Source organism: Acetobacterium fimetarium (assembly GCF_014284475.1).
GTDB classification, from domain to species: domain Bacteria; phylum Bacillota; class Clostridia; order Eubacteriales; family Eubacteriaceae; genus Acetobacterium; species Acetobacterium fimetarium.
The window spans coordinates 1-56,462 of the sequence record NZ_WJBC01000015.1 but is presented as its reverse complement, the minus strand read 5'-3'; the positions used below and the strand labels follow the sequence as shown (position 1 = coordinate 56,462).

Here is a 56,462-nt window from a genome sequence, read left to right as displayed (position 1 = left end):
CAAAACCCAGATCTGCGGTGGCTTTCTGAATGGCGGCGCAGAGGTCGCTGCTCTTCATTGTCACTGGATAACGGATATCACAGCGGAGGACAGCCTTCTTGTCATCCACCTGTACGATGGCCGGATTCAGGGTCAGTTCTCCTGACACCGCGTCGGATAAATCAATGCCGAAACCTTTTGTCGTGGCCCGGCCCAGCAGATCGATAATGGGATGGTCGATCCCTGCTGTTCTCAACTCATTGGCCAGTTTCAAGAGCGCATTATCTCCCTTGTCAGGCTCCATAGCATGGGCAGTCTTGCCTTTTGCTTCGTAGGTCTGTCCATTAAACACCGCTTTGGCATAGTCCGGCACTGAATTGATCTGCTTGCCGCCGCTAAATTTCAGAATCGGCATCGCAGCTTCCAGCTTTTTCTGGAATATGATATTCATGATGCCCTTTTCCGCAAAAATAACCGGAAAGCCGGAATCCGGAGAAAAAGAGTAGCTGGGGGTCTCTTCGGTTTCTTTGTACCGATTCATGCAGGCCCAGTTTCCCCCTTCTTCGTCGCCGCCGACAATCAGACGAACCCGCTTGCTGATCGGGACCCCGGCATCCATCAGGGCTTTCAGAGCAAAGAGCGACACGATGGTGAGTCCCTTGTCATCCAGCACACCCCGGCCATAAATCCGGTCGCCGTCAATGGTTAAGTCAAAAGGCGGCACGGTCCAGTCATCTCCCACTTCCACCGTATCGATATGGGTGATCGCTGCCACCATTTCTTCGCCCTCTCCGATCTCCACATAACCGCAGTAACCGTCACAATTTTTGGTTCTGAAACCAAAACTTTTTCCTAAATCCAAAACGTAATTGATCGCCTCGTTGATCCCGGTTCCCAGGGGCGCTTCCGGCGTGATCGCTCCGGCATTGGCGCTGACTGTCTTTATTTTCAACAGCCCCCTCAAGGCCTCCAGAACTGCTTCTTTATCAAAATGAATGGTCATGTTTTTCCCCATTTCTTTTTCTTTTACAAAACTCCCTGCCGTTGTCGAATTTACTAACCTCGAACAATTATTGCTTAACGCTCAGTTTCCACAACCAGTTTTGTAACGTGTAGGCGAACAGTCGCTAGACTGTCCGCCGTACAGTGTAAAAATTGGTTCGTGCGAAACTGAGCGTTAAGCTCACGCACTTTCGCAATTTACTTGTCCAGGCTAACCCATGGTCAGCCCAGATATTATTGTACCAGACTTTCCAGCGCTTTGGTGATAATATCAAAATTCATCTTCATGCTTTTGATACTCCAGTATTCATCGGTCTGATGACAGGTATTGGGCTCCTCGGGGAATCGGCCCCCAAAAGCCACGGCGTTATCAAAGGCCCGGGCATAGGTTCCCCCGCCGATGACCTTGGGTCCGGTGGTATCACCGGTGTAGTCTTCATATATTTTCTGCAGTGCATCAATGAGATAACTTTCCTTTTCCATATGCAATGGCGCCAGATCATGATTGATTTTAAACCGAAAACCAAGGGGTTCCACTGCTCTGGCAATATTTTTGCCAATATCTGCCCCATTCATCGTCACCGGGTAACGGATATCACACTTCAAAATCGCCCTTTCCTTGTCGACATGGGCAATGGACGGATTGATGGTGAGTTTTCCGGAAATTTCATCTTCAAAATTAATATCAAGTCCCTCCGAGGTCGCGATGTCAATGAGATCCAGAAAGGGATGGTCCAGCCCCAGCGCTCTCAGCTCCCGGGCCAGTAAAAACATCGCGTTAATCCCTTCATGGGGCTGGGACGCATGGGCGGGCTTGCCGATGCTCTCGTAAACCGCATCTCTGACAATGGCTTTAGCATAATCCGGAACGGTGTTGATTTGGGTACCGCTGAAAAAGTCCAGGTTTTGTATTGAAGGATCCAGATCCCGTTCGATGCTGATACTGAGAATTCCCTTTTCGGCAAAAATAGCCGGATACCCGGAATCCGGTGAAAAGGCATAGGTAGGCGATTCCTCTGTGGCTTTGTAGCGATTCATACAATGCCATTCGTCCCCTTCTTCATCGCCGCCGATAATCAGCCGAACCCGTTTATTGATCAGAGCGTCGCTATCTGCCAGCGCCTTCATGGCATACAGCGCCACCAGGGTGGGCCCCTTGTTGTCAATGGTTCCCCGGCCAAAGACCTTGTCGCCGTCGATGGTCAGATCAAAGGGATTCACGGACCAGCCGTCCCCCACCGGAACCGTATCCACATGAGTCAGGATTCCGATCATTTCTTCGCCCTGACCCATTTCAATGTAACCGCAATAGCCGTCGCAGTTTTTGGTTTTAAAACCGAAGCGCTCTCCCAGATCCAGGACATAGTTGATGGCGTTGTTGATGCCAATGCCCAGGGGTGCCTCCGGCATAACCGGGCCTGCATCGGCATTTGTTGAATCGATTTGCAAAAGTCCCTTCAGGTCGTTTAACAGGTTGTTTTTTTCTAGATTATAGTTCATGTTTTTTTTATGATGCCTCTCCAATATATTCAAAACGTTTTAAAATGACGCCGTCTTTTTCGATCATTTCATTCCACATCGTGGCGGGGCGAACCCAAAGCCCGCCTTCGCCATACAAGGGGCGGTAAACCACCATGGCTTCCAGGGTTTCACTGTGCGTTCCCACCCCGATGACTTCATATTCATTTCCCTTGTAATGCCGGTAACGGCCCGGAATAATAGTTTCATTACGCGTTGACTGCTCTTCCATTTTCTTCTTCCTCTTTTCCATAAATCGTGCTATTATATACAAACAATCTTAAGATATAATAAAATTTAAAATGAAGGAGATTTTCATGAAAACAAGACAAGAAATCAAGGCTACTGCCAAACAGCAATTTTCCGAAAATTATTGGATGTCTGTTGGTGCAGTCATCCTGGCGTTTCTCATCATCGGGGCCGCTTCCGGCGTCTCATTCGGAATCGCTTATATCCTGCTCGCACCACCGATCATGGTCGGAATTCAGTATTTTTCTCTCTGTGTCTACCGCGGTGAATCAGCTGATATTGAAACGATGTTTACCACCGGTTTCAACAATTACGGCCGAAAACTCGGCGGGATGCTCTGGATGTGGTTATTCACCTATCTTTGGATGCTATTATTTATTATTCCCGGTATTATTAAAGCGATTGCTTACAGTATGACTCCCTACATTCTGGCCGACTGTCCCAACGTCAATGCGACGGAAGCCCTTAAAATTTCCATGCGCATGACTCAGGGCCATAAAGGCGAAATATTTGTGATGTATCTGAGCTTTATCGGCTGGTTTCTGCTCTCTGGTATTACCTTTGGCCTGGTTGGTATTTTTTATTCCAATCCCTATTTCTATATCAGTATCTCCGGTCTCTACGAAGAACTCAAAGAAAATGCTTTAAACAATGGTATCATCACTACTTCCGAATTAGCTTAATTTAATCAATGATCAAAAGAGCCTTCGCCGAAATTTCAGCGAAGGCTTTTTCTATCTTTCCAGTTGTATCTTCTTTTTTAATTCGACATTTCGTTAATCAGATTCACCATTTCAATGGTCGACAAAGCCGCATCATACCCTTTGTTGCCGGCTTTCGTTCCGGCGCGTTCAATAGCCTGCTCGATATTTTCTGTGGTCAGAACACCGAAGATTACCGGGATCTCAGATTGCAGGGAGACATGAGCCACGCCCTTGGATACTTCACTGCACACATAATCGTAATGGCTGGTGGATCCTCGAATGACCGTACCCAAGCAGATAACCGCATCGTATTTTCCCATTTTCGCCATTTTGGAAGCGATCAGGGGAATCTCGAAGCACCCGGGAACCCAGGCCACTTCAATATCCTCTTCTTTGACATCATGACGTTTCAGTCCGTCAACGGCACCGGCTACGAGTTTTGATACAATAAATTCATTAAAACGTGCTGCTACAATCCCGACCTTGATTCCCTTTGCTACTACTTTTCCTTCATAAATTTTCATTTTAAGCTCCTTCTTATTTATAATTTAAAATATGACCCATTTTATTCTGTTTTGTTTTTAAATAGAATTCATCATGATCCGATGCTTCAATCTGGATGGGAACACGCTCAACGATTTCCAGACCGTAGTCTTCCATTCCTTCGATTTTCTTCGGATTGTTGGTTAATAGTCTCAGCTTTTTTGCCCCCAGATCTCTTAAAATCTGCGCACCGATGTAATACTCCCGCAGATCATCGGGAAATCCCAGGGCAATATTCGCCTCGACGGTATCCATCCCCTGGTCCTGCAGATGATAAGCCTTAAGCTTGTTGATCAAACCAATGCCCCGGCCCTCCTGACGCATGTACAGGAGAATTCCTCGGCCCTCTTTTTCGATGGCCATCATGGCCGCCGCAAACTGATCCCCGCAGTCACAGCGGAGTGATCCGAAGGCGTCACCGGTCAGACATTCCGAATGCACCCGGCAGAGAACCGGATTGCCATCGTCTACGTTTCCTTTGACAAGTGCCACGTGATGTTCACCATTCAATTTATTGATGTAGCCGTAAGCGATGAAATCGCCATATTTTGTCGGCATTTTTGTGTCTGTCACCTGTTCAACCAATTTTTCATGCAATTTTCGGTAGTTCTGCAAATCCGCAATGGTAATAAATTTGAGCTGATGCGTTTCCGCCAGCTTGATGAGCTCCGGCGTTCGCATCATGGTTCCGTCTTCTTGCATGATTTCACAGCATAAGCCGCATTCCTTTAATCCTGCCAGTTTCATGAGATCAACCGTCGCCTCGGTATGCCCGTTGCGTTCCAGTACTCCGTTTTCTTTTGAAAGCAGTGGGAACATATGCCCCGGCCTGCGGAAATCCTCCGGTTTGGCGTCATCGTCCACACATTTAATAGCGGTCACTGAACGCTCTTTGGCCGAAATGCCTGTCGTCGTCTCGACATGATCAATCGATACCGTAAAGGCCGTTCCATGGTTATCGGTATTCTCCGTGACCATCTGGGGGATGCTGAGTTTTTTAATCAGTTTTTCACTCATCGGCATGCAGATAAGCCCCTTGCCATGAACCGCCATAAAATTCACGTTTTCAGTGGTTGCAAATTCTGCCGCACAGATAAAGTCCCCTTCATTTTCCCTGTCATCATCATCGGTTACAATGATGATCTTTCCATTTCTCAAATCTTCCAGTGCTTCGTCAATGGTATTAAATTTAAACATTTTTGCCCTCTCTTATTCTGCTGCTTCAAGCTTTTTTTAAAATCCTGCTTGTGTTAGAAAAGCCATGGTCAGTTTATCGTTTTTATTATTTCCTGATGATTTTGCCTCTTCCGGTGGACCCGAAAGCAGGAATTTCTCAATGTATTTTCCGACCATATCATTTTCCAGATTAACCAGATCGCCTTTTTTCTTTGTCCCCAGAATGGTATGTTTGACCGTATGGGGAATAATCGAAACCCTGAAGGTTGCGTCGTTTACCGCTGTCACCGTCAGACTGATTCCGTCGATCGCAAGGGAACCTTTTTCAATAATATACCGGAGTACCTTTGCCGCTGCGCTGATCTCAAATATTATGGCATTTTCATCCTGATTTATCTGGACAATCTGTCCGGTCCCGTCGATATGGCCGGATACCAGATGTCCGCCGAACCGTCCATTCGCCGGCATGGCCCGTTCCAGATTGATCGGATTCCCCGGTTTCAGTTCCCCCAGGTCGCTTCTTTTAAGGGTTTCACTCATCACATCTGCCATCCACTGGCTTCCTTTGAGCTGAGACACGGTCAGGCACACGCCGTTGACAGCCACACTGTCGCCGAGTTTCAAATCTTCCATAATCAGATCCCCCTGAACCCATAACTGGGAGGATCGCTGCCCTTTGGTAACAGCTGTTATTTTTCCTACTTCTTCAATAATTCCGGTAAACATATCATCACCTCCTGTAGTATTCGAGACAAATATCATCACCGAAAATTTTTATTTTTCGGTCTGAAAACTGGAATGCCTGACTGGGAGCTTCAATCCCCACCCCTTCGACGGGACTTTTGGCAGTGGCTCCGCCGAACATTTTGGGTGCGATATAAACCTGCAACTTATTGACAATGCCGCTTTTCAAGGCACTGAAATTCAGGGTACCCCCGCCTTCCAGAATGATGCTGTCGATTTTCTCCGCACCCAGCCGATCCATCAGTTCTTTGAGACAGAGATGGTTCCCTTCTTTTGAAATCTGCAAAATTCTGCAACCCATAATTTCAAAGCGTTTGATTTTCTTTTCATCCTGGGAGCAGGTGGCCAGATAGGTGGGAATTCTGCGGGCTGACGCCACGATCCTTGCTGACAAGGGGGTACGTAAATGGGTGTCACAAATAATTCGAACAGGATCACGGCCGCCTTCCCTTCGGCAAGTTAGCAGCGGATCATCCTGAATCACCGTCTGAACCCCTACCATAATGCCGCGATATTCGTTTCTGGTCTCGTGAACCGCCGCTCTTGCCACTTCACCGGTGATCCATTTTGATTTTCCCGAATAAGTGGCGATTTTCCCGTCCAGGGTCATGGCGTATTTCATGAGCACAAAAGGCGTTTTATTTTTGATAAAGTGAAAAAAGACCTCGTTCAGTTCCAGGCATTCTTTTTCCATCACCCCTGTTATCACCTCAATCCCGTTATTCCTGAGGATCTCAATCCCCTTTCCGCCAACCAGTGGATTCGGATCCTTGGCGCCAACGACCACTCGGCTGATTTTATTTTCGATGATCGCCTCGGTGCACGGTGGTGTTTTTCCGGTGTGGCAGCAGGGCTCCAGGGTCACATAAAGGGTTGCCCCTGCCGGAGTCTGCGTACAGGCCGCCAGCGCATTCCTCTCCGCATGCAGCTCACCGTATTTTTCGTGATAACCACTTCCGATGATGGTGCCATCTTTCACAATAACCGCTCCAACCAGTGGATTGGGGTTAACCTGGCCTTTTCCTTTTTGGGCTAGATCGATGGCCATACCCATAAATATTTTATGTTCTTCCACAGGATCTCCTCTCTCTTTATAAACCACAAAAAAAACACCTTAAACATTTATTCAAGGCATTTTAAAAAAGTTTTTTCAATGCGCGATTCTGCGGCTTTAAAACAAAAAACTCTGAAATGAAAAACATTTCAGAGCTAATAAATCAAAGATACGCATCAACATGCAGCAAACTTTATCATCTTCTTTCATCCAGACTTTACTGTCGGCTTCGGAGTTACACCGAATCATACCTTGCGGCTCGTGGGCTATACCACCGGTAGGGAAACAATCCCTGCCCTGAAGACTAACTATTTAATTGATTTCAATTTTAGCACCTAAACATAGGGTTGTCAATACCTGCCGCTATTTATATTTTTTCAAGAAAATTCTTGTAGTCACCGGCAAGCCGCTCCGGCTTTTCGCAAATCATGGCCTCACTCATGATGCAGCCGCCCGCGGCGCCGGTTTGTAAAACCTTTGCCAATCTTTCCCTGGTGATCCCGCCGATGGCAAACACCGGAATTGTGGCCGCATCGCATACTTCTTTCAAAAAGGTCAGCCCTCTTGGCGCAACGCCTTTTTTGCAGTCAGTCGGAAAAATATGCCCGGCCACCAGATAGGTGGCCCCTAATTTTTGGGCTTCTTCTGCTTCAGCCACCGAATGGACGGAAGCACCGATATTTTTAAATTTTTTAATCTCGTTTTGATATTTTCTTAAATTATCCATCGATAATTGGACGTTCGGATGCTTCATTTTGACCGCTACTTCAATGTTCTGGCTGATAATCAGGGCGACCTGATTTTTTTTACAGATTGTATCGATTGCCACCGCCATCTTTTCATACTCCGACAAATTCAGGTCTTTTTCCCGCAACACGATGGCCTGCGGTTTTCCGGCAGCAATTTGGTTGATTCGGCCCAGGAAATCATCTTTGCACAGTTTTCGATTGGTTACACAAATCAGCATGTTGATTCTCTCTCCTTCTGTCCTTTTAAACCCGGATGTAATCCGTGTAAACTGGCTGCAGCCCCTTGCTTAAAATCATCCGATGCACCTCCGGGACACTTCTGGGATCGGATATCTCAAACTGTTCGTCTGCCTTTTCTTCAAGTTTATGGCCGCCGACCCCTACGCTCACACCGGCAGAAATCTTAGTCGCCACCATGCCGATGACATTATCGCGAAATCCTGCTCTTTCCCGGGTTGAAATGGTAATGCCGGCATACGGCATCAACAGACGGAAGGCAATCATCACCTGGAGCAGCTGTTTCTCATGGACATCATTGGGATTATTGTCCGCATTGTTGATAAATGGTCTCAATCGCGGCGTCGAAAAAGCAATCTCGGCATGGGGATATTTTTGCTGCATGAGAAATGCATGCAAACCGGTGGCAAAGGCATCTTTTCGGAAATCATCCAGTCCCAGCAGCGCTCCGAAAGCAACGCCGCGCATTCCTCCTTGTATGGCCCGCTCCTGGGAATAGAACCGGTAGGGAAAAATCCGTTTGGAACCGCTTAAATGAACCTGTTCATACTTATCAATGTTGTAGGTTTCCTGATAAACAGAAACAAAATCCGCCCCGCAATCATGAAGGTAGGCATATTCATCCGAATTGAGGGGATATATTTCGATGCCGATGTTGGTAAAATAATTTGCAGCCAATTTGATGGCTTCTCCGATATAACCCACCCCGGACTGATGACGGGATTCCCCTGTTAAAATCAGCAACTCCTTTAAGCCGGTTTCTGCAATGGCCTTAAGCTCCTCTTCCATTTCAGCAAAAGAAAGTTTTCCCCGGCGAATTTTATTTTTGCAGTTGAACCCGCAGTAGACGCAGTGATTTTCACAGTAGTTGGAAATATACAGCGGCGTAAAAAGACAGACGTTGTTGCCGAAATGCTTTCTGGTCTCTGTCACCGCTTTTTTTGCCAATTCTTCAAGAAACGGCAAGGCGGCCGGCGACAGGATCACCCCAAAGTCATCTGGCTTGAGCGTTTCTTTGCTCATCACCCTTTTTACATCGGCCTCGGTGTATTGATTGTAATCATAGTTTTTCACCATTTTTATAATCTGGTTCATCATGTCTGAATCAATGATTTCCATGTCTTTGCCGTATTCCATCGGGTTTGTTTTCTTGATTGCCATCCTCAGTCCTCCAAAAATCCGGTCAGCGGACTTGATGCTTCGGCGACACGATTCAGTACCCGGCCAAGACCCGCAAGATGGGTATTCCGGCCTGCCGCAATGGCCTGTCCAAATGCTTTCGCCATCAGGGCAACATTCCCAGCCGTCGCTACTGCCGTATTGCACATCACGGCATCCACGCCCATTTCCATGACCTCACAGGCCTCGGATGGCCGGCCGATGCCCGCATCCACAATGATCGGCAAATCTATTTCATCTACCAGAATCTGGATAAAATCTTTCGTGCTCAACCCCTTATTACTGCCAATGGGGGCCGCCAAAGGCATCACTGCTGCCGCACCGGCGTCAACCAGCGCTCTCGCCACATTCAAATCCGGATACATATAGGGCATTACTATAAAGCCTTCTTTTGCAAGGATTTCCGTTGCCTTGATGGTCTCATAATTATCCGGCATCAGATACTTGGAATCGCGGATGACTTCCACTTTTACAAAATCACCGCAGTTCACTTCTCTGGCCAACCGGGCAATTCTTACCGCTTCTTCGGCGTTTCTTGCTCCCGATGTATTCGGCAGCAGTGTCACATGGTCCGGAATATGTTCCAGAATATTTTCTTCGCCGCCAATATTTGCCCGACGCAGTGCCAGGGTTACAATTTCTGCGCCACCATTCTCAACCACTGCTTTCATTATTTCCAATGAAAACTTGCCAGACCCCAAAATAAAGCGGGACTGAAAACAATGCCCGCCGATTACCAATTGATCATTCATTTTTCTTCTCCTATACTTCTTCTATTCCCAGCAGCAGCCGTAGAATCATATTTGCCTGATGGCCGGCACAAATCTGTACCCTTGGCGCCATCAGTCCTCTGCCTACTTCTGCACTATTTTCCAGATCGCCACAAAGATATAAATTTTTCATGACTCGCGTTGTTTTAATCCGGTTTCCGCTGTCATAACCCGCCATTCCAGAGGCCGAAACAATTTTGATGCCCTTCAATTCCGCCAACGCCGTATTCACGAGCATGGATTTCATCTCCGCTTTATCAAACGCCTCGCAGACGATGTCATAACCGCTGAAAATCTCTTTGACATTCGCTTCAGACACTTTTTTCTTGCGGACATCTATTTTAATAAACGGATTGATCTCAGCGATTTGTATTTTTAACGCTTCCGTTTTCGGCATTCCCAAATGGCTGACGTAGTAATTCTGCCGATTCAGATTGCTTGGCTCAACCACATCAAAATCAACCAGCAGCAGCTGCCCCACGCCGATTCTGGCCAGCATCACCGCGATATTTGATCCCAGACCTCCCAGTCCGGCAATCGCAACTTTTCCCTTTTTCAGTTGCTCATGTACCCTGGGTGTATGCCGCGCCACCATCATACTTTCAAGTTCTTCCCGTTTGGGCAGCCGGCCTTTTCCAATAACTGCGATACTGTCGTTTTCCTTCAGTCTGCAGTTTTCTTCAATCTGGAAACCATTCAGAATAACAATATCCTGTGGCTTTCCGATGCAGTCCCGGACTTCAAAGGCCGTATCACAATTCAATTCCATTTTTTTTCCATTGATCAGCAGTTCCATCGCTCAACCCCCGCCCACAAAGCTTACAATTTCAAGTCGGTCTTCATTATCGAGGATTACCTGATGGTAAGCAGATTTCGGCACTATTTCGCCATTGCGTTCGATGGCAATTTTTTGAGGGTCGTATTGATTGATTTCCAGAAAATCCAGCAGTTTATGATTACTGCTTAATGTAATTTCTTTTCCATTGACTCTCATTCTTCTCACTTCCTTTCAAAAAAAGCAATAAAAAAACACAAAACAAGAACAACACCCTTTCGGTGGTGTACCCCATTTTGCGTTTATATTTGTCTGACGTGATTTTATATGATCCTGTCGTAAAAGTCAATACCAATTGTATCGATCAAATTAAACTTCACTTTTTTAATATATCATATCACAATAAAAAAAGAATTCCCATTCACAATGTCTTTCTATAAATTATAAATCTTTTTTTCTTTATCAATAACCCGGGCCGGAATTCCAACTGCAGTCGACTCATAGGTCGTATCTTTTAGTACCACTGCATTTGCTCCAACCTTCGTTCCTGGTGCAATATAAATATTCCCCAGTATTTTTGCCCCAGAGCCAACCACGACACAATTGCCAAGGGTCGGATGGCGCTTTCCTTTTTCTTTTCCGGTTCCCCCCAGAGTTACTCCCTGATAGAGGGTTACATTATCTCCAATAATCGTCGTTTCACCAATAACGACACCCATACCATGGTCGATAAACAGGTTCTCGCCGATTTCTGCACCGGGATGTATCTCAATTCCAGTTTTCTTTCTGGCTCTTTGAGACAGCCAGCGCGCTGTAAAAAAATGGCCCTCCTGATAAAGCTTATGAGCGCGTCGATACGTTTTCAGTGCCTTGATATGCGGGTATAGAAAATAAACCTCAATTGCAGATCGCGCCGCCGGATCTTTACGCATCGTTACCTGAATATCATTTTTAACGGCTTTAAAACCAGAAAACATAATCTTTACTCCTTTATTTCCAAGTATTTCACCTGGAATTACTATATTATATTTTTCCCGCTATTTTTTGTCAATAGTTTTTACATTGATTGCCTTGATTACTTAAGCTGATTCATGTTTAAATATTATAAACTATGCATATAAAAATAAATTAGAAATTATTGGAGGTACTTAATAATGAATGAAGAACTAAAAGAACTCATTAAAGATAAAAAAGGCTTTATCTGCGATATGGATGGTGTCATCTATCATGGTAATCGACTCTTACCCGGAGTCATCGAATTCGTCAACTGGCTTTATGCCATGGACAAGAATTTTCTCTTTCTAACCAATTCCAGTGAACGTTCACCGATTGAATTGAAGGAAAAACTCAATCGGCTGGGATTGGAAATTGATGAAAGTCATTTTTATACCAGTGCGTTGGCCACAGCCAAGTTTATCAAGGACCAATGCCCTGGCGGATCCGCCTATGTCATCGGCGAGCCCGGACTGGTCAATGCCCTGTATGATGCAGAAATTACCATGAATGATGTCAACCCTGACTATGTCATCATCGGTGAAACCCACAACTATAATTATGACAGTATTTTACGCGCTGTTAAATTAATTAATAAGGGCGCCAAACTGATTGGCACAAACCCGGATCTGACCGGGCCGTCAGAAGAAGGCATCATCCCGGCCTGCCGCGCTTTTGTCGCTCCCATTGAGCTCGTTACCGGTAAAGAGGCCTATTATGTTGGAAAACCCAACCCTTTAATGATGCGTACCGGCATTAAACGATTGGGCGTTCACAGTGATGATGCCGTTATTATCGGTGACCGCATGGATACGGATATCATTGCCGGGATCGAATCCGGATTGACCACTTTTTTGGTTCTCAGTGGCGTATCCACCCGTGAAACTGTCAAAGATTTTCCATACCGTCCCAACTATATTCTCACGGGAATCGATGAGATTGTCGCAGGATTGGAATTGAAATAGTTTTCTTTGCTGTATCAAAAAAGACTTTTAGCACAAACCACCTGTTACGGACTATGCTAAAAGTCTCTTTTTTATTTTTTTAGTATCTCCAGCAACTGATCAGTTGTACTTTTTATATTGATTCCGGTAAGAAATGCTCGTCCATTAATCAGCGGAACATTTATTTCACCTTCCAGCTGACAGGTGCAGACAATCGCATCTGGATGTAGCTCCTCATATTTTTTTATCGCATCGACGGCTTTAGCCTGAACGGTTTTACATTCGATACCATTCTCCTGAGCGATCTGTTCGATTTTTCTGGCAACCACTGTCGATGTTGCCAATGCTGTTCCACACGCTACTAAAATAAGTTTCATTCACACTTTCCTCTTTCAACTTTTTTTATTTATTCCGCGATGATCTCTTTAAACCGCTCCATATTTTTTCTCATTTCACCTTTAAAAAGACAGGAACCCGAAACAACTACATTCGCCCCCGCATCGACGACCTCTTTTAGCGTATTGAAATTTATTCCGCCATCGACTTCCAAATCAATGGAACGATCGCCGATCATTTTGCGGCATTCTTTTATTTTTCTTGTGGTTCCAGCGATATAACTCTGTCCCCCGAATCCCGGATAAACCGCCATAATCAGGATCATATCGATTTGATCAAGATATGGTTTTATCACTTCTGCCGGTGTATCAGGCGACAAAACCAGTCCCGGTTTCACACCTTTTTTGACAATCGCATCAATGCATGTCTGGATATCCCCTTCCGATTCCACATGAACCGTGATGATATCCGCACCTGCATCAGCAAACTGATCAATGTATTTTAAAGGCTCACTGAGCATCAGATGGACATCAAATGGAATCGACACGGTCTTTCTGAGTTGTGCCACCTGATCCGGTCCCATGGTAATGTTCGGTACAAAATGGCCGTCCATGATATCCACATGGAGGAAATCGGCGCCACTCTTTTCTACTGCCTTCAGATCACGTTCCAGATTGGCAAAATCGGCACTGAGCATCGATGGTGCTATTTTTACATTCATTACTTTCCACTTTCTTTTTTTATTACAGAAATGTCTTAATTAGATTGTAAATGGTTTTAGGATCTTTTGCATCCTTTATTTTATGTAAAACCTTTTCATTTTGAATGATGGTGACAATGGTCTGTAAAACGCCCAATTGTTTTTGCGGATCCTGAATAGCTAATAAAAAAACGATGTTAACTGGGATGCTTTCCTTGGGATTGCCCATGCCTGCAAAAACAACCGTATTTTTCAGAGTGACGATGGAAATACTTTCTTTTAAAACGTACTTTGCCTCGGTATGAGGCAAAGCAACTCCTATTTTAGTTGGCAGACCAGTCGGAAAAACACGTTCTCTTTCCACAGCTGCTTCAATAAAGTCTTCCGTTATGGAGCCATCCCTCAGCAGCGGTTCCGCTGCCAAGGCAATGGCCTCAAATTGATCTCTAACGATGCCATTAATCTGAATATGGTCTTCCTGCAATAATGATGATGCCATTATTTTTTTTCAGTGGTATCAATGAGTGCTACCTGGTCTTCCTCATCATCCACTGAATCCTCCTTATAGACTTTAGAAATTGTCGCAATGGATTCTTCCGGTTTTAATTTCATCAGACGAACGCCCTGAGTATTTCTTCCAACCGCTGAAATATCATTGCCTTCAAGCTTGATGACCACTCCCTGATTGTTGATCATCATGATTTCACCATCACGATCGATCACACAAAAGCCGACTAATTCTCCGGTTTTATTCGTCACTTTATAAGTCTGAACCCCTTTACCGCCGCGTTTTTGCGGACGATATAAATCAGAAGCACTCAGTTTTCCATATCCATTTTCACTGACACAAAGGACAAAGAGATCTTCTTTAACGATATCCATCCCGACAACCACATCTCCTTTTCGGAGATCGATTCCTTTTACGCCGATCGAAGTTCGGCTGATCGGTCTGACATCTTCAGAATTGAACCGAATCGCATAACCGTTTTTCGTTCCCATTACGATTTCTTCATCCTGTTCAACCAATCGGACATTGATCAATTCATCGCCATCTCTCAAATTAATGGCGATGATGCCATTTTTTCGGGATGTATCGTATTCCGTCAAATCAGTCTTTTTGATAATCCCCTGTTTTGTCGCCATGACCAGGTATTTATCCGCGGTAAATTCTTTAACCGGAATCATGGTCGCAATCTGTTCGCCATCTTCCAATGGCAGAAGATTGACAATGGCGGTTCCTCTTGCTGTTCTGCCACCTTCTGGAATCTCGAAAGCTTTCAGACGATAGACTTTTCCAAAATTGGTAAAGAACATCAGATAGTGATGGGTGGTAGTGGTAAAGAGCTGCTCGACAAAATCATTTTCTCGGGTGCTCAAGGCCGTAATTCCCTTTCCGCCCCGTTTTTGTGAACGGTAATTATCAGCACTGATGCGTTTGACATAACCGATATGCGTCATGGTGATGACCACATCCTCTTCTTCAATAAGATCCTCAACATCAAAATCTTCCACATCAATATCAAACGCGGTACGACGTTCATCTGCAAATTTTTCTTTAATCTCCAGCATTTCTTCTCTGATGATATTTAAAATCATTTTTTCATCCGCTAAAATTGATTCTAAATAGGCGATTGTCTGGAGTACTTCTTTGAGTTCTTCTTCAATCTTCTCGCGTTCAAGACCGGTTAAGCGTTGCAAACGCATGTCCAAAATAGCCTGAGCCTGGATATCCGACAGACTGAATCGTTCAATCAACTGCGTTTTCGCTGTCTTACCATCGGCGGCAGCTCGGATTATCTTAATAACCTCATCGATATTATCCAAGGCAATTTTTAAACCTTCTAAAATATGTGCTCTGGCTTTGGCTTTTTTGAGGTCGAAAATCGTTCTTCTGGTGATGATTTCCTTTTGATATTCCAGATAATGGAATATCAGCTCTTTTAGATTAAGCACTTTCGGCTCATTATTAACCAATGCCAGCATGATCACCCCAAAGGTTTCCTGAAGCTGGGTATGTTTGTAAAGCTGATTGAGAATAATGGTCTCATTGGCGTCACGTTTCAGATCAATGACAATAGAGATGCCCTTTTTTAAGTCTGTTTCATCCCTTAAATCCGCAATTCCCTCAATTCGTTTTTCTTTAACCAATTCAGCTATTTTTTCAACCAGTTTTGCTTTATTGACCATGTAAGGAATTTCGGAGATGATGATTTGTTTTTTGCCTTTTTTGGTGGTAGTTATTTCCACTTTCCCACGCACTTTTATCCGTCCACGACCCGTCGTATAGGCACTTCTGATTCCTGATTTTCCGAGAATGATACCGGCCGTTGGAAAATCCGGTCCTTTAATATCCTTCATCAGTTCATCAATGGTGATATCCGGATTATCAATTAGGGAAATGGTTCCATTAATGACTTCTCCCAAATTATGAGGTGGAATATTGGTGGCCATTCCGACCGCAATACCAGAAGATCCGTTTACCAGTAAATTGGGATAGCGGGATGGCAGTACGGAAGGCTCATTTTCTGATTCATCAAAGTTTGGAACAAAATCAACCGTATCTTTATTGATATCGCGCAGTAATTCAACAGTTATTTTGGCCATTTTCGCTTCGGTATAACGCATGGCAGCGGCGCCGTCACCATCAATCGATCCGAAGTTTCCCTGTCCATTGACAAGCAGGTATCGCGTCGACCAATCCTGAGCCAGACGCACCATGGCGTCATAAACGGATGCATCACCATGAGGATGGTACTTACCTAAAACATCCCCGACAATACGGGCTGATTTACGGAATGTTTTCTGCGGGTCTAAACCCAATTCGCTCATGGCATAAATAATACGGCGATGAACCGGTTTTAATCCATCTCTGACATCCGGTAAAGCTCGTCCTATAATGACACTCATCGCATAGTCAATATAGCAAGTTTTCATTTCTTGTTCAAGATTAACCGATTTTACTCGATCAAATTCAATTATTTCTTGCATTTTTTATTATTACTCCTTCTTTACTAGATGTCTAGATTCTTAACTTTTTTAGCATTTCGTTCAATAAATTCTTTACGCGGCTGAACCTTGTCACCCATCAGAATTGTAAATACTTCATCCGCATAGGACGCATCTTCCACATTGACCTGCAAAAGCGTCCGGGTGCTGGGATCCATGGTCGTTTCCCAAAGCTGATGGGCATCCATTTCACCAAGACCTTTGTAGCGCTGCAGACTGATTCGGGAACGATCTTCCACGCCTTCCAGTTTCTTTTCCAAGTCTTTATCGGTATAGGCGTAATCGACCTGTTTTCCTCTGGTTATTTTATAAAGAGGCGGCTGGGCAATATAAACATAGCCTTCTTCAATCAAGCCTCTCATATAACGGAAAAAGAAGGTCAGCAGCAGCGTTCTGATGTGGGCCCCATCCACATCGGCATCGGTCATGATGACAATTTTATGATAACGGGCTTTTTCCACATTAAATTCTTCACCAACGCCGGTTCCAAATGCAATGATCATGGATTTCAATGAATCGGTCGTCAGAATACGATCCAATCGGGCTTTTTCCACGTTCAGTATTTTACCTCGCAGGGGCAGAATGGCCTGTGTTTTTGAATCTCTTCCGGATTTTGCTGAACCACCAGCTGAATCCCCTTCCACGATATAGATTTCAGATAATGCCGGATCTTTTTCACGGCAATCGGCCAGTTTTCCCGGCAGTGCCGTCGAATCCAGCGCCGTTTTTCTGCGGGTAAATTCCCGGGCTTTCTTTGCCGCTTCCCGGGCTCTGGCGGCCGATAACGTCTTTTCGATGATGCTTTTCGCAATGCCGGGATTTTCCTCCATCAATGCCGTCAGCTGATCGCCGACAATGGTTTCCACAATCCCTTTGACTTCGGTATTTCCCAACTTTGTTTTTGTTTGTCCTTCAAATTGGGGATCAAGCAGCTTGACACTGACAATGGCTGTCATTCCCTCTCTGACATCCTCGCCGGTGAGGTTTTTATCATTCCCTTTCAGGAAGCCATTTTTTCTCCCGTAAGTATTGATGGTACGCGTCAGCGCACTCTTAAAACCATTGAGATGCGTGCCGCCTTCCGGAGTATTGATATTATTGGCATAGGAATAAATATTTTCCGAATAACCTGTTGTATATTGAAAAGCAATTTCCACCGAATAATCGTCTTTTTCTTTTTCAAAATATGTTATTTTATCATACAGTGGATCTTTGTTCCGGTTCATGTATTCGACAAAAGAATGCAATCCTCCTGTATAACAATAAATTTCTTTTCTTTTGGGATTTTCTTTTTCACTGATCAGTTTGATCGAAATGCCTTTATTCAAAAAAGCAAGCTCTCTCATACGATGTTCCAGAACTTCAAAATCATATTCGGTTTCATCGAATATATCTTTATCCGGTTTGAAGTAAACAGTCGTTCCGGTACGATTTGTGGTTCCCGTAACCGTTAACGTATCGACGGGTTTTCCCTTTTCATAATTCTGAACGAAGACCTGTCCATTTTGTTTTACCTCAACGGTCAGCTTTTCAGACAAAGCATTTACGACCGAAACACCAACCCCATGGAGCCCTCCGGAAACTTTGTAACCGCCACCGCCGAATTTACCGCCGGCATGAAGAACGGTCAGCGCCAGCTCAACCCCTGTTTTTCCCTGGGCCTGATTCATTCCCGTGGGAATACCTCGTCCATCATCGACAACCGTAATTGAATCGTCGGGATGAATGGTCACGGTAATATTTTTACAATAGCCGGCAAGGGCCTCATCGATACTGTTATCGACAACTTCGTAGACTAAGTGATGGAGTCCTCTCGATCCGGTACTTCCGATATACATTCCCGGTCTTTTTTGAACAGCTTCCAGTCCTTCGAGTACCTGTATCTGGTCAGCTGTGTATTTATCCTGGTTTTTTTCTGGCATGTCTTCCTCCTAATTTTCCTATTTCGTTGGTGTGATTTCTCTGGCCTGGCCTTGATGAATCTCAATCATATGCTTGTTTTCCTGTATTTCATCAGTTGAAAAAAGATCTTCTGTACAGGTTATAAAGGCCTGGGTTTTATTTAAAAGCTTAATGATGCTTTTACGTCTGTTCTCATCGAGCTCCGAAAAAATATCATCCAGCAGCACCACCGGGTATTCGCCGGTATTATCAAAATATATCTCAATTTGTGACAATTTTAAGGAAATAGCTGCCGAACGCTGCTGACCCTGTGATCCATATCGTCTGGCATCTTTTCCATTAATCTGAATGACAATATCATCGACGTGAGGTCCATATATTGTCGATCCTCTTGATATTTCCTCTTCCCGACTTGATTCCAGTTTTTCTTTGAAGATTCTCTTTATTTCTTTGATATCTTCCAGAGAATCGATAATATTGTTTTGATAGTACAGCGAAAGATTTTCTTTTCCCTGGCTCAATATTTTATGAAGCACATTCGCTTCCCGATTGAGCCGATGCAGATAGCGAATCCGATGATTCATCAGCCGTGTTCCAACCTGAACGAGCTGTTCGTCCCACACCTCTAAAGTTGTTGCTAAACTGGGCTCGTAGCGGATATTTTTTAACAGCATATTTCTTTGATTCAATATCTTTTCGTAATCTCTCAGTAGATAGTGATATTCTGGCTTGAAACCGGATATTTCCTGATTTATAAATCGTCTTCTCTTTTCAGGTCCTTCTTTTACAATTTTTAAATCATCCGGTTCAAATAGAATGGTATTGAATATGCCATTTATTTTTTCTCTTTTTCTGGCTTTTCCATCCAATAAAAATTGACGTTTGCCAAGATGACATTTTGCGGTAAGCGTATGTTTTACACCCTGACTGACAACGATGGCGTTCATAAAAAAATCATCATGATCCCATTGGGCAAGTTCTGCCACACTTGAAGCACGATGACTGTAACCACGAGATAAAAAAAACATCGCCTCAATGAGATTTGTTTTTCCCTGTGCGTTTTCGCCCATTATAATATTAATGCCCTCATGAGTTTTTATTTTTTCATTTTCATAGTTACGGTAATGAATTAGTTTTATTTCTTCAATGAACATGCTTGATCGATCCCTTTAACTTCCAGGGTATCATAGTCCTCTATTTCAACTCTATCGCCAGGCCTTATTTTTTTATTTCTTTGGGTACACAATTCCCCATTAACACGAATTAATCCATCAAGAATCATGAATTTTACGTCACTGCCATTTCCAACAATTCCGGCATATTTAATGAGTTGATCAATTTTGATGAACTCTGTGTTAATTTCAATTATTTGCATACTATTCCCCATTCATAATTATTTTGACAAAAATGAAAGAGCATTGCATTAATCCCTTTTATTTGTGCCAAAATTGGTTAAATTTTTATATCGCTATTCTTAGACCGATTAATTATAACATAAAATTAAAAAATAGTCTTTAAAATCAGTGATTCATTCGTCAATGTTCTGATTTTTTAGACTATTCTTTTAAATTTAGTTTTCTTCAGCAATTCGAACCGGCAAGATTAAATAGATAAAATCATTTCCTTCAACCGGGAGCAGCACACCAGGCCCGACAGAAGTGGTCATATGGATCAACAGCTCCTCGCCTTCAATCACTCGCAAGGCTTCAATTAGAAATTTAGAATTGAAGGCGATCTTGATGGATTCTCCGATGTTTTCAATTGGAATAATTTCAAAAACATTACCAATTTCTGCATTGGAGGTTAAAATCAGCTGATCCTGATTAAAATCCATTTTGATCAGGTTGTTTTTACCTTCTCTTGCCAGTAACGCAGCACGTTCACTGCTTTCTAAAAGCAAACGCCGATTGATCTTGACCTGCGTTGTTTTTTCCACCGGAATGATCTGTTTATAATTAATAAAGTCACCTTCCAGGAGTCTCGAAGTGAACTGAGTATTTTCCATTTCAAAAAATATCTGATTCTCCGAAAATTTGACGACCACTTCTCCTGCGTAATTTGCTAGAACTTTATTTATTTCCGTCAATGATTTGGCAGGAATAATGACGGTGAGATCTTCAGAAACTACTTTTTTTATTTTTCCGCATCGCAAAGCCAGACGATAGCCATCCAAAGCAATCAGATTGATATTGTCCTCATGCAATTCTATTTTAACACCTGTCAAGACGGGAATATTCTCATTGGTGGCGACTGAGAATAACGTTCCCTTGATCAATTCTTTTAAAACAGAAGCATCGATCGAGAAAATATGATCTTCGATGACTTCCGGCAAAGCTGGAAACTCATCAGCGGATAGTCCTTTTAAGGTGAAGTTGGATAGCAGGCATTCTATTTTTATCTGATGATGTTCATCACTTTCAAAAAAAACATCTGATCCTGACATTTTACGAATAAGCTCACCGATGATCGAAGATGACAAAACGATGTCCCCTTCAATTTCTACATCAGCAGGGATAGTCACCTCAACACCAATTTCCAAATCAGTACTCCTTAATAATAAATTATTATTAGCCGCACTGAAAAATATACCTTCCAGTATGGGGAGTGTTGTTTTTGAAGAAACAGCCTTTTGAGCAATGGCCAAAGCTCCCATTAAATTTTCTTTCAAACAATTAAATTTCATGAAAAAACCTCTTCTGTAAATTTTTAGCACACCGTTTTTATATATATTATTATATATTTAAATAATAGTAATAGTAGTAGGGGGTGTTGATATTGTTGATAACCTCCCAAAGCGCTTTGCACTATCGAAAAAACGAAAAAAGCAAAGGGGATAAACTGTTGATAAGTGGTTCAATTAAAAGGATAAATTGTGATTATTAATTGCCATTGATTTCCCGCTGGATCCGCAGGATCAAATTTTTAAAATCGGTGTTGTTTGCCATTTCTTCTGTTATCTTCTGGCAGGCATGAATCACAGTCGAATGATCTCGGCCACCAAATTCTTCACCGATCCGCGGCAGTGAAAGTTCGGTAATATCGCGGGTGATGTACATAGCCACTTGTCGGGGAACGGAGATGGCACGGGTTCTTTTTTTGGAATTCATATCTTCCACGGTAATATTGAAGTATTTTGCAGTAACTTCCTTTATATATTCACTGGTAATGACAATATCTTCTTTTTTTCTAAAAATATCTTTTAGGGCAACTTTTGCCGATTCAATATTGATAGGAACTTTATGAAGTTTTGAATACGCGAAAACAGTTGTTAATGCGCCTTCAAGTTCTCGAATATTTGAATGAATACTGTCGGCAATGAAACTTAAAACTTCATTGGGAATTTCATCACTGAAGGATTCGGCTTTTTTTCGGATAATGGCAATCCGGGTTTCAAAATTTGGCGCGTAGATATCGGTAATCAGTCCACTTTCAAAACGCGAACGCAAACGTTCTTCCAGCGTGGGTATTTCTTTTGGCGGACGGTCGCTGCTAATCACAATCTGCTTGTTTTCCTGCTGAAGGGTATTGAAGGTATGAAAGAATTCTTCCTGAGTTCCTTCTTTTTTAGCTAAGAATTGAATATCATCGATTAAAAGAATATCGGCACTGCGGTATTTGTTTCTAAAAGAAATATTTGTTTTATTCTGAATGGCATCGATAAAATCATTGGTGAATTTTTCGCAGGAAACATAGACAACCTTTTTATGCGGTGCATAGGATAAAATATAATGTCCGATCGCTTGCATGAGGTGGGTTTTACCTAAACCAACACCACCATAAATAAACAGCGGGTTGTATCGCTCGGAAGGGGCCTCTGAAACAGCCACACAAGCAGCATGGGCAAAACGGTTGTTTTCTCCGATTACAAAACTATCAAATGTATATTTTGGATTCATGGAACTATTTTGATAGGAAGAAACTTTATCATCAACGATTGAGTGGGATGCATTAGGGGTTGCGGTTTCCGGGGAAAGCATCGCATCTTCCTCTTTCAGGACAATTTTAACAGATCCTGGTTTTCCGGTAACTTCGGCTAAAGCATTGGTAATCAGAGGAATGTGGCGGCTTTCTAGAATTCCTTTTTCGAATTCATTTTCAGATAAAAAATAATAGGTGTTGTTTACATAATTTATGGGTTTGATTTTTAAAAACCAGGTATTGAAACTGGTTGGACTAATATCGGGTTTGATTAGTTCGAGTGCGGAATCCCATATTTTTTTAAACGAAGTGTCCATTAAATGAACCTCCAATTTCTTAAAAATTTAAATACTATCATTGTGGATAAAGTTATTTTTTATGCACAGGAAGTCCATTTTAATGTGAATACATAAAAAAATCAAGTAAAAGTTGATAAAAACTGTGGATAAAATAAATAAGTTATCCCAACAAGAAAAGATGAAAAGATAAGCCTGTTCATAAAATATGCACAAGTTATCCCCAATTAATCCACAAAATCGCTGAAAATGTGGATTAATGCACTAATGTTATCAACTTATCCACAGATTATTTCTGATACCAGTATAACAAATTGTTAATTGGCATTCAATAAAATTAAAATAAACCTAAAGGTTCATAAAAGTTTTGTGTAGTAGAATAATAAAACTTGACAGAGAATGGGCAAAACTATATAATTTTAGGGTAAAAGTCTTATTAGCTTGTAAACAAATGAATATAAAGAGAAAGTCAGGGGGTGTCGAAGTGAAAAGAACTTATCAACCAAAAGTTAGACAACGTAAAAAAGAGCATGGTTTCAGAAAAAGAATGTCTGCTAAAAGTGGTCGGCTTATTTTGAAGAAAAGAAGACAAAAAGGAAGAGAAAAATTATCAGCATAATCCTTTGTAGACCGTTTTTCAAAAGCGGTCTTTTGTTTAATAAAAATTAAGGAGACTTCCTTTGGTAAAGATAAATTCCCTAAAAAAAGAAAATGAATTTAAACGTGTTTTTCAAAAGGGGGATGTATTTGGAAACAAAGCTTTTGTATTCTATTATATAAAGAATGATCTTGGTGAAAATCGTTTGGGGATCATTGTCAGTAAAAAAGTTTCCAAAAGAGCTGTAATACGAAATAAAATAAAGAGAAGAACTAAAGAGGCATATCGTCGGAATGAGGATTCTTTTTCAAAGGGTTATGATATTATTTTAATTGCTAAGGAATCCATTACCCAAGTGCCGTTTAGCAGTTTAGAAAAATCATTAATACATTTGTTTTATAAGAAGAATCTCATGAGGCCATAAGATGATAAAGAAATTCCTAGTCGTGATTGTAAGAGGGTATCAGAAATGTATTTCCCCCTTTTTAGGAAAAAATTGTCGTTTTAGTCCAACTTGTTCAGAATATTTTATTATGGCTGTTGAAAAATATGGCGTAATAAAAGGGAGCTACTTGGGTGGAAAACGAATTCTTAGATGCCATCCTTTTAATCCCGGGGGATATGATCCCCTTCCCTGAAGAAGATTTAGGGAAAAATACTTTAAGGAGTTAAAGAATGGATTTTTTATACCAGATTTTTGGATGGATACTTTTCCAAATTTTCGAAATTGTTCACAATTATGGTTGGGCAATCATCATATTCACAATAATAGCCAAGGTTTGCCTACTTCCGCTTAATATTAAGCAGACAAAATCAATGAAGGACATGCAGCGCCTTCAGCCGGAATTACAGAAATTACAGAAAAAGTTCAAGAATAACAAAGAGAAATTAAACGAAGAGACGTTAAAGTTATATCAGACATTCAAGATCAATCCCGCCGCAGGCTGTCTGCCGCTATTGATACAATTTCCAATTCTAATCGGTTTGTATCAAACCTTGCTTAATCCTCAAAAATGGGTATTTAATGGTACTCAAGGTAGCTTTGACATGTCCTTTTTATGGATGAATAGCCTTAGTAATACGGATCCGTATTACATATTGCCTGTTTTGGCAGCAGTCTTTACTTTTGCTACTCAAAAATTCACGATGTCCATCTCGCCAAACGCGGATGCCAATGATCCCAATGCCAAAACGCAAAAAGTCATGTTGTATTTTATGCCAATCATGATTGGCTATATGGCCATCAATATGCCGGCCGGTGTTGCTTTGTACTGGGTTGTTCAGAATATATTTACATTTGTTCAACAATTTATTATGATGCGTATCCCGGAACCAGATTTTTCAGTTGAGGAAGCTGAACGACGCGTCAGAGAAGCTGAAGAAGAAAAAAGAGCGGAAATTGCCGCAAAAAGAGCTGCGAATAATCCATATGATCAAAAAAAGAAGAAAAACAAAGACGGTCAAGATAGTGAACCCAAAAAACCTTTGACAAAACCGGCTTCTAACAAGAAAATACCGCAAAAACCGGCGCAACAAAGAAAAAAACCAGCAGCTGAAATTCCACAAAGAGATGAAGCGCAGGAAGAAGCCTATCAAAATGCTAAGGAACGTTATAATAACAAATAAAATGAACTGAAAGCTAAGGGGAGGAAGAATGAATAAGTCAGTAACGGGTACTGGTAAAACCGTAGAAGATGCAATTAATGATGGTTTGCAGCAGCTCGGAGTTACTATGGATCAAGTTGAAACAAATGTATTGCAAGTGCCGGACAGTGGTTTAATGAAGCTGTTTGGAAAAAAGGAGGCGATTGTTGAAGTAAAGCTCATCAATGATCCACAACAACGGGCCTTTGATTTTCTAAATGAAGTATTCAATGCTATGAAAGTCAGCTGTAATATTCAGATGCGTCTTGAAGACAGTATTTTATTCATTAATCTGGAAGGCAAGGATATGGGTGTTCTTATCGGACGCCGGGGCCAAACCTTGGATTCGCTTCAGTACCTGGTAAGTTTAGTTATTAATCGAAAAAAAGAAGATTATGTCAGAGTGGTTCTGGATACAGAAAATTATCGTGCCAAACGCGAAAAGACATTAGAGGATCTTGGTGAAAAAATGGCGAATAAAGCGGTTTATTATCAAAAGAAAATGATACTTGAGCCAATGAATCCGTCGGAACGACGCGTGATTCACGCCAAACTGCAGAATAATGATAAGGTCTTTACATTTAGTGAAGGTGAAGAACCGTATCGGCGTGTTGTCATCCAGTTAAAAGATAAAAACTAAGAATATAAAGGGCGTGTTGCAGAATAACTTTTAGTTATGATGCAACACGTTTTTTTTATCAGCACTCCTCTTGTCAGCGGTAGCAATTTATTATATCATTACATGTTAGGAAAGAATTATTTAGTCAGGAGAAAAAAGTGGAAGTCTTATTAATGAATGAAGATACAATTGCTGCAGTTGCCACCGGCATGGGCGGAGCAGGAATTGGAATCATAAGAATCAGTGGAAATAAAGCCATAGAAATTGGCAACCGGCTGTTTGTAAATCCAAAGGGAAGAACATTGGATGCCGCGGAAAGCCATCAGTTGCTTTATGGAAGAATTATTGATCCAATTGCAAAAAAGGATATTGATGAAGTCCTAATTTCAAAAATGAAGGCTCCCCACTCATATACGGCTGAAGATGTCGTCGAAATTAACTGTCATGGGGGGATTGTGCCCATGCGTAAGATATTAAAACTGGTGATCGAGTCCGGTGCGCGTTTGGCGGAACCGGGAGAATTTACCAAGCGGGCATTTTTAAATGGACGGCTGGACCTTGCTCAAGCAGAAGCGGTCATGGATATCATTAACGCTAAAACGGAAAAGAGCCTGGAATACTCGGTGGCGCAACTGGAAGGAAGACTGTCAGAGAAGTTGGAAGAGCTGGATCAGGTTCTCATCGATATTTTGTCTCATATGGAAGTGAATATCGATTATCCGGAATACGATATCGAGGATATCACCTTTCAATTTATTGATGATGAAATAAAGAATTTGATTAAAAAAATTGAAGATATTCTGGCGGTGGCAGAAACCGGAAAAATATATCGTGAAGGCATTACCACCGCCATTTTAGGGGAGCCCAATGTCGGGAAATCGTCGCTACTCAATACGCTGCTGATGGAAAACAAAGCCATTGTCACAGATGTTCCCGGAACCACACGGGATACCATCGAAGAGTATATCAACATTGAGGGAATTCCATTTAAAATGATTGATACGGCGGGAATCCGTGAAACCGATAATGTTGTCGAAAAAATAGGCGTCGAAAAATCAAAGGCCCTTTTGAATCAAACAACCCTGGTCATTTTCATGCGCGACATATCCAAAGAAATGTCGGATGCAGAAAAAGAGATCATGGCATTATTGAAGAACAGAAAAACAATTTATATCGCGAACAAAACCGATGTCATCGAGGGAAAAGAAGGTGAGATCCCGGATCCGTGGATCCCCATGTCTTTGATCGAAGAGTCAGGAATTGAAGTGCTGAAAAATAAAATGATCGAAATGGTTTATGAAGGAAATGTCAGTCAGGAAGCAGATTATCTGATTACAAACACGCGACAGATCCAGCTTCTGGAGAAAACAAAAGGCAGTTTGGAAAATGCGGTTTTAACGATGAACAGCCAGATGCCGATTGAGCTGGTTTCAATTGATGTGATGGAAGCCTTGGAATCGCTTCGCGGCATTACCGGAAAAACCGTCGGAATTGATATTATCAATCAGATATTCAAGAATTTTTGTATTGGAAAGTAGAGGAAAAAGGATGACTTACTCAGGAGGGGACTACGATGTTATCGTAGTTGGCGCCGGACACGCTGGTTCAGAGGCGGCTTTAGCCAGTGCAAGACTAGGACTAAAAACGCTTCTTTTGACCATCAATTTGGATTCGGTAGCGATGATGCCCTGCAATCCATCCATTGGCGGGACCGGCAAGGGACATCTGGTGCGGGAAATCGATGCCCTTGGCGGTGAAATGGGAAAAAATATTGACGAAACGATGATTCAGTGCAAAATGCTGAATACGGCAAAAGGGCCGGCCGTCCATTCATCACGGGCGCAGGCGGATAAGAAAGCCTATCAGTTTAGAATGAAACAGGTCATCGAGAATCAGGAGAATTTGCTTTTAAAACAGCAGGAAGCAACCGACATACTGGTTGAAAATGGCAAAATAACCGGTGTGATGGTCAATACCGGTGCCGTTTATACCTGTAAAGCCGCAGTAATCTGCTCCGGAACTTATCTAAAAGGACGCATTTTCATTGGGGATGTCCAGTATGACAGTGGGCCAAACGGCTTGTTCCCGGCAATGTATTTGTCGGCAAGCCTTGAAAAAAACGGCATCCAGCTGCAGCGGTTTAAAACCGGAACGCCGGCAAGAGTTGATGCCAAGACGCTGGATTATTCAAAGATGATCATTCAGGAAGGCGACGAACATATCGTGCCTTTTTCCTTCGAGACAGAAAAAATAGAAATTGAACAGGTGCCTTGCTATCTGACTTACACAAACAAGGAGACACATCAGATTATCAATGATAATCTTGAAAGATCACCGTTATACACAGGGGATGTCGTTGGCATCGGCCCCCGTTATTGTCCTTCCATTGAGACAAAGGTCATGCGTTTTCATGATAAGGAACGTCATCAGATTTTCATGGAACCCGAAGGGTTGAAAACAAATGAAATTTACGTACAGGGAATGTCTTCATGTCTGCCGGAAGATGTTCAAATTGCTTTATACCGTACCGTTCCCGGGATGGAAAAGGTCGAGTTTATGCGCTCTGCGTACGCCATCGAATACGACTGTATTCATCCAACCCGTTTGAAAGCTTCGCTGGAGTCTAAAGAGATATCAGGGCTGTTCTTTGCCGGACAGATTAACGGAACGTCCGGTTATGAAGAAGCAGGCGCGCAGGGAGTCATAGCAGGAATCAATGCGGCTCAATATTCACGGGGTGAACAACCGGTCATCATCGATCGTTCCGAAGGTTATATTGGTGTATTGATTGACGATATTATAACAAAAGGCATAGATGAACCGTATCGAATGATGACGTCACGGTCTGAATATCGCTTGTTGCTCAGACAGGATAATGCAGATTTGAGACTGACACCGATCGGACACCGGGTCGGGCTGATTAGTGATGAACGATACGAACGGTTTTTAAAGAAAAAAGCAGCGATAAAAAATGAAATAGAACGTCTGGAACAAATCCAGGTCAAAGCCAGCCAGGAGAACAATGTAATCTTGAAGGAGCTTGGAAGTTCAGAAATCAGACACAGCGTATCATTGGGCGAGCTGATCCGTCGACCGGAAATAAAATATCTTCAAACGGCTGCTTTTGATCCACAACGGCCATTGCTCCACTGGAGCGTGGTCGAGCAGGTGGAAGTGCAGATTAAATATGAGGGCTACATTAAAAAACAGTTGCTGCAAGTGGCGCAATTCAAAAAACTTGAAAATAAAAAGATACCCAAAGCGATTGATTTCAAAGCCATCGGCGGGCTGCGAATAGAAGCAGTTGAGAAACTTCAGGAAATCAAACCGACTTCAATTGGTCAGGCATCCCGTATTTCAGGGGTTTCGCCGGCGGATATATCCGTTTTATTGATCGCACTGGAACAGCGGCGACGGAGCAACCAAACAGAAAAGGAAGAGGGCGAAAATGAATAACCGCAGACAGAAATTAATTGAACTGGGAACACAGTTTGAAATAGCTATCAGTGAAAAGCAGGCAGAAAAGCTGATTGCATATATGGATCAATTACTGGAAAAGAATCAGTACATCAATTTAACCCGCATTACCGATGAGGATGAATTTATTAAATTGCATATTTTGGATTCTCTGACGTTGCTCAAGCTGATTAAAAACAACAAAGCAAAAATTTTGGATGTGGGAACAGGTGGTGGCTTTCCGGGAATTCCATTGGCCATTGCGCTGGAAGATGCAGACATTACCCTCATGGATTCAACAAAAAAGAAGCTGAATGTCGTGCAGGAGATTGCAGAGGAGTTGGATATCAGAAACATCAGCATCCTTCATGGACGGGCCGAGGAATTCGGGCAGGATTCACAACACCGGGAGCACTATGATGTGGTGACATCGCGGGCAGTAGCTAACTTAACCCTGCTGTCTGAATACTGTTTGCCGTTGACACGGGTTGGCGGACAGTTTCTGCCAATGAAAGGGAAAGACTATTCCGATGAGTTAAAAGCGGCGAGAAAACCAATTGAGATTCTCGGCGGTGAAATAGTAGAGGTAAAAAAGGGTTTATTACTGCAAAGCGACTATGTTCATGTTATAATTAATATTGATAAAGTTAAAAAGACGCCGAAACAATTTCCGCGGTCAAATGGAAAGATCAGGAAAGATGGCTTTCCGGTGCAAGAGTTCAAATAAAAGCAGAAATAAAGAGTAATGTGATAGTATTTGTCTGGTTTTCGAGATGTTTCACGTGAAACATATTTAATCGGCCTGAACTTTGAATCTGCCAGATGAAATCCCTGGAGAAATTCAAAGCTCAGTACTACACACGATCGAATCTATGATGTTTCACGTGAAACATCATAGATTCGATAGAAAAAAGCAAATAATATGATCAACAAAAAATAAGGAGCAAAGCATGGCGAAAATCGTGGCAGTATTCAATCAAAAAGGTGGCGTCGGGAAAACGACCACAAACATTAACTTAACCACTGCCCTGAGTATGGAGGGATGTCGCATTCTGGTCATAGATATCGATCCACAAGGAAATACGAGCAGCGGATTTGGAATCGAAAAAAGCAATCTTAAAAAGAGCGTTTATGACGGGATCATCCATGGCGATGATTTGAAGCAGATTATCCTGACAACAGCGTATGAGAATCTTCATATCCTGCCGTCACATCCGGATTTAGCGGGAGCGGAGATTGAGCTGACGAATTTGCCACAAAGAGAATTACGCCTGAAGAATTGCATCGAAAATATCAAGGAATACTACGATTATATTTTTATCGACTGTCCGCCGTCGCTGGGGTTGTTGACAATCAATGCATTGGCCATAGCAGACAGCGTACTCATTCCCATTCAATGCGAGTTTTATGCTTTAGAGGGCGTAAGTCAATTGATGAACACCTTCAGTCTGGTCAAACAGGGCTTAAATCCGCAACTGGAAATTGAAGGGGTGTTGATGACCATGTTTGACAGTCGGACGAACTTATCCAATCAGGTGGTTGATGAGGTGGTCGATTATTTCAAAGATAAGGTATATGAAACAATGATTCCAAGGAATATCAGACTGGCTGAAGCGCCAAGCTATGGACAAAGCATTTTTGAGTATGCCAATTCGTCAAAAGGAGCAAAGGCATATCGTGCTCTGGCGAAAGAATTTATGAAAAGACAGGAGTAATTTATGGGAAAAAACACAGGGTTAGGAAAAGGTCTCAGAGCGTTGTTTCCCGAGGAAGGTGTCATATCGGAGGATAACGGGACTTTAGCGGTAGATGCCGAGAAACTGGTTTTTTATGTAAAAACAAATAATGTCAGACCAAACCCGGACCAGCCGCGCAAGAGTTTTGATCGTGGGAAACTGGAGGAACTCGGAATTTCAATAAAAGAACATGGGATCATACAGCCAATAGTTGTAAAACCAGAAGCAAAAGGTTACACGATTATCGCCGGGGAAAGACGCTGGCGTGCGGCAAATATGGTCGGCTTGAAAGAAGTCCCGGTGATTATAAAAGATCTTCCGCCGGAAGAGGTTCTGGAGATCGCGATCATTGAAAATGTTCAAAGAGAAAATCTCAATAGTATTGAAGAAGCACTGGCCTTTGAGGGCTTAATGGAAAATTTCAATATGACGCAAGGTGAAATAGGAATTCGCATCGGTAAAAGCCGGACCGCGGTTGCAAATACCCTGCGCTTATTAAAACTCCCAGCTTCAATTCAAAATGAGGTGGCAAAGGGGAATATCACGCCCGGACATGCCAGAGCCATCCTGATTCTCGAAGATCCTGAAAAAATGGAAGCATTTGCCAATGAAATCATAGAAAAGGGATTAAGCGTCAGAGATGCGGAAAAGTGGATCAAGAAGATGCAGGCTGAAGGTTCAGCCAAGCCACTGCAAAAAAAGAAAACAGATAACAGTAGCTATATCATAGAGATTCAGGAAGGTCTGGAAGAAAAATTCAAAACCAAGGTAAGTCTCAACAATCGCGGAAAAAAAGGAAAAATTGAGTTTTCCTACTCATCACTGGAAGAGCTTGATCGTATTCTTGAACTTTTGGGTTATGAGAAGATAAATTGAGGACCAAAATTGAAATAGACTTTAATTTATGAAATGGAGAAAAAAATGAATCAAATCAAAAGAAAGAGAAGACTGTCACCACTTGAGGCGGCAGTTTTAGGAAACATTCTATATTTAGTGATTGTTTTGATATATAAGAGTGTTTTTGATGTTGTGCGAACCGATAGTTTCGACTATTTGTTTAATGGTGTTCAGTTACTGACAATTGGTATATTCTGGATGGCACTATTTGTTATTTGCTTTAAAAACATCAGTAGTAACGAAAAACCCAGAGTATTCAAGTATATATTTTTCAGCTTGATGCCAATTGTTGTGCTGACGGCATCACTGACGCTGGTGTCTTTGTTTGCGCCGGGACAGGATACAATGAGTGTCTGGAATCAGTTTGCTTTTCTGGCGGCGCCGACGATCTTCTGGTATTTACCGTTTGGACTGATTTATCAGTTGGTTGGCAGCAGCATTTCAATTTTTGCCTTTTTCGGGATTTCACTGATTTTCACAGTGGTATTCCAGATAATTGGTGTTGTGCTGGGGCGCATAATGGGACATAAGTATTTAGAAGAGACAAAAGTAGAAGACACAGCGGCGGTAGCCTCAAAAGAGTTAAGCAGCAAGAAAGAAAAGAAAAAAACCAGAAAAAAATCGAAGCTGCCACAACGCGAAAGCATCGGAATCGATGGTTTTTCAGAAGAAATGATCAACGAAGGCTTTACGCCGGATGAAGGGGTAAACATGACCGAAGTGATCATTAATGATAAAACCGGAGGAAGAAAACCCGATCGGCAACCATTAAAAAGTGAAACCGGGCTTTTTGAAAGAGTCGTACCTTTTGATGAACAGCTGGCAGTTGCTTCAGATCAGGCGGATAACAGCATTGAACCGGCGAAAATACCGAGTATTATCACAGAAAAAACCGCTGAAACGGTAGCAAAAGAAACCGCTGCCGATGACTGGAAGGTATCAGAACCGATGACTTTGGATCAGGCGCAGGAGAAATTGAAAAAACATGAGGAAAGTAATGACAAATCATTTTTGAAAGAAACCAGCGCGATCAGAATCATCAATGAAGAAGACATCGAAGAATACTATAGGAATAAAAAATGAGTTTTTCAACATTAGACATTATTTGTATCCTGATCTGTTTCGTATCGGGATTGATTGGATATAAACGAGGTGCAATAAATACCCTGATTAGTTTCGGGGGATTTATTGCATCTTTTGCAATAGCATGGATTTTTTCACCGGTAATGGCGAAATGGCTGATCAATTTAGGTGTATTTAACGGCCTGATGGAAACAATTAATACGGAAACGGTTGCCCAGACTCTGATCAACGTTGGCACACAGGACGTTGCGATAAATTCCGCATCGCTACAGGCGATCGTCAAGGGCACGCAGGCGATGATGGATCAAAGCCTCAGCGTAATGTCAGACACGATCATGTTCGGAATTGCGCAAAGCATCAGTTTTCTGATTATTCTCTTTGGGGTATCACTGCTGTTTTGGTTTGCGCAGATCTTTTTCAAGGGCGTTTCAGAAATCCCGATTATCGGCGGAATTAATCGCCTGCTGGGACTTTTGGCGGGGCTGGTCTTGGGCCTTTGTGTGTTTGGAATTGTGCTTTGCGGAGCGACGGTGATCAACACTTTCACTGGCGGAACAGCCAATCTTCCGACTTATGAAGAGAGTGTCTTGCTGCAAATAGGCTTGCCCTGGATCATGAACTTTTTAGGAATACAATAGGAGGGTATGATGGAGTACCTGATCAATAATTATGAAAGAATTGCTACGCAAATAAATATTGGAAATCTGCTGGAAGAAATTCTGATTTCGATCCTGGTGTTAGTGGTGGCGGTGGTGAGTATTAAAATAATATTCGGCATTGTCAACCGTGTTTTTGATTCGCTGAAGTCAGGCATCGACCAGAGAGAATCACGCCGGGTCGTGACATTGAATCATGTAACAAAAACAGTCGTCAGAACCGGCATCTGGACAGTGGCGGTTCTGATTATCCTCGGACAGTTCATGAATGTCAGTTCACTCCTGGCTGTGGCAGGCGTTGGAACCCTGGCCATCGGCTTTGGGGCGCAGGGGATTGTTGAAGACGTGATGAGTGGTTTTGTCATTGTTTTTGAAAATCAATTCTGCGTCGGCGATTATGTCATCATCGATGAAGATCACTACGGCATTGTCGAAGCAATCGGAATGCGAACCACAAATATCAGGGAGTTTGACGGTGGCCTGTTTATCATTCATAATGGAAAGATCGATCGTTTGACAAATTATTCAAAAGGTCATATAAAGGCAACCGTTGATATCGGAATTTCCTATGAGGAAGACATCAGCAAGGTGACTGATATCCTTAATGATATTTGCAAAGAACTTTTTGAAAGTCATGAGGAGTTGTTTAAGACTTGTCCGGAAGTCATTGGCGTAACAGATATGGGTCCGATGGCGATGAATATTCGAATCAGCTGTGACGAAGATGCCGCGTCTAAATTCAAGGCGGAAACGGTGCTGCGCCAAAGAATAAAAGAAGTGTTCTCCGAAAAGGGAATCGAAATTCCCTATAATAAATCGATCATTTATACCAGAGAATCAGATCAATAAAGAGGTGGATCATGGAAAGTAAAGAGTATACATTGGGCGACCGTGTCGAAATGAAAAAAAAACATCCCTGCGGCAGCTTCCAGTGGGAAATCATACGAATGGGAGCCGACATCAAAATCAAATGTCTGGGTTGCGGTCACATTGTCATGCTGCAACGATCAAAATTTAATAAGCAGATAAAAAAAGTGATCGCCAATGAGGAAAAGGCAGAGCAATGAAAAATTTCGTTATTGCGCAATGGAATAGTGCCGGAAATTATTTTTCAAAAAATCTCAAACAAACGTTTTTTATCTGTTTGGGAATTTTTGTCGTGACCGTTATTATCAACGCCATTATTTTTCAGACGAACCCGCAAATAGCGGAAATGTATTATAAGGAGCTGGTTGCGATATTTGAAGATAAAGCCATGTCGCATTATACTGGTTTAAGTCTGTGGCTGTGGATTTTTATGAATAATCTTTTAGCGGGAGGGCTAACCGTTCTTTTGGGCTTTATTCCCTTCTTCTTCTTACCGCTTTTATCGCTTGTTTCCAATGCGATGATTATCGGTTTGTTGGGTGCCGTTTATCAGATCAATAATGTTGGCTGGCTACCGCTTCTTGCCGGTATTCTTCCCCACGGCATGATTGAGATACCGGCACTGATTTTAGCAGCAACCCTGGGGATCCATATCTGTAATGTGATCATAAAAACAATCGCCAAGAAAAACTTGAAAGGGGAGCTGAAACAGGCGGTTCTTGCATGTCTGAGGATTTTCATGCTATGGATCATACCGCTATTTTTTATTGCGGCATTTATAGAAACATTTATGACTCCAATCATATTTAATGCTTTCATTTAAGCCGACTAACACTAACAAAGCAACTTTGGAGCGAAGAAAATACTTGCAAGTCCTGTGAGTTATGATATAATTAAAAGCTGATATCCTTGCTCGCTGGAAAAGTGAGCCATAGTCCATGAGGAGGTGAAATGGAATGAGAGCGTATGAAACATTATTTGTTTTAAAGCCGGATCTTGAAAAAGAAGCAATAGAAGAATTAGTTGGTAAAGTTAAAACTGTAATTGAAACAGCTGGTACAGTTGAAAAAGTTGATGACTGGGGTAATAGAAAATTAGCCTATGAAATTGACAAAAAGTATCAGGAAGGTCACTATATTTTAGTGGATTTCAGTGCTGAAAATTCAGTACTTGATGCATTGGATCATTTATACAAGATTACTGAACCGTTTATTCGTAGTATCGTTATTAAAAAAGAGAAATAGGGGGCATTTCTGTGAACAAAGTAATTTTAGTAGGAAGACTAACCCGAGATCCTGAGGTAAAGAACACAACCACAGGCAAAGCTGTAGCAACCTTTACCCTGGCGGTGGATCGTCGTTTTAAAAACAAAGATGGTCAAAAAGAAGCCGATTTTGTGCCGATCGTGGTATGGGGAAAACAAGCAGAAATTGCCGGTCAATATCTGTCAAAGGGCAGCCAAATTGGCGTTTCAGGACGACTACAGGTAAGAAGTTACGATGCACAGGATGGCCAACGACGTTATGTGACGGAAGTTGTTGCCGATGAGATTAATTTCTTGTCATCCAGCCGCAAAGATTCTACCGGCGGCTATCAACAACCTTCTGCACCCCGATCAGATAATAATATGTCCGTGATGGGATTGGATGAAGACTTTCATCTAATGGCCGACGACGACGATATACCTTTCTAGAATAGGAGGAAAATTTAATGCCAAAACCATTTAAAAAGAGAAGAAAAGTTTGTGAGTTCTGCGAACGAAAAGTGGAACAGGTTGATTATAAAGATGTGATTACACTGAAGAAATTTATTTCTGAACGTGGTAAGATTTTACCAAGACGCGCCACAGGAACATGCGCGAAACATCAGAGAAAAGTGACAGAAGCCATCAAACGTGCGCGAAATGTTGCACTTTTACCATATACATCAAATAACTAAGCCGACAAAGCTGTTCGTCCTGGGTTCGCACCCGGGATGACGGCTTTTTTTTATTTAAGGGATGGCAAATGGTAATTGAGAAAAGGAAAAAATAATAGGCATTTTAGTTTATTGTGATATAATATATCGGTGAGTTCAGGCGCATGAATTGAGTGCGTCGTGCGTGTTGTAGACTTGTCAGGTTGGAGGATTAATGAAAACTCGAGGAATCACAGAAGGGGCACTATTTTGTGCACTGGCCGTAATACTTGTTCTGGTCAGTTACTTTATCCCTTTTTTAGTTATATTAGTATTTTTCATCCCGGTTCCAATGGTGGTGCTTGGAAAACGCCAGGGACTAAAAGTGAGCATTATTTCCAGTTTGGCGGCAACCATTTTGACGGCCTTGTTTTTGGGCCCGATTAGCGCGATCTCCTTTGGCGCGCTGATGTTATTTGTGGGATGCAGTTTAGGATTTGCCTATTACAAAAACATTTCACCCATTAAGAAAGTGATTGTCGGGGTGGTCGGTTTTTCAGTTCTTTTGATCGCAGTTGTTTTTAGCTATCAGTTTATCATGGGTGTGAACTTTACCGATTACTTGTTCCAGACGCTAGAAGCCAGCACCAAAGAAGTCATGAGTTTTTATCAAACATCAAACTTGTTGGATGCCGGTCAGTTGACAACCCTACAAGAAAGCATGGATAAGAGCATCTATACGATGAAACTGGTGGTGCCAAGCGCGTTTTTGTTGATGCCGGTTATGTTTTCGATGGTTAATGTGTTTATCTGCGATTTGATTTTAAAACGGATTGGTTACTCGGTACAGGCCTTTAAACCGTTGTCTCAGTGGGAAATGCCGGTATCGCTAAAATATTTTCTGGCAATTTTTATCATTGGTGATTTTATCATCGGGATTTTTCAAATAAAGGCGATACCGGAAATTTATATTTATACCTTTATGGTGGTCGTCAACATCATTTTTTTGGTTATGGGGATTTCACTTATTTTTGACTTCATGGAATATAAAAAAGTCAGGAATACCGGGTTGAAAATTCTGGCTGTTTTCGTGGCAATCCTCCTTCAGTCCTTTGTAACACTATTGGGAATTGCGGATGTATACCTGGGACTTCGTGCAATTTACCGAAGGGAGACCTAAATAAAATGAGAGATACAAAGAAAGAAATTGTCTGGCTTGCGGTCGCTGCGGGACTGCTGCTGTCCACTATTCTGGGTTTATACAATATCGCTTTTGGACTAATCGGCGCCATCATTTTTATCATACTGATTATCTATTATACCAAAAATACTTCCTTCGATGAAATCAAGATCGACAAGGCCATCGATGAAATATACAGCGACCTGGATCAGATCAATCAGGAACGGATGTATGAAATGCCGATAGCAATGGCCATTGTCGACAGTGAGGGTATCATTTACTGGTACAATCAATCCTTTGGCAAAGCTTTTAAAAACGAGAAGGAAGGACTTTTCAAGAAAAGCATCGTCGATGAACTGGAATTCAATTTATCTGAGGCGATCAAAGAGGAAGATTTTATCTTCAATTATGGGGAACGGGATTACGGTGTTGTCACCAATGCCTTTTCAGATAGTGTTCATAGTTTTGAATTGCTTCACTTTTTTGATATCACCGAGCAAAGCAAGGAAAGAAAACTCTATCGGAAAAATTCACCGCTTTTTTGCTATATTGTCAATGACAATTATGACGAAATCATAGAAAAAATCCCCAGCCATAAACGCTCTGCAATACTCGGAAAAATCGATCTCAAGCTCAATGAATGGGCGAAACAACTGGGTAGTGTCATCATCGAATATGAGAGCGACCGTTATTTAATGATATTTGAGCGGGGAAAAATCTGTGAACTGGAAAAAGAAAACTTTAAAATACTGGATGAAGTCCGGGAAATTGAAAATGATGAAAAAATTCCCATTACGTTAAGTATCGGAATCGGTATTTCCGAAACGATTCTGGGAATTGTCGAATCACAGGATCTGTCCCATTCCGCACTGGACATTGCACTGGCTCGCGGGGGTGATCAGGCAGTGGTTCGAAGAGATGAAAAAATGTCGTTCTACGGCGGAAAAACCGAAGCATCCGAAAAAAGAACCAAGGTCAAAGCCCGGGTTAAGGCATATGGTTTAAAAGAATTGATCAAAGAGGCCGATCATGTGCTGCTGATGGGACATTCGAATCCTGATATGGATTGTTTGGGCAGCGCGGTGGGACTGCTGGGGGCCTGCAAATCGTTGGGTAAAGAAGGCAAGATCATCATTAAGGAAATCAATTATTCAATTAAATCTCTTTTTGACTATCTGTTGGAGAATGAAGTCTATCAGGATGCTTTTATTACGCCGAAAGAAGCTGAAAGCTACGGAACCAAAAACACGTTACTGATTGTGGTCGATACGCAAAACGTCAATTATCTGGAAATGCCAGCCTTAATCGATCAGATCCCCAAAATTGTGGTGATCGATCATCACCGACGATCAGGAAAAACCATCAATAATACGCTGCTGTCCTATACGGAAGCCTACGCTTCTTCAACCTGCGAACTGGTTACGGAACTGTTGCAGTACTTTGATGAGAAGAATCACGTCAATCAGGTTGAAGCCAATGCGCTGATGGCGGGAATCTGTATGGACACCAAGATGTTTACCCTGAAGACCGGCGTCAGAACTTTTGAAGCCGCATCCTATCTGAGACGAAAGGGTGCCGATACCATTATCAGTAAAATACTGCTGCAGGACGACTTGAATACCTACACGGCTAAATCAGACGCAGTAAAAAATGCCAAAATATATTTTGACAATGTTGCGATCTCGATGTTTGAGAATAATACCGATTATGGTAAAGTAATCGCGGCTCAGGCCGCCGATGAACTGCTTAACATCAAAGGGATTATTGCTTCCTTCATCATCCTGAAAAATGATGAGGGGCTTTCCATCAGCGCCAGGTCGATGGGCGAAGTCAATGTTCAATTGATATTGGAAAAATTAGGCGGCGGCGGCCATTTGGCGATTGCCGGCGCGCAGTTCCCGGGAGAAAAGGATCTTCAGGTTGGAATAGAATTATTGCTTGAAGCAATAAATAAATATAAGAAGGAGAATGGAGCATGAAAGTTGTACTATTAGAAAATGTTAAAAATGTAGGGAATAAAGGCGACATCGTAGAAGTAAAGGATGGTTACGGCAGAAATTTCCTGATCAAAACAAATAAAGGCGTGATTGGAAATAAAGAGAATATTGCCAAGGCCGAAAAAGAGAAGGCTGAAGAAGCTAAAAAACTGGAAGAAGAGCGACAGGAAGCCATTGCATTGGCAAAAAAAATCGATCAGACGGAAATAAACATTACCGAGCGCGCCGGTGAAGATGGCAAGCTTTTTGGTTCGGTTACCAGTAAGGACATTACCGAAGCACTGGAAAAACAAAAGGGCATCAAAGTGGATAAACGGAAAGTTGAATTGGAAATGCCAATCCGAAATGTTGGCCGCATTGAAGTTAAAATCAAGACACATCAGGGGATTATGGGAAATCTGACGGTAGTTGTCAAAGGCGAAGCATAGGAGTTTGATGTGATGAATCCCAAAGTCCCCCCACATAATATTGAAGCGGAACAATCCGTTTTAGGCGCCATACTCATGGAGGAGTCGAACATTGCCCGGGCTGAAGAGCTATTGTCTCCGGACGATTTTTATCGAGGGGCACACAAAGAAATTTATCAATGCATGCTGGATCTTCACAACGAACGAAAACCGATCGATACGGTAACGTTGATCAATAGCTTAAGAAATCGGGGTGTGCTGGACAAAATCGGCGGCGCGGGTTATCTCAGCGAACTGATCGAGATGGTGCCGATCAACCGGAATTATATCGAATACTGTCAAATTGTTCACGAAAAAGGGGTTATCCGCAACCTGATTCACACGGCGACTCAAATTCTGGAAGACAGTTATGGGAGTTACGACAATGTTGGCGACCTCGTTGATCGGGCGGAACAGGAAATTTTCAAAGTTTCACAGGGCCGCAGAACCGGCGACTTTCAGAGCATTCAGGAAACCCTTGGCACCACCCTCTCGCAAATCGAAGCCATTGAAAGCAATAAAGGAAAGCTCACCGGAATCGAAACCGGTTTTGCTGAATTGAACCATATCACCTCGGGGTTGCAGCCGTCAGATCTGATTATTGTGGCGGCGCGGCCGTCTATGGGTAAAACCGCTTTTGCGCTTAATATCGCGCAAAATGCGGCGATCAAGGATAATCGCTCGGTGGCTATTTTCAGTCTGGAAATGGCAAAAGAGCAGCTGGTGCAACGGATGCTCTGTGCGGCATCGCTGGTGGACAGCAACAACGTGCGAACCGGGAATCTGTCAAAAGAAGATTGGGAACGGATCGTGGTCGGGTATAATACCCTTTTCGGCGCCAGTATTTTCATTGATGATACGCCGGGAATTTCGATTTCGGAAATCCGTTCAAAATGCCGGCGCTTAAAAACCGAGAAAGCGCTTGATTTAATCGTCATCGACTACCTGCAGCTCATGGGCGGCGGTGGCAGAAGCGAAAATCGCCAGAATGAAATTTCTGAAATGTCACGAGGACTCAAGGCTTTGGCCAGAGAAATGGAAGCGCCAGTGATTGCGTTGTCCCAGTTGAGCCGTGCACCGGATGCCCGAACGGATCACCATCCGGTCATGTCGGATTTGCGTGAGTCCGGTTCAATTGAACAGGATGCGGATGTGATCATGCTGTTGTTTCGGGAATACTATTATGAAAAAAATCCGGAAATAAAAAATATTGCCGAAGTAAACATCGCCAAACAGCGTAATGGCCCGACAGGAACCATTCGCCTGGCATGGATTCCAGAGTATACAAAGTTCAACGATTTGGCAATCGGGTTCAACGAAGACGAATATGGACCAGATGCGTTTGCTTAAAAAAGGAAGTGATACAATGAATTATGATGTCATTATTATTGGCGCAGGACCAAGTGGTATTTTCGCCGCCATGGAATTAAAAAATAAAAATAAAGATTTAAAAATACTGATGCTCGAAAAGGGAAATTCGATTGAAAAACGAATTTGCCCCAAACGAAAGACCAACAAATGTGTCGGCTGCAATCCCTGTAATATCACGACTGGTTTTGCCGGCGCCGGAGCCTATTCAGACGGAAAACTTTCTTTATCGCCGGATGTCGGCGGTGAGCTGCCGGAGTACATCGGTTATAACAACACCGTCGATCTGATTAAATATGTCGACGATCTGTATATTCAATTCGGGGCGGATAAACGGGTTCATGGATTGGATAATCCCCAGAAAATAAGGGATATTCGCACCAAAGCCATTCAAAGCAATTTGAAGCTGATCGAATGTCCGGTCCGTCATATGGGTACCGAGGTCGGTTATAAAATTTATCAGCGGATTCAGGAATACCTGATCAATGATCTGGGCATCGAGATAAAATTCAGAACCCCGGTTCAGAAACTGGTCGTAAAAGACAACACGGCAGTGGGTGTGGTGGCAAAAGACGAAACCTATACCGCCGAAAAAGTGCTGATCGCTGTCGGCCGCGACGGCTCGGAGTGGTTTACCGCCCTGTGTGATGAATACAAGGTCGAAACCAAGGTTGGAAAAATCGATATTGGCGTACGGCTGGAAACGCGCAACGAGGTCATGCAGGAGATTAACGATGCCTTATATGAGGGCAAGCTGGTTTATTATACGCCAACCTTTGATGACAGCGTTCGTACCTTCTGTTCAAATCCCGGCGGGGTCGTATCCACGGAATACTACGACAACCATCTGGCGGTGGTCAATGGTCACAGCTACAAAGCGGACAATTTAAAGACGAACAACACCAATTTTGCTTTGCTGGTATCCAAAAGTTTTACGGAGCCATTTAACGAAGCCGTGGCTTACGGAAAACATATTGCCAGCCTGGGAAACATGCTGACCGGCAACAAGATTATGGTGCAGCGTTATGGCGATTTTTTACGAGGCCGGCGCACAACCGAAGAGCGGTTGCAACGAAATAATATCCGCCCAACCCTGATCGATGCCGTACCCGGTGATCTGTGTCTGGTGCTGCCATACCGGATCATGAAGGATATTGATGAAATGATCAAAGCTCTGGATCACGTTTCGCCGGGGCTCGCCAGTGATGAAACCCTGCTGTACGGGGTTGAAGTGAAGTTCTATTCAAACAAGGTGACGGTCGATGAAAACTTCCAGTCCAGCGTCAAAAATCTCTATGTGCTGGGCGATGGCGCCGGAATAACCCGCGGGTTGATGCAGGCATCTGCCAACGGGGTGTATGTGGCACGGAACCTGTACAACGAATAATATGTCAGGAAAACTTTATATTGTCGGTACACCAATTGGAAATCTGGACGATATGAGCATCCGCGGTCTCAAAATCCTGAAAGAGGTAGATCTGATCGCGGCTGAGGATACCCGACATTCCATCAAACTGCTCAATCATTTTGAGATTTCCAAAAAAATGATCGCCTACCATCAGCACAACGAACAGAAATCAAGTGAGAATCTGATTGAGCTGCTCAAACAGGAAAAGAACATCGCGCTGATATCGGATGCCGGCATGCCGCTGATTTCAGATCCGGGATCGGTTCTGGTAAAAAACTGCGTTGAGAATGGTATTCCGATTGAGGTTGTGCCGGGACCGAATGCCGGGCTTTGCGGCCTGGTGCTTTCGGGACTGGACACCCGGGCCTTTCTGTTTCTCGGATTCCTGGGCAAGGAAAACAAAGCGATCAAGGAAGGGCTGAAACGGATTGAAGCGGCGGATGTCACCACGATCCTCTATGAATCTCCCCATCGTTTGCCTAAAACGCTGGAAGCATTGGAAAAATTCGGCCTGGGTCACCGCCAGATGAGCATTTCCCGGGAGATTACCAAACGCTACGAAGAAACGCTGTATGGAACGATAGCCCAGCATAATCAGTACTACAAAGAACATCCACCGCGGGGCGAATACGTGCTCTGCATTGAGGGAAAAACAAAAGAAGAGGCGCAGACCATCAGCGATCTTGAAATCGCGGGGCTGAGCATGGCCGATCATCTGGAACATTATCTGAAAGAAGGGCTGGCTGAAAAGGATGCGATGAAACAGGTAGCCAAGGACCGGGGAATCTCGAAACGGGATGTTTACAACACCGTCAAGCGATAAAACCGCTTGAAAAATTATCAAAGTGAAGTATAATAGAAAGAGTCAAATAGAGAACTGCGATGAAGAGAAGAGTAACTGCAGGATCTGTCAAAAGAGAGCCGGGACAGGTGAAAGCCGGTGACAGAAAAAGCATTGAAGATGGCCTCGGAGTAAGTACCGGTGAGGAGAATTCCAAGCCCATACCGCTTGCAAGCGATAAAACTGAAAGTTTAAATAACTTATGAAGGCATGATTTGTGAGAATGATGCGAACTAAGGTGGTAACGCGAGACCTTCGCCCTTAACGGGACGGAGGTTTTTTTTGCGGATGCGAATATAGGACAGCGAGCTTCGCTGTCTGCATATATAAAACAATTTTTACACTGTACGGCGGACAGGCTTAGGCCTGTTCGCCTACACGTTACAAAATTGGTTATATATACAAACATCAAAGCAAGATTGTTCAGTTTCGAAAAATTTTGCAATTAAGAAAAGAAGTAATTAAAAAGGAGAAATTATGTCAGAAAAAACATTTTACATTACAACCCCCATTTATTATCCCAGCGGGAACCTGCATATCGGTCATACCTACACGACTGTAGCGGCAGATACGATTACCCGATTTAAAAAGCTGAAGGGCTATGACACCTACTTTTTAACGGGGACGGATGAACACGGACAGAAAATTCAGAAAGTGGCAGAAGAGGCCGGGGTCTCGCCGAAAGCCTATGTGGACGGCATCGTCGCAGGAATCAAGAACCTCTGGGACACAATGAACATATCCTACGATCAGTTCATTCGAACCACCGATCCCGAACATGAAAAAACCATTCAGAAGATTTTCAAAAAGCTCTACGATCAGGGTGATATCTACAAATCCACCTACGAGGGAATGTACTGCACCCCCTGCGAGTCATTCTGGACAGAAAGCCAGCTGGTGGATGGAAAATGTCCGGATTGTGGACGACCTGTGGAAAAAGCGTCCGAAGAAGCCTACTTCTTTAAAATGTCAAAATACGCCGACGATCTTCTGAAGTACATTGAAGAGCATCCCGATTTCATTCAGCCGGAATCCCGAAAGAATGAAATGATCAACAATTTCATCAAGCCGGGTCTTCAGGATCTGTGCGTCTCCCGAACCTCTTTTTCTTGGGGTGTACCGGTGGACTTTGATCCCGGACATGTGGTTTATGTGTGGATTGACGCCCTGCCAAACTACATCTCGGCACTCGGCTACTTGAACGACAAGCCGGATTTGATGGCGCGATACTGGCCGGCGGACGTCCATCTGGTGGGCAAGGATATCATCCGTTTTCATACGATCTACTGGCCAATCATCCTGATGGCGCTGAAACTGCCGCTGCCTAAAAAGGTTTACGGACATGGATGGATTCTGCTAAAAGGCGGAAAAATGTCAAAATCTGTGGGTAACGTTGTGGATCCTGTGGTATTAGTGGACAAATACGGCGTCGATGCCCTACGCTACCACGTACTGCGGGAAATGAGCTACGGTTCCGACGGGGTTTACAACGAAGACCTGCTGGTCAGCCATATCAACTCGGATCTGGCTAACGATCTGGGCAATTTGCTCAGCCGGACACTGGCGATGACCGAAAAATACTTCGGTGGCGTGATCTCGGAAGACCGGGAGACGGGAGATTTTGACGACAGTCTGATCGAACTGGCGGAAAAGACGCCGGCCGTGGTCAGTGACTACATGGACAAACTTGATTTCAGCCGGGCTTTGGAGGAAATCTGGAAACTGATTTCCCGTTCGAACAAGTACATTGATGAAACCCAACCCTGGGTACTGGGCAAAGATCCAGAGAAAAAGGCCAGACTGGCGCAGGTTATGTACAACCTCACCGAATGCCTGAGAATTGTTACAGTGCTGATTTCTTCCGCCATGCCTCAGACGGCCGAGAAAATGGCCGAACAACTGAAATGTCCGGCGGAATATCTGACCTGGGACAGCATTCAGAAATTCGGCAGATTCCCGGAAGGAATTGAAGTCAAACGATGCGAAGCGTTGTTCCCGCGAATTGAACTGAATAAAAAAGAAGAAACGGTCAAAGAAAATAAAAAGACCGAAAAAAAAGCGGAAAATAAGAAAGCAGAAAATACAGAAGCACTGCCGGAAGGGCTGATCACGATTGATGATTTTGCCAAAGTCCAGCTTCGGGTAGCCGAAGTGGTGGCCTGCGAACCCCATCCTGACGCGGATCGGCTGCTGGTTCTCCAGCTCATGGTGGGCCAGGAAAAACGCCAGGTGGTATCCGGCATTGCCAAATACTACCAACCGGATGAACTGGTCGGTAAAACGGTTATTCTGGTGGCGAACCTGAAACCGGTAAATCTGCGCGGGGTTGAATCCAACGGCATGATTCTGGCGGCGACCAAAGGCAAGAAGCTGTCCCTGGTAACCGTTGATGGCATTGCATCCGGCGGCAAAGTTTCCTGACCAGACAATGATTTAAAAAAGAACATAAAAAGTCCGCAATTGCAGAGCAGCAATTGCGGACTTTAAAATGTTTGAAGTCTACAGGCTTTTCATCATATCGATGTATTCATTTTTTTCACGAACACCTACAAAACGATTGACCACTTCGCCATTTTTAAAGAAAACAACCGTCGGAATACTCATGACTCTAAACTGTTGGGCAAGTGTTTGGTTTTCATCCACATTAATTTTGCATACCTTCATGCCGTCAGGAAGTGCCAGAGCAATTTCGTCGATTGTGGGGGACAATGCCTTACAAGGTCCGCACCATTCTGCCCAAAAGTCCACCATGACAGTTCCGTTATAGGACATGATCTCGGTTTCAAAATTTTCCATATCGATGTTTATCGTTTTTTCATTGGACATTTTCATTACTCCTCTTAAATTATATTTGCCCAAACATTATATAATAATTCTCAAAAAGATAAAAGGATAAAAGATAAATTTCTGCTATTAAAGAAAGGCCGTTGTGTTAAAATAGAAGCATGAATAAAAGCATACTGAAAAAAGAACTGGAAAAAATAAATAAAAAAAACCACCAGCGTTTTCATATGCCGGGACACAAGGGGCGGGGTGAAGATTTCGATTTTCGGGCTTACGACATCACCGAAATTCCCGGTGCGGACAACCTCCACGATGCGCAGGGCGTGATTCGGGAAGTGCAGAGAAAACTGGCGGCTGTCTACAACAGTGAAGAAGCGGCTATTTTGGTAAATGGAACCACTACCGGAATACACAGCGCCATTTTAGGAGCCTGTGCTTCGGGAGATCGGCTGCTTGTGCCGGTCAACTGTCATCGCTCGGTATTTGGCGCGCTGGCTTTGGGTCGCATTGAGGGCGTTTTTATCAATCCGAAAATCCAGCCGGATCTGGGCTTTGCAACAAAAATAGAGCTGGACCGTGTCAAAAAAGCGATCACGGAAAACCCCGCAATTGTGGGCATGATTTTGACCAACCCGACTTATTATGGAACAACAAGTGACGTGAAGGCGATCGCGGACTTGCTTCATGACAACAAGAAGTTTCTGATTGTGGATGAAGCCCACGGCGCGCATCTGCATTTCAATCAAAAGCTGCCCATGGATGCCCTGGAAGCAGGCGCGGATGTGGTGATTCAAAGCACCCATAAAATCTTGGGATCATTTACCCAAAGCTCCCTGATGCATTTTCAGGGCGAACGGGTTAATCGTCAGCGGATCAAATCGTTTCTGGCTTTGCTGCAGAGCTCATCTCCCAGTTATCCATTGATGATTTCGGTTGAAGCGGCCGTCGACACCGCCGCTGAAAAGGGTGAAGCGGTGTTTGAAAACATCATTCGGGCACATCAGAAATTCTGCCGGAAGCAGGAAAAAAATGCAGCGGTCAGATTATATGATGAAGGCGAATCAGAGACCGGATATGACCGCAGCAAGTGGCTTTTCTGCACCCGGGGGATTTCTGGCGAAACGGTAGCGCAGCTGCTTTCGGAAAAGTACGGCATCCAGTGCGAGATGTCAGGCGGTAATCATGTTCTGGCGATGACCGGCATCGGAACGACCGCTGAGGATTTGGAAGAGTTAACCGAGGCGATTGCGGGTATAAACAGTAAAATCGGGCGGGCTGCTTTTCATGAAAAGACAGCTTCGCAAGCGGTGGACCGGTTTGAAGAATTCAAGGGGGTGGCGCCGATAAAAACGGAGCTGCCCTTATGGACCGCTTTTACTTCCGATGATAAGGAAAAAAAGCCTCTGGAAAATGCAAAAGGCTGTCTGATCGGAGATTATATCATTCCCTATCCACCGGGGATACCGGTGCTGCTGCCAGGCAGCCGGCTGACTCAGCAAATGCTTGATTATCTGAAGCAACTGCTGGATCAAGGCAGGGCGGTTGTGGGAATAGACGAAAATCGGGAAATTCTGGTACTAAAAGAAAAGGAGCAATTAATGAATCAAAAAAAACATAAAGGCCGGCTCATTGTCATTGAAGGCGTGGACGGAAGCGGCAAGCAGACCCAAACTCAATTGCTCTATGATCGGCTGATAAAAAACGGCGAAAAAGTCATGAAAATATCTTATCCGAGATACGACAAAGAATCCTCAGCGATGGTAAAATTGTATCTGGCGGGAGCGTTTGGAGAAGATCCCAGTCAGGTCAGTCCCTATATTGCATCGACTTTTTATGCGGCCGATCGATATGCTTCCTACAAAGAAGATTACGAAGAATTTTTAAATCAGGGCGGCACCGTCCTGGCGGATCGTTACACGACCTCAAATATGGTGCATCAGGCGGGAAAAATCAGAGCGGCTGATGAGCGGAAAAAATTTTTGGATTGGCTCTGGGATTATGAATTCAACCTTTATGGGCTGCCCGTTCCGGATCAGGTTTACTTTTTGAATATCCCGCCGAAAATTAATGAAGAACTGATCAGAAACCGCAACAATAAAATAACCGGTAAACAGGAAAAAGATATTCATGAGAAAAGTCCCGAACACTTAAGGGAGTCTTATCAGAGCGCCTTGGCGTTGGTTGATGACTATGGATGGACGGAAATAAACTGTGTCCATCAGGGAAAACTAAGAAGTATCGAAAGCATTCATGAAGAAATCTGGAATGATATAAATAAAAAAGGAGAGAAACTCAAATGATTGAAGATCAGTATACGTATTTGACCATGGCCAGCACCGATATTGAATTTCTCCTGCTGAAAAATTATCTGAGTGCCAATGGCATTCCGGTGATTACCAAAGAAAAAGGCTTTGGCGGTCCAATCCGCAGCATCTTCATGGGAAATTTCACACCGGCACATATTGAGGTGTTTGTCAGAGAAAGCGATTATGAAGAAGCCGCGACATTACTGGATTATGAGAAATTCAACGCTGAGCTGGATGAAGAATTGGAGCTGGCGCAGGATGACAGCGAAGAGGATGACCTGAAAAACAAGCCGAATTAACGGACTTGGAGGGCTTCAACGGGAGAGAAAAAGATGTTTGAAAAAATAGTTGGACATGAAACCATCACACACCATCTGGAAAAAGAAATCGTCGGGGATGAAATGAGTCACGCTTATCTTTTTTCAGGAATGGATGGCATTGGTAAAAAGAAAACCGCCAAAGAATTTGCAAAAGCCCTCCTCTGTTCAGATAATGAGGAGAAACCATGCGGCCACTGCCCTGCTTGCATCCAGATTGACCATGAAAATCATCCGGATGTGAAAGTGATCGGTGCCAAAACCGGAGAGACCAGTATTAAAATCAGTCAGGTTCGGGAAATGATCAGTGATTTGTCGGTAAAGCCCTATTCCGGAAACTGGCGCATCGTGATTATCGATGAAGCGGAAAGGATGACGCCGGAAGCCCAGAACAGTCTTTTAAAATCACTGGAGGAACCATTAAGCTATAATATCTTTATTCTGATCACCAGCCATCCTCAATCGATATTGCCGACGATTCGTTCCCGATGCCAGAGCTATCATTTTCAACCGTTAAACAGTCGGAAAATCAAGGAAATTCTGCATCGTGACACGGAGTTCGACAGTCAGTTGATTGACAATGCGGTTCTTTCATCAGGCGGTTCCCCGGGAATGGCGTATTATCTCCTGGAAAACAGTGAGATCCGAGAAGAGCGAGTGCATTATCTCAGAGAGATTTACAGTCTTTTGAGAGGGAATGAGATTAAGGTTTTTTCGTTGGCGGAAACCCTGTCAAAGGATAAAACAACCAGCCAGGGGACGCTGGAATTTCTGATTCACTGGTTTTATCAGGTGGGACTTCTGCTGGACGGACATCCATTACCTGACAACGCAAAACCGGATCAGGCGCTGGTTGCATTCTATAAACTCCTGGAAAATGAAAAAAATGAAGCCATTATCAAAACATTATTTGAAATGATGGCGACAATACAATATAATGTAAACTTAAGATTACAATGGGAAAAATGTTTCATTAAGATAATGAGAATTCAGAAAGGATAGATCCAATGGGAAAATCAGTCGTCGGGGTACGATTTAAAAAAGTTGGGAAGATATATTATTTCGATCCGTTAAATATTGAGTTTGCTCAGTTTGAACCGGTTATTGTTGAAACGGTTAGAGGAATTGAATATGGCGAAATCGCTTTAACGGCAAGAGACGTGGATGATAATGAAATTGTCGCACCGGTAAAACCGGTTATCCGCAAGGCGACCGAAAAAGATACACTGGAGTATGAAAAGCTCAAGAAGAATGAACTTGACGCACGCGATGTTTTTATAGCTAAAGCCAAAAAGCATAAGCTTGAAATGAAGCTGATCGATGTTGAATATACCTTTGATCAGAAGAAAGCGATTTTTTATTTTACCGCGGAAGGCCGCGTAGACTTCAGAGAGCTGGTAAAAGACCTGGCATCCATTTTCAAGGTGCGGATCGAGCTCCGACAAATCGGTGTTCGTGATGAAGCAAAAATATTTAAGGGCTTGGGTGTTTGCGGCCGGACCACGTGCTGCGCGCAATGGCTGGGTGATTTTACGCCGGTATCCATCAAGATGGCGAAAGAGCAGAACCTGTCGCTGAACTCCACCAAAATTTCCGGAATCTGTGGCCGCCTGTTGTGTTGTTTAACCTATGAGCAGGAATTCTATGAAGAGGTTTCAAAGAAGCTGCCGAAAGTCGGTCAGAAAGTTATTACGGCGGACGGAGAAGGCGAAGTATTTAAGCTAAGCATACTGGAAGAAACCGTTTTCGTTAAAATTCAGGTCAATAAAGATGAAACTGAGGTAAAAAAATATCTTTTAGAGGAAATTGAAGTAAAAAAACACGAAAAAGTCAAAAAAGACAAATAATCATCTTGATTTCAATACAAAAAAGGATATAATAAATATGTTGTTAATGCTAAAAGGAGGGATTTTCGATGGCTTATAGAATTACAGATGAATGTATTGCTTGTGGCTCATGCGCGGATGAATGTCCGTCAGAAGCAATTTCTGAAGGCGATATCTACGTAATTGATGCAGATAAATGTACTGAATGCGGTACATGCGCTGACCAATGTCCAGTAGAAGCAATTGTCCAGGAATAGTTAGTAAATTAAAAGACACCTTCCCGATTTTTCGGGAAGGTGTCTTTAATTTTTTTGAAAAAACGGTTAAAAAAAAATAATTTTTTGTTATTTACTGTTTTTGTGTTATCATGACAATCATTTGGGTAATTAAAGCTTAAGAACGAATTTCGAGATCTGCAGGAGGAAAAAATGCAAAAGTACGTATGTGATATCTGTGGTTACGTGTACGATCCAGAAAAAGGGGATCCAGATAATGGGATTAATCCAGGAACAGCCTTTGAAGATCTGCCGGATGATTGGGTTTGCCCTTTGTGTGGTGTCGATAAAGAAGATTTTTCACCAGAAGAGGAATAACCACTTCCAAAAAAGAGCACAGGCTCTTTTTTTTATGGAATCAATGGGGTATAATAAAATACAGTCTAAATTTTGGGAGGTCTTATGTCAGTTAAAGCACGTGAAACCCTGGACAGTAAACAAATCAGCGTACCGGCATTAACAATAGTAGCTCTGATTCTAATTGGTTATACCTATTTATATACCCAGGTTATAAATAATATAACGGACTATCAACTGAAAACGATAATAAGCTTTGGTTGTCTGGTTGTGATGATCAGTTTATTTTTAATTTCATTACGTTATGTCACGACAAGTTTTGAGATGCTGCTTACCCATGATCGCTTAATCATTGACAGGAAACTGTATTTTTGGAAAAAAACAGTGGCTGAAATCCGAATCAATGATATAAAAAACGTGCTTCCTGCGGAAGAAGCAGAAAAAGTTAATGGGAAAACAAAAAACTACACGCTGACAAATCTTAAAGGGAAGCGTAAATACGCGATTCATTACGAAGAACAAGGAAAAATTTGCTGTGCAAAGATCCAATGTTCAACGAGTTTCTACAATTCCATAAAAAAACAGGCCAAAATAAGACAGGTTTAAGAAAAGCTTAAGTATTTTAGGGTATTATTTAGCCATAACAAGTTACCCTCTTTCAAAGTTTTTAGAAAAAACCGAACGCTTTTCACACGGCTTCGGTTTTTTTCTTTTTTGAAAAAAATAATCGCCGGCCGGATCGTTGCAAATGAAAAAAAAAATATCATTGTTATTGTGATGGGAAATCGGGTATAATAGCTTTTAAATAACGTAAGATTCACGAAAGAGGGGAAAATACAAATGGAAATTCTAGCCGTAATGGGAAGCCACCGAAATGGTCATAATACCCAAAAAGCCCTGGATTTTTTTCTGAAACAAATAAAGGCAGATCATGAGTTGTATCTTTACAATGTTAATAAAATAAGCGTTGAACCGTGCAAAGCCTGTGATTATTGTGTGGATCATCAGGGCGAATGTATTATTGAAGATGATGATATGAGAGAAATATATAAGCGACTTGAAACGTGCGATTTGTTGATTATCGCCAGTCCGGTATATTTCAGCGCCTTCCCGTCAAAAATAAAAGCACTGATTGATCGCACCCAAATGCTGTACAATCTCAAAGATCGTTCAATTATTAAAAAGAAGAAAATGGTGGTCATTGGGGTTGGCGGAGCACCTCACTATCCGCGGCAATTTCAGGCCGTTGTTAATACCCTGGAATGGTATCAGAAATATCTTAACTGTGAAGAAATCGGATTTGTTCAGTTTTCGCATACCGATGAAGTCGGTGCGCTGGAAAATAAAGACGGGTTGAAAAAACTTGCGGAACTTGGTGAAAAAGTCAATGCTTTAGCGGCAGACATCGAGAATTAATAAGGAGGGAAAATATGGCAAAGGTAATAAATCAGAGTGAATTTAATGAATTCGTATTGAATGGCTCCGGTGTTATACTAGTAGATTTTTTTGCGACATGGTGTGGGCCCTGTAAAGCGCTTGCGCCGGTGCTCGAAGAAGTAGCGGATTTGTTGAAAGATAAAGTAAGTATATATAAGGTTGATATTGATCAGAGCCAGGCACTTGCCAAGGAATATCGGGTTATGAGCGTGCCGACGATCAAGATATTTAAAAATGGTCAAGCCGTAGAAACCATGGTGGGTCTTCAGTCGAAGAGTCTATTGATGGATAAGTTGAATTACTACGCCGGTTGAAAAAGGGTGATCGTCGCTTAATTGCGGCGATTTTTTTATTGGGGGCAATTCGCGAGAGATACAGATGGCCAGTGTTTCTCCGGAGATTCTTAAAAGCGTTTAAGAAACTATTAAGAAACGATTTAAGTGAAAACGTGTTCTTTGTTCAACATATTAGACAAATGTATCTTTTTGTCGTGTTTTTTGACACCGGGCAGTAATGGTCTAATTACAAGCATAAAAGGGAGTGCTATACTGCATGAAGCAAAGAAAAGAGGAGACACTTCATGAACAGAAAAAGCACAACAAAAACACATATAATGCGAATCGCGGTGATCATCGGAGTCATTCTGATCCCCCTGATGTACAGCTTCTTTTATCTCAACGCGTTCTGGGATCCCTATTCAAAACTGGAAACCCTGCCCATCGCGGTGGTCAACAACGACAAGGGCGCCGTCATCAATGACAAGCAGCGCAACCTCGGGAATGAATTCGTCGATAAACTGAAGGAGAACAATTCGTTCTATTTTGTGACCACCGATGAGTCGGATGCGGTCACCAATACCGAAGGCACCGAATACTATGCGATGATTGAGATTCCGGCTGATTTTTCAGGCGACATCGCTTCCGCTGCCAATGTCAATAAACAGACGGCCACGATCGATTTCTCACCGAATGAACGGCGGAATTATCTGGCCAGCCAGATTTTAAGCCGGGCCGTTCTGGAAATGGAAACCGGCCTGCGCGAAAAAGTATCGGGCGAAATTGTCAACAACCTCGCCCAACAGGTCACCGAAGTACCCGGCCAGCTCGGCGAACTGGATGACGGTCTGACCCAGCTGGCCGACGGATCGACTCAGCTCGTGGACGGAACCCAGACACTGGCCTCCGGCACCCAGACGCTGGTTTCCGGCTCGCAGGCGCTGGCAGACGGCTCCCAGACGCTGGCTTCGGGCAGCTGGGATCTGGCCTCCGGTTCCCAGGATCTGGCCTCCGGAACACAGGCGCTGGCCTCCGGTACATCGGAATTCGCGTCCAAATACGACCAGTTCAATTCCGGCATCGGCACGCTCAAAAGCGGTTCGGCTCAGCTGAACGTCGGCGCCCAGACGCTGGCCGGCGGCACCGACCAGCTCAATGCCGGCATCCAGACTTATACCGCCGGTGTCGACTCGCTGATCGGCAGCGTGGACCAGACCGCATCCTTTATATCCTACTTTGCCGGGGCGCACCCCGAACTGATGCAGGATCCGGCCTTTGCCGCCTTCATCAGCGAGATGTCCTCCAGCGACAATGCGGCGCAGATCCAGATGCTGCAGAGTGCCGGCGACCAGTTAAGCAGCGCCTCCGAAGCGATCGCCGCCGGCGCTGACGGGTTATCCGCCGGTACCAGCCAGATCGACAGCGGCATTGCCACCGTCAGTGCCGCCTCGGATCAGTTGAACACCGCCGCCGACAGTATTTCCTACGGCGCTTCCACTCTGTCAAACGGCGCCTCCACCCTGTCGAACGGCGCATTCACCCTGGCCGACGGCGCCACTACCCTGGCCGACGGTACGACCACCCTGGCCGACGGCACCGTGACCCTGGCCGATGGGGCAACCACCCTGGCAAACGGACAGACCCAGCTTAACAACGGCATCAGTACCGCTCAGAACGGCGTCAAAACATCGATCACCGATGCCAATGCCGATGTGGCCAAATTAAACGGCCTCGGCGATTTTGTGAGCACCCCGGTGACGGTTGAAACGGACAAAATCAATCCGATCGAAAACTACGGCACCTACTTCACCCCCTATTTTATGTCGCTGTCGCTGTGGGTCGGATCGTTGATTATCTTCTTCGGCATCTACTTCGATGCCGACCAGAAATTCAACATCCTGTCCCGGGAAAGCAAGAACAAACAGATCCGCAGCTTCCTCTATCTGCTGATCGCCCTGACCCAGGCCGTCCTGCTGGAAGTCATCATCAAATACGGCCTGGGACTGCAGATTGCCCATCCGCTGCTGTACTTCCTGGCCGCCTGCCTGGTGTCGATGACCTTCTTCTCGATCGTTCAGTTCTGTATCGTGCATATGGCTGATCTCGGAAAATTCTGTGTCCTGCTGCTGCTGATCCTGCAGCTGACATCTTGCGGCGGCACCTTCCCGATGGAAACCCTGCCCGGTTTTTTCAATACCCTGTATCCGTTCATGCCGATGACCTATTCGGTGGTGGTGTTCAAGGAAACCATCAGCGGTGACATCACCAACGGATTCTGGCACAGTGCCATGATCCTGGGCGTCTACTTCCTGGTGTTCTTTTTGGCAACCATCGGCCTGTCATCCTACAAGCGACGCAAAAGCGAAAGACTGAATGTCCGATTGAACCAAAATCTGAATTCTGACGAATTGGTTTAAAAAAGAGACGCTCGACAAAACAGCGAAAGCGGTACCTCAAAATGAAGAACTCTGTTTATTACAGGGTTCTTTTTTTATGTTTGAAATCGCCGGAATCAATCCGGAGGCGTGCGGTACCGATATCACTGACCAATAATTGACATAAACCCTTAAAATGATATAATTATTTTCAAAAACACCAAGAGGGGTTAGATAGTGTCAGAGTCATTAATTACTAAAAAAGCAATTGCGAAAGGGTTTAAGGAAATTCTTAAAAACAAGAGCTTTGAGAAAATCACAATTGCAGAGATAACCGCCCAATGCGGGCTCAACCGACAGACTTTTTATTATCATTTTCAGGATAAATACGATCTAATCAACTGGATCGTCTACCAGGAAGCGATTCTGGTGATCAAAAAAGATCTCACCATCGAAAACTGGGATGTAAAAGTGCTGGAATTGCTGTCGATTATGAAAAAAGACATGCATTTTTATCAAATCACATTAAAAGACATTGCCGGAACGGAATTTCAGAATTATTTGTTTTCGGTAACGAAAGATATTTTTATCGAAATGCTTGAACACCTGTCAAGTGATTCAAAGATGAACGCAGAAGTAGCTCAGCTCATGAATCCGGAGAAAAAAACCTTCAGTGCTGAATTTTTGTCCTATGGCGTAGTGGGAATGATCATTGCCTGGGCTCAAGACGGCATGAAACAATCACCGGAGATGATCACAAAAAGCATTAAAGAGATCATCAACGGCGCCCGGATGTTTGCCGTTTCACGTTATTTTCAGGAACTGACCAGAGCCTGAGGAAGAATCAGTGGGGGCATGCCCCGCAAAGTTGTCACTAAATTCCGTAACGACCAATTGTTAGTCGGTTGTCGCTACAATGCTGACGATTTGTTTGCTTTTTCGGGGGCTTACTCCGAATAACCATCAATTAAGGAGATAGACCAGCTAATAAAAGTCAATAGTTAATTCAATATTTTTTCAGAAATGAGGATTGATAAAAAAAGCATAACTAAACAAGCCATTAAAAAATCCGAACAATGGCTGAAAATCAAGTAATCGAATTTT

Annotated in this window: 62 protein-coding genes, 1 pseudogene and 1 riboswitch (1 of these 64 running past the window's edge); of the genes and pseudogenes, 40 read left to right on the top strand and 23 right to left on the bottom strand. The window is 43.3% G+C overall.

What is annotated here, in order from left to right:
- The 3 genes from GH808_RS10695 to GH808_RS10685 form a co-directional block, all read right to left on the bottom strand.
- Window positions 1-994: the 5' portion of a Sapep family Mn(2+)-dependent dipeptidase gene (locus GH808_RS10695; RefSeq protein WP_243166188.1), read on the bottom strand. The gene continues 284 nt to the left of window position 1, outside the view; 994 of the gene's 1,278 nt are visible here — the first part of the coding sequence; its start codon is at window positions 992-994; its stop codon lies beyond the left edge, outside the window.
- Window positions 995-1,215: 221 nt separating this feature from the next.
- The gene (locus GH808_RS10690; protein ID WP_186842781.1) at window positions 1,216-2,481 is read right to left on the bottom strand and encodes a Sapep family Mn(2+)-dependent dipeptidase; all 1,266 of its coding nucleotides are present in this window, start codon (window positions 2,479-2,481) and stop codon (window positions 1,216-1,218) included.
- Between the two features lie 7 nt (window positions 2,482-2,488).
- Window positions 2,489-2,731 (bottom strand): DUF1653 domain-containing protein, encoded by a 243-nt coding sequence (locus GH808_RS10685; protein ID WP_186842780.1) that lies wholly within the window; start codon window positions 2,729-2,731, stop codon window positions 2,489-2,491.
- Between the two features lie 85 nt (window positions 2,732-2,816).
- Between GH808_RS10685 and GH808_RS10680 the strand changes: the two genes are divergently transcribed.
- Entirely contained in the window at window positions 2,817-3,431 is a 615-nt protein-coding gene (locus GH808_RS10680) for a DUF975 family protein (RefSeq protein ID WP_186842779.1), read from the top strand.
- Between the two features lie 77 nt (window positions 3,432-3,508).
- On the opposite strand, the gene ribH is transcribed toward GH808_RS10680, so the two are convergent.
- The 10 genes from ribH to epsC form a co-directional block, all read right to left on the bottom strand.
- On the bottom strand, window positions 3,509-3,976 hold the full coding sequence (gene ribH, locus GH808_RS10675) for a 6,7-dimethyl-8-ribityllumazine synthase (RefSeq protein WP_186842778.1): 468 nt from the start codon (window positions 3,974-3,976) through the stop codon (window positions 3,509-3,511).
- A 13-nt stretch (window positions 3,977-3,989) separates the two neighbouring features.
- Window positions 3,990-5,192 carry a bifunctional 3,4-dihydroxy-2-butanone-4-phosphate synthase/GTP cyclohydrolase II gene (locus tag GH808_RS10670; protein ID WP_186842777.1) on the bottom strand — a complete coding sequence of 401 codons (1,203 nt, stop codon included), beginning with the start codon at window positions 5,190-5,192 and terminating at the stop codon, window positions 3,990-3,992.
- 36 nt (window positions 5,193-5,228) lie between these two features.
- Window positions 5,229-5,897, bottom strand: a complete 669-nt coding sequence (locus GH808_RS10665) for a riboflavin synthase (RefSeq protein WP_186842776.1) — start codon at window positions 5,895-5,897, stop codon at window positions 5,229-5,231.
- 4 nt (window positions 5,898-5,901) lie between these two features.
- Window positions 5,902-6,990, bottom strand: coding sequence for a bifunctional diaminohydroxyphosphoribosylaminopyrimidine deaminase/5-amino-6-(5-phosphoribosylamino)uracil reductase RibD (gene ribD, locus GH808_RS10660; RefSeq protein ID WP_311135781.1), 1,089 nt, complete (start codon window positions 6,988-6,990; stop codon window positions 5,902-5,904).
- A 173-nt stretch (window positions 6,991-7,163) separates the two neighbouring features.
- Window positions 7,164-7,278: riboswitch (FMN riboswitch) on the bottom strand.
- 58 nt (window positions 7,279-7,336) lie between these two features.
- Window positions 7,337-7,936: a thiamine phosphate synthase gene (locus GH808_RS10655; RefSeq protein ID WP_186842775.1), complete on the bottom strand. Its 600-nt coding sequence runs from the start codon at window positions 7,934-7,936 to the stop codon at window positions 7,337-7,339.
- A gap of 25 nt (window positions 7,937-7,961) precedes the next feature.
- On the bottom strand, window positions 7,962-9,116 hold the full coding sequence (gene thiH / locus GH808_RS10650) for a 2-iminoacetate synthase ThiH (RefSeq protein WP_186842774.1): 1,155 nt from the start codon (window positions 9,114-9,116) through the stop codon (window positions 7,962-7,964).
- A gap of 2 nt (window positions 9,117-9,118) precedes the next feature.
- Complete coding sequence (locus GH808_RS10645) at window positions 9,119-9,886, bottom strand: thiazole synthase (protein WP_186842773.1); 768 nt, start codon at window positions 9,884-9,886, stop codon at window positions 9,119-9,121.
- Window positions 9,887-9,896: 10 nt separating this feature from the next.
- A complete protein-coding gene (gene thiF, locus GH808_RS10640) occupies window positions 9,897-10,700 on the bottom strand; it encodes a sulfur carrier protein ThiS adenylyltransferase ThiF (protein ID WP_186842772.1) in 804 nt (267 codons plus the stop codon).
- Between the two features lie 3 nt (window positions 10,701-10,703).
- Window positions 10,704-10,898, bottom strand: coding sequence for a sulfur carrier protein ThiS (gene thiS / locus GH808_RS10635; protein WP_186842771.1), 195 nt, complete (start codon window positions 10,896-10,898; stop codon window positions 10,704-10,706).
- Between the two features lie 215 nt (window positions 10,899-11,113).
- Window positions 11,114-11,656: a serine O-acetyltransferase EpsC gene (gene epsC / locus GH808_RS10630; protein ID WP_186842770.1), complete on the bottom strand. Its 543-nt coding sequence runs from the start codon at window positions 11,654-11,656 to the stop codon at window positions 11,114-11,116.
- Window positions 11,657-11,833: 177 nt separating this feature from the next.
- Here epsC and GH808_RS10625 point away from each other — a divergent pair, with 177 nt between their 5' ends.
- The gene (locus tag GH808_RS10625) at window positions 11,834-12,637 is read left to right on the top strand and encodes an HAD-IIA family hydrolase (RefSeq protein WP_186842769.1); all 804 of its coding nucleotides are present in this window, start codon (window positions 11,834-11,836) and stop codon (window positions 12,635-12,637) included.
- Window positions 12,638-12,708: 71 nt separating this feature from the next.
- Here the strand turns inward: GH808_RS10625 and GH808_RS10620 are convergent, their stop codons facing one another.
- The 9 genes from GH808_RS10620 to dnaA form a co-directional block, all read right to left on the bottom strand.
- A complete protein-coding gene (locus tag GH808_RS10620; RefSeq protein WP_186842768.1) occupies window positions 12,709-12,993 on the bottom strand; it encodes a PTS sugar transporter subunit IIB in 285 nt (94 codons plus the stop codon).
- Window positions 12,994-13,022: 29 nt separating this feature from the next.
- Window positions 13,023-13,673 (bottom strand): ribulose-phosphate 3-epimerase, encoded by a 651-nt coding sequence (gene rpe, locus GH808_RS10615; protein ID WP_186842767.1) that lies wholly within the window; start codon window positions 13,671-13,673, stop codon window positions 13,023-13,025.
- A 22-nt stretch (window positions 13,674-13,695) separates the two neighbouring features.
- Window positions 13,696-14,151: a PTS sugar transporter subunit IIA gene (locus GH808_RS10610; protein ID WP_186842766.1), complete on the bottom strand. Its 456-nt coding sequence runs from the start codon at window positions 14,149-14,151 to the stop codon at window positions 13,696-13,698.
- Entirely contained in the window at window positions 14,151-16,640 is a 2,490-nt protein-coding gene (gene gyrA / locus GH808_RS10605) for a DNA gyrase subunit A (RefSeq protein ID WP_186842765.1), read from the bottom strand. Before gyrA ends, GH808_RS10610 begins: the two co-directional genes overlap by 1 nt.
- A gap of 23 nt (window positions 16,641-16,663) precedes the next feature.
- Window positions 16,664-18,580 (bottom strand): DNA topoisomerase (ATP-hydrolyzing) subunit B, encoded by a 1,917-nt coding sequence (gyrB, locus tag GH808_RS10600; protein WP_186842764.1) that lies wholly within the window; start codon window positions 18,578-18,580, stop codon window positions 16,664-16,666.
- An 18-nt stretch (window positions 18,581-18,598) separates the two neighbouring features.
- Entirely contained in the window at window positions 18,599-19,714 is a 1,116-nt protein-coding gene (gene recF, locus GH808_RS10595; RefSeq protein WP_186842763.1) for a DNA replication/repair protein RecF, read from the bottom strand.
- Window positions 19,696-19,935, bottom strand: coding sequence for an RNA-binding S4 domain-containing protein (locus GH808_RS10590; protein ID WP_186842762.1), 240 nt, complete (start codon window positions 19,933-19,935; stop codon window positions 19,696-19,698). Before GH808_RS10590 ends, recF begins: the two co-directional genes overlap by 19 nt.
- 195 nt (window positions 19,936-20,130) lie before the next feature.
- A complete protein-coding gene (gene dnaN, locus GH808_RS10585) occupies window positions 20,131-21,243 on the bottom strand; it encodes a DNA polymerase III subunit beta (protein WP_186842761.1) in 1,113 nt (370 codons plus the stop codon).
- Between the two features lie 196 nt (window positions 21,244-21,439).
- Entirely contained in the window at window positions 21,440-22,795 is a 1,356-nt protein-coding gene (gene dnaA / locus GH808_RS10580) for a chromosomal replication initiator protein DnaA (RefSeq protein WP_186842760.1), read from the bottom strand.
- Between the two features lie 463 nt (window positions 22,796-23,258).
- Between dnaA and rpmH the strand changes: the two genes are divergently transcribed.
- The 26 genes from rpmH (at window position 23,259) to metG (ending at window position 45,887) form a co-directional block, all read left to right on the top strand.
- Window positions 23,259-23,393 (top strand): 50S ribosomal protein L34, encoded by a 135-nt coding sequence (gene rpmH, locus GH808_RS10575; RefSeq protein ID WP_041669680.1) that lies wholly within the window; start codon window positions 23,259-23,261, stop codon window positions 23,391-23,393.
- 61 nt (window positions 23,394-23,454) lie between these two features.
- Window positions 23,455-23,796, top strand: a complete 342-nt coding sequence (gene rnpA, locus GH808_RS10570) for a ribonuclease P protein component (protein WP_186842759.1) — start codon at window positions 23,455-23,457, stop codon at window positions 23,794-23,796.
- A 1-nt stretch (window position 23,797) separates the two neighbouring features.
- Window positions 23,798-24,010: a membrane protein insertion efficiency factor YidD gene (gene yidD, locus GH808_RS10565; RefSeq protein WP_207722309.1), complete on the top strand. Its 213-nt coding sequence runs from the start codon at window positions 23,798-23,800 to the stop codon at window positions 24,008-24,010.
- 37 nt (window positions 24,011-24,047) lie between these two features.
- The gene (locus GH808_RS10560; protein WP_186842758.1) at window positions 24,048-24,998 is read left to right on the top strand and encodes a YidC/Oxa1 family membrane protein insertase; all 951 of its coding nucleotides are present in this window, start codon (window positions 24,048-24,050) and stop codon (window positions 24,996-24,998) included.
- A gap of 28 nt (window positions 24,999-25,026) precedes the next feature.
- Window positions 25,027-25,656 (top strand): RNA-binding cell elongation regulator Jag/EloR, encoded by a 630-nt coding sequence (gene jag, locus GH808_RS10555; RefSeq protein ID WP_186842757.1) that lies wholly within the window; start codon window positions 25,027-25,029, stop codon window positions 25,654-25,656.
- 152 nt (window positions 25,657-25,808) lie between these two features.
- Window positions 25,809-27,173, top strand: a complete 1,365-nt coding sequence (gene mnmE / locus GH808_RS10550; protein WP_207722311.1) for a tRNA uridine-5-carboxymethylaminomethyl(34) synthesis GTPase MnmE — start codon at window positions 25,809-25,811, stop codon at window positions 27,171-27,173.
- Between the two features lie 10 nt (window positions 27,174-27,183).
- Window positions 27,184-29,091: a tRNA uridine-5-carboxymethylaminomethyl(34) synthesis enzyme MnmG gene (gene mnmG / locus GH808_RS10545; protein ID WP_186842755.1), complete on the top strand. Its 1,908-nt coding sequence runs from the start codon at window positions 27,184-27,186 to the stop codon at window positions 29,089-29,091.
- On the top strand, window positions 29,084-29,818 hold the full coding sequence (gene rsmG, locus GH808_RS10540; RefSeq protein WP_186842754.1) for a 16S rRNA (guanine(527)-N(7))-methyltransferase RsmG: 735 nt from the start codon (window positions 29,084-29,086) through the stop codon (window positions 29,816-29,818). Before mnmG ends, rsmG begins: the two co-directional genes overlap by 8 nt.
- A 223-nt stretch (window positions 29,819-30,041) precedes the next feature.
- Window positions 30,042-30,806: a ParA family protein gene (locus GH808_RS10535; RefSeq protein WP_186842753.1), complete on the top strand. Its 765-nt coding sequence runs from the start codon at window positions 30,042-30,044 to the stop codon at window positions 30,804-30,806.
- Window positions 30,807-30,809: 3 nt separating this feature from the next.
- The gene (locus GH808_RS10530) at window positions 30,810-31,703 is read left to right on the top strand and encodes a ParB/RepB/Spo0J family partition protein (RefSeq protein WP_186842752.1); all 894 of its coding nucleotides are present in this window, start codon (window positions 30,810-30,812) and stop codon (window positions 31,701-31,703) included.
- A gap of 45 nt (window positions 31,704-31,748) precedes the next feature.
- A complete protein-coding gene (locus GH808_RS10525) occupies window positions 31,749-32,807 on the top strand; it encodes a CPBP family intramembrane glutamic endopeptidase (RefSeq protein WP_186842751.1) in 1,059 nt (352 codons plus the stop codon).
- Entirely contained in the window at window positions 32,804-33,445 is a 642-nt protein-coding gene (locus tag GH808_RS10520) for a CvpA family protein (protein WP_186842750.1), read from the top strand. The genes GH808_RS10525 and GH808_RS10520 overlap by 4 nt, the downstream gene beginning before the upstream one ends.
- A 6-nt stretch (window positions 33,446-33,451) precedes the next feature.
- Window positions 33,452-34,312, top strand: a complete 861-nt coding sequence (locus GH808_RS10515; protein ID WP_243166187.1) for a mechanosensitive ion channel family protein — start codon at window positions 33,452-33,454, stop codon at window positions 34,310-34,312.
- Window positions 34,313-34,323: 11 nt separating this feature from the next.
- Complete coding sequence (locus GH808_RS10510) at window positions 34,324-34,530, top strand: DUF951 domain-containing protein (RefSeq protein WP_186842749.1); 207 nt, start codon at window positions 34,324-34,326, stop codon at window positions 34,528-34,530.
- Window positions 34,527-35,153, top strand: coding sequence for a stage II sporulation protein M (locus tag GH808_RS10505; RefSeq protein WP_186842748.1), 627 nt, complete (start codon window positions 34,527-34,529; stop codon window positions 35,151-35,153). Before GH808_RS10510 ends, GH808_RS10505 begins: the two co-directional genes overlap by 4 nt.
- A 133-nt stretch (window positions 35,154-35,286) precedes the next feature.
- The gene (rpsF, locus tag GH808_RS10500) at window positions 35,287-35,574 is read left to right on the top strand and encodes a 30S ribosomal protein S6 (protein ID WP_186842747.1); all 288 of its coding nucleotides are present in this window, start codon (window positions 35,287-35,289) and stop codon (window positions 35,572-35,574) included.
- A gap of 11 nt (window positions 35,575-35,585) precedes the next feature.
- On the top strand, window positions 35,586-36,023 hold the full coding sequence (locus tag GH808_RS10495) for a single-stranded DNA-binding protein (protein WP_186842746.1): 438 nt from the start codon (window positions 35,586-35,588) through the stop codon (window positions 36,021-36,023).
- A 17-nt stretch (window positions 36,024-36,040) separates the two neighbouring features.
- Window positions 36,041-36,268 carry a 30S ribosomal protein S18 gene (gene rpsR / locus GH808_RS10490; RefSeq protein WP_148567943.1) on the top strand — a complete coding sequence of 76 codons (228 nt, stop codon included), beginning with the start codon at window positions 36,041-36,043 and terminating at the stop codon, window positions 36,266-36,268.
- Between the two features lie 193 nt (window positions 36,269-36,461).
- Window positions 36,462-37,406 carry a YybS family protein gene (locus GH808_RS10485; protein ID WP_186842745.1) on the top strand — a complete coding sequence of 315 codons (945 nt, stop codon included), beginning with the start codon at window positions 36,462-36,464 and terminating at the stop codon, window positions 37,404-37,406.
- Window positions 37,407-37,411: 5 nt separating this feature from the next.
- The gene (locus GH808_RS10480; RefSeq protein ID WP_186842744.1) at window positions 37,412-39,385 is read left to right on the top strand and encodes a DHH family phosphoesterase; all 1,974 of its coding nucleotides are present in this window, start codon (window positions 37,412-37,414) and stop codon (window positions 39,383-39,385) included.
- Window positions 39,382-39,831 (top strand): 50S ribosomal protein L9, encoded by a 450-nt coding sequence (rplI, locus tag GH808_RS10475; protein ID WP_186842743.1) that lies wholly within the window; start codon window positions 39,382-39,384, stop codon window positions 39,829-39,831. The genes GH808_RS10480 and rplI overlap by 4 nt, the downstream gene beginning before the upstream one ends.
- 12 nt (window positions 39,832-39,843) lie before the next feature.
- A complete protein-coding gene (gene dnaB, locus GH808_RS10470) occupies window positions 39,844-41,199 on the top strand; it encodes a replicative DNA helicase (protein WP_186842742.1) in 1,356 nt (451 codons plus the stop codon).
- A gap of 16 nt (window positions 41,200-41,215) precedes the next feature.
- Window positions 41,216-42,604: an NAD(P)/FAD-dependent oxidoreductase gene (locus GH808_RS10465; RefSeq protein ID WP_186842741.1), complete on the top strand. Its 1,389-nt coding sequence runs from the start codon at window positions 41,216-41,218 to the stop codon at window positions 42,602-42,604.
- 1 nt (window position 42,605) lies between these two features.
- Window positions 42,606-43,448: a 16S rRNA (cytidine(1402)-2'-O)-methyltransferase gene (rsmI, locus tag GH808_RS10460; RefSeq protein WP_186842740.1), complete on the top strand. Its 843-nt coding sequence runs from the start codon at window positions 42,606-42,608 to the stop codon at window positions 43,446-43,448.
- Between the two features lie 59 nt (window positions 43,449-43,507).
- Window positions 43,508-43,672 (top strand): hypothetical protein, encoded by a 165-nt coding sequence (locus GH808_RS10455; RefSeq protein ID WP_186842739.1) that lies wholly within the window; start codon window positions 43,508-43,510, stop codon window positions 43,670-43,672.
- 271 nt (window positions 43,673-43,943) lie between these two features.
- A complete protein-coding gene (metG, locus tag GH808_RS10450) occupies window positions 43,944-45,887 on the top strand; it encodes a methionine--tRNA ligase (RefSeq protein ID WP_186842738.1) in 1,944 nt (647 codons plus the stop codon).
- Between the two features lie 78 nt (window positions 45,888-45,965).
- On the opposite strand, the gene trxA (GH808_RS10445) is transcribed toward metG, so the two are convergent.
- Window positions 45,966-46,292, bottom strand: a complete 327-nt coding sequence (gene trxA, locus GH808_RS10445) for a thioredoxin (RefSeq protein ID WP_186842737.1) — start codon at window positions 46,290-46,292, stop codon at window positions 45,966-45,968.
- A 119-nt stretch (window positions 46,293-46,411) separates the two neighbouring features.
- Between trxA (GH808_RS10445) and GH808_RS15690 the strand changes: the two are divergent.
- From GH808_RS15690 to GH808_RS15395, 12 genes and pseudogenes are all read left to right on the top strand, one after another.
- Window positions 46,412-47,788 (top strand): annotated as a pseudogene (locus GH808_RS15690) (aminotransferase class I/II-fold pyridoxal phosphate-dependent enzyme); the annotation flags it as partial.
- Between the two features lie 60 nt (window positions 47,789-47,848).
- On the top strand, window positions 47,849-48,550 hold the full coding sequence (locus GH808_RS15685; protein ID WP_243166190.1) for a dTMP kinase: 702 nt from the start codon (window positions 47,849-47,851) through the stop codon (window positions 48,548-48,550).
- Entirely contained in the window at window positions 48,547-48,855 is a 309-nt protein-coding gene (locus GH808_RS10435) for a putative signal transducing protein (protein ID WP_186842735.1), read from the top strand. Before GH808_RS15685 ends, GH808_RS10435 begins: the two co-directional genes overlap by 4 nt.
- A gap of 33 nt (window positions 48,856-48,888) precedes the next feature.
- A complete protein-coding gene (gene holB / locus GH808_RS10430) occupies window positions 48,889-49,875 on the top strand; it encodes a DNA polymerase III subunit delta' (protein ID WP_186842734.1) in 987 nt (328 codons plus the stop codon).
- A 5-nt stretch (window positions 49,876-49,880) separates the two neighbouring features.
- Window positions 49,881-50,720 carry a PSP1 domain-containing protein gene (locus GH808_RS10425; protein WP_186842733.1) on the top strand — a complete coding sequence of 280 codons (840 nt, stop codon included), beginning with the start codon at window positions 49,881-49,883 and terminating at the stop codon, window positions 50,718-50,720.
- Between the two features lie 68 nt (window positions 50,721-50,788).
- Window positions 50,789-50,956, top strand: coding sequence for a 4Fe-4S binding protein (locus GH808_RS10420; RefSeq protein ID WP_186842732.1), 168 nt, complete (start codon window positions 50,789-50,791; stop codon window positions 50,954-50,956).
- Between the two features lie 171 nt (window positions 50,957-51,127).
- Entirely contained in the window at window positions 51,128-51,292 is a 165-nt protein-coding gene (gene rd / locus GH808_RS10415; RefSeq protein WP_186842731.1) for a rubredoxin, read from the top strand.
- Between the two features lie 84 nt (window positions 51,293-51,376).
- Window positions 51,377-51,877 (top strand): hypothetical protein, encoded by a 501-nt coding sequence (locus GH808_RS10410; RefSeq protein ID WP_186842730.1) that lies wholly within the window; start codon window positions 51,377-51,379, stop codon window positions 51,875-51,877.
- A 234-nt stretch (window positions 51,878-52,111) separates the two neighbouring features.
- A complete protein-coding gene (locus GH808_RS10405) occupies window positions 52,112-52,687 on the top strand; it encodes a flavodoxin family protein (RefSeq protein ID WP_186842729.1) in 576 nt (191 codons plus the stop codon).
- A gap of 14 nt (window positions 52,688-52,701) precedes the next feature.
- Complete coding sequence (trxA, locus tag GH808_RS10400) at window positions 52,702-53,022, top strand: thioredoxin (RefSeq protein WP_186842728.1); 321 nt, start codon at window positions 52,702-52,704, stop codon at window positions 53,020-53,022.
- Between the two features lie 266 nt (window positions 53,023-53,288).
- Complete coding sequence (locus GH808_RS10395; protein ID WP_186842727.1) at window positions 53,289-55,400, top strand: YhgE/Pip domain-containing protein; 2,112 nt, start codon at window positions 53,289-53,291, stop codon at window positions 55,398-55,400.
- Window positions 55,401-55,595: 195 nt separating this feature from the next.
- Window positions 55,596-56,195 (top strand): TetR/AcrR family transcriptional regulator C-terminal domain-containing protein, encoded by a 600-nt coding sequence (locus GH808_RS15395; protein WP_186842726.1) that lies wholly within the window; start codon window positions 55,596-55,598, stop codon window positions 56,193-56,195.
- Window positions 56,196-56,462: the final 267 nt, after the last annotated feature.

What these genes read in the sequence shown, in the direction of transcription:
- GH808_RS10690 (WP_186842781.1), bottom strand. Translation starts at nt 2,481, where the DNA reads ATGAACTATAATCTAGAAAAAAACAACCTGTTAAACGACCTGAAGGGA.
- GH808_RS10685 (WP_186842780.1), bottom strand. Translation starts at nt 2,731, where the DNA reads ATGGAAGAGCAGTCAACGCGTAATGAAACTATTATTCCGGGCCGTTAC.
- GH808_RS10680 (WP_186842779.1), top strand. Translation starts at nt 2,817, where the DNA reads ATGAAAACAAGACAAGAAATCAAGGCTACTGCCAAACAGCAATTTTCC.
- ribH (WP_186842778.1), bottom strand. Translation starts at nt 3,976, where the DNA reads ATGAAAATTTATGAAGGAAAAGTAGTAGCAAAGGGAATCAAGGTCGGG.
- GH808_RS10670 (WP_186842777.1), bottom strand. Translation starts at nt 5,192, where the DNA reads ATGTTTAAATTTAATACCATTGACGAAGCACTGGAAGATTTGAGAAAT.
- GH808_RS10665 (WP_186842776.1), bottom strand. Translation starts at nt 5,897, where the DNA reads ATGTTTACCGGAATTATTGAAGAAGTAGGAAAAATAACAGCTGTTACC.
- GH808_RS10655 (WP_186842775.1), bottom strand. Translation starts at nt 7,936, where the DNA reads ATGCTGATTTGTGTAACCAATCGAAAACTGTGCAAAGATGATTTCCTG.
- thiH (WP_186842774.1), bottom strand. Translation starts at nt 9,116, where the DNA reads ATGGCAATCAAGAAAACAAACCCGATGGAATACGGCAAAGACATGGAA.
- GH808_RS10645 (WP_186842773.1), bottom strand. Translation starts at nt 9,886, where the DNA reads ATGAATGATCAATTGGTAATCGGCGGGCATTGTTTTCAGTCCCGCTTT.
- thiF (WP_186842772.1), bottom strand. Translation starts at nt 10,700, where the DNA reads ATGGAACTGCTGATCAATGGAAAAAAAATGGAATTGAATTGTGATACG.
- thiS (WP_186842771.1), bottom strand. Translation starts at nt 10,898, where the DNA reads ATGAGAGTCAATGGAAAAGAAATTACATTAAGCAGTAATCATAAACTG.
- epsC (WP_186842770.1), bottom strand. Translation starts at nt 11,656, where the DNA reads ATGTTTTCTGGTTTTAAAGCCGTTAAAAATGATATTCAGGTAACGATG.
- GH808_RS10625 (WP_186842769.1), top strand. Translation starts at nt 11,834, where the DNA reads ATGAATGAAGAACTAAAAGAACTCATTAAAGATAAAAAAGGCTTTATC.
- GH808_RS10620 (WP_186842768.1), bottom strand. Translation starts at nt 12,993, where the DNA reads ATGAAACTTATTTTAGTAGCGTGTGGAACAGCATTGGCAACATCGACA.
- rpe (WP_186842767.1), bottom strand. Translation starts at nt 13,673, where the DNA reads ATGAATGTAAAAATAGCACCATCGATGCTCAGTGCCGATTTTGCCAAT.
- GH808_RS10610 (WP_186842766.1), bottom strand. Translation starts at nt 14,151, where the DNA reads ATGGCATCATCATTATTGCAGGAAGACCATATTCAGATTAATGGCATC.
- gyrA (WP_186842765.1), bottom strand. Translation starts at nt 16,640, where the DNA reads ATGCAAGAAATAATTGAATTTGATCGAGTAAAATCGGTTAATCTTGAA.
- gyrB (WP_186842764.1), bottom strand. Translation starts at nt 18,580, where the DNA reads ATGCCAGAAAAAAACCAGGATAAATACACAGCTGACCAGATACAGGTA.
- recF (WP_186842763.1), bottom strand. Translation starts at nt 19,714, where the DNA reads ATGTTCATTGAAGAAATAAAACTAATTCATTACCGTAACTATGAAAAT.
- GH808_RS10590 (WP_186842762.1), bottom strand. Translation starts at nt 19,935, where the DNA reads ATGCAAATAATTGAAATTAACACAGAGTTCATCAAAATTGATCAACTC.
- dnaN (WP_186842761.1), bottom strand. Translation starts at nt 21,243, where the DNA reads ATGAAATTTAATTGTTTGAAAGAAAATTTAATGGGAGCTTTGGCCATT.
- dnaA (WP_186842760.1), bottom strand. Translation starts at nt 22,795, where the DNA reads ATGGACACTTCGTTTAAAAAAATATGGGATTCCGCACTCGAACTAATC.
- yidD (WP_207722309.1), top strand. Translation starts at nt 23,798, where the DNA reads ATGATAAAGAAATTCCTAGTCGTGATTGTAAGAGGGTATCAGAAATGT.
- GH808_RS10560 (WP_186842758.1), top strand. Translation starts at nt 24,048, where the DNA reads ATGGATTTTTTATACCAGATTTTTGGATGGATACTTTTCCAAATTTTC.
- jag (WP_186842757.1), top strand. Translation starts at nt 25,027, where the DNA reads ATGAATAAGTCAGTAACGGGTACTGGTAAAACCGTAGAAGATGCAATT.
- mnmE (WP_207722311.1), top strand. Translation starts at nt 25,809, where the DNA reads ATGAATGAAGATACAATTGCTGCAGTTGCCACCGGCATGGGCGGAGCA.
- mnmG (WP_186842755.1), top strand. Translation starts at nt 27,184, where the DNA reads ATGACTTACTCAGGAGGGGACTACGATGTTATCGTAGTTGGCGCCGGA.
- rsmG (WP_186842754.1), top strand. Translation starts at nt 29,084, where the DNA reads ATGAATAACCGCAGACAGAAATTAATTGAACTGGGAACACAGTTTGAA.
- GH808_RS10535 (WP_186842753.1), top strand. Translation starts at nt 30,042, where the DNA reads ATGGCGAAAATCGTGGCAGTATTCAATCAAAAAGGTGGCGTCGGGAAA.
- GH808_RS10530 (WP_186842752.1), top strand. Translation starts at nt 30,810, where the DNA reads ATGGGAAAAAACACAGGGTTAGGAAAAGGTCTCAGAGCGTTGTTTCCC.
- GH808_RS10525 (WP_186842751.1), top strand. Translation starts at nt 31,749, where the DNA reads ATGAATCAAATCAAAAGAAAGAGAAGACTGTCACCACTTGAGGCGGCA.
- GH808_RS10520 (WP_186842750.1), top strand. Translation starts at nt 32,804, where the DNA reads ATGAGTTTTTCAACATTAGACATTATTTGTATCCTGATCTGTTTCGTA.
- GH808_RS10515 (WP_243166187.1), top strand. Translation starts at nt 33,452, where the DNA reads ATGATGGAGTACCTGATCAATAATTATGAAAGAATTGCTACGCAAATA.
- GH808_RS10510 (WP_186842749.1), top strand. Translation starts at nt 34,324, where the DNA reads ATGGAAAGTAAAGAGTATACATTGGGCGACCGTGTCGAAATGAAAAAA.
- GH808_RS10505 (WP_186842748.1), top strand. Translation starts at nt 34,527, where the DNA reads ATGAAAAATTTCGTTATTGCGCAATGGAATAGTGCCGGAAATTATTTT.
- rpsF (WP_186842747.1), top strand. Translation starts at nt 35,287, where the DNA reads ATGAGAGCGTATGAAACATTATTTGTTTTAAAGCCGGATCTTGAAAAA.
- rpsR (WP_148567943.1), top strand. Translation starts at nt 36,041, where the DNA reads ATGCCAAAACCATTTAAAAAGAGAAGAAAAGTTTGTGAGTTCTGCGAA.
- GH808_RS10485 (WP_186842745.1), top strand. Translation starts at nt 36,462, where the DNA reads ATGAAAACTCGAGGAATCACAGAAGGGGCACTATTTTGTGCACTGGCC.
- GH808_RS10480 (WP_186842744.1), top strand. Translation starts at nt 37,412, where the DNA reads ATGAGAGATACAAAGAAAGAAATTGTCTGGCTTGCGGTCGCTGCGGGA.
- rplI (WP_186842743.1), top strand. Translation starts at nt 39,382, where the DNA reads ATGAAAGTTGTACTATTAGAAAATGTTAAAAATGTAGGGAATAAAGGC.
- dnaB (WP_186842742.1), top strand. Translation starts at nt 39,844, where the DNA reads ATGAATCCCAAAGTCCCCCCACATAATATTGAAGCGGAACAATCCGTT.
- GH808_RS10465 (WP_186842741.1), top strand. Translation starts at nt 41,216, where the DNA reads ATGAATTATGATGTCATTATTATTGGCGCAGGACCAAGTGGTATTTTC.
- rsmI (WP_186842740.1), top strand. Translation starts at nt 42,606, where the DNA reads ATGTCAGGAAAACTTTATATTGTCGGTACACCAATTGGAAATCTGGAC.
- GH808_RS10455 (WP_186842739.1), top strand. Translation starts at nt 43,508, where the DNA reads ATGAAGAGAAGAGTAACTGCAGGATCTGTCAAAAGAGAGCCGGGACAG.
- metG (WP_186842738.1), top strand. Translation starts at nt 43,944, where the DNA reads ATGTCAGAAAAAACATTTTACATTACAACCCCCATTTATTATCCCAGC.
- trxA (WP_186842737.1), bottom strand. Translation starts at nt 46,292, where the DNA reads ATGTCCAATGAAAAAACGATAAACATCGATATGGAAAATTTTGAAACC.
- GH808_RS15685 (WP_243166190.1), top strand. Translation starts at nt 47,849, where the DNA reads ATGAATCAAAAAAAACATAAAGGCCGGCTCATTGTCATTGAAGGCGTG.
- GH808_RS10435 (WP_186842735.1), top strand. Translation starts at nt 48,547, where the DNA reads ATGATTGAAGATCAGTATACGTATTTGACCATGGCCAGCACCGATATT.
- holB (WP_186842734.1), top strand. Translation starts at nt 48,889, where the DNA reads ATGTTTGAAAAAATAGTTGGACATGAAACCATCACACACCATCTGGAA.
- GH808_RS10425 (WP_186842733.1), top strand. Translation starts at nt 49,881, where the DNA reads ATGGGAAAATCAGTCGTCGGGGTACGATTTAAAAAAGTTGGGAAGATA.
- GH808_RS10420 (WP_186842732.1), top strand. Translation starts at nt 50,789, where the DNA reads ATGGCTTATAGAATTACAGATGAATGTATTGCTTGTGGCTCATGCGCG.
- rd (WP_186842731.1), top strand. Translation starts at nt 51,128, where the DNA reads ATGCAAAAGTACGTATGTGATATCTGTGGTTACGTGTACGATCCAGAA.
- GH808_RS10410 (WP_186842730.1), top strand. Translation starts at nt 51,377, where the DNA reads ATGTCAGTTAAAGCACGTGAAACCCTGGACAGTAAACAAATCAGCGTA.
- GH808_RS10405 (WP_186842729.1), top strand. Translation starts at nt 52,112, where the DNA reads ATGGAAATTCTAGCCGTAATGGGAAGCCACCGAAATGGTCATAATACC.
- trxA (WP_186842728.1), top strand. Translation starts at nt 52,702, where the DNA reads ATGGCAAAGGTAATAAATCAGAGTGAATTTAATGAATTCGTATTGAAT.
- GH808_RS10395 (WP_186842727.1), top strand. Translation starts at nt 53,289, where the DNA reads ATGAACAGAAAAAGCACAACAAAAACACATATAATGCGAATCGCGGTG.